Genomic DNA, 57,671 nt, shown 5'->3' on the forward strand with positions numbered 1-57,671 from the left:
AGCAGCGCTACGCCATGCGCATCTGGCTGGACCGTCAGGAAATGGCCGCTCGCGGTCTGACGGTAGCCGATGTGGAAAACCGCCTGCGCGCAGAAAACGTCGAGTTGCCCGCGGGCAGTATCGAATCGGATCAGCGGCATTTCACGGTACGAATGGCCCGGCTCTATCGGGAGGCCAGTGATTTCGATCAACTGGTACTGGCCGAGGGCAGCGATGGGTATCTGGTGCGCCTGAAAGATATCGCGCGAGTGGAAAAGGGCACCGAGGAAGACCGCAATATTTTCCGCGGTAACGGCATTCCGATGGTGGGCATCGGCATCGTCAAACAGTCCACCGCCAACACCGTGGATGTGGCCCGCGCGGCACGGGAGGAGGTCNANCGCCTCAATGAAACNNTGCCCGAGGGCATGCGCCTGGAGCAGAGTTTCGACAGCTCGGTGTTTGTCGGTCAGGCGATCAAGGANGTGTATTACACNCTGGCGTTTGCGATCGCCATGGTGATNCTGGTGATNTANCTGTTNCTCGGCAGCGCCCGGGCCATGTTGATCCCGGCGGTGACCGTACCGGTATCNGTGATNGCCACCTTTACNGTGNTGGCNGTACTCGGCTTTTCCATCAACCTNCTGACNNTGCTGGCANTGGTNCTGGCCATCGGTCTGGTGGTGGACGATGCGATTGTGGTGCTGGAGAACATCGTTCGCCACNTNGAGGAAAAAGGCAANCCGCCGTTNCTCGCCGCCTATCGTGGNACGCGGGAGGTGGGNTTTGCGGTGGTNACCACCACCCTGGTACTGATTTCGGTGTTTGTGCCCATCGCNTTTCTGACCGGCGATGTNGGGCGGCTGTTTTCCGAGTTTGCCCTCACCATGGCNGCGGCNGTGGGNTTCTCNTCGCTGGTGGCNCTGACGCTCTCGGCCATGCTCGCCTCCAAGCTGATCAAGAAAAANGAAAACACCTCCTGGCTGGTGACCAANCTCGATCAGGGCATTNTCTGTNTGCGTCACTATTANGGCAAAGCCCTGCACCANTGNCTGCGCCACGCGCGTATNGTGGCGGTGGTGTTTGTCGGGTTGCTGGCGGGCACCTGGTGGGTGTCGCAACAGCTGCCCCAGGAGTACGCACCGCGGGAAGACCGGGGGGCCTTTTTTGTCATNGTCGANGGTCCGGANGGNGCGAGNTACTCCTATNTGGTGGAGTACATGGACGAGATCGAAAANCGCCTGATGAAATACGTCGANCAGGGNGAGATGGCCCGTCTGCTGGTNCGNGCGCCCCGGGCCTGGGGGGCNCTGGAGCGGTTTAACAGNGGCATTGTGATNGCGACCCTGACCGACTGGTCCGAGCGGCGCAGCGGTTTTGACATCATGGANGATGTGCGTGCGGATCTGGCCGACTTGCCGGGCGTGACGGCCTTTCCGGTGATGCGTCAGGGCTTTGGTTCGTCCACCCAGAAGCCNCTGCAGTTTGTGATCGGTGGTGGCTCCTATGAGGAGTTGGCCGAATGGCGGGATATCCTGCTGGAAAAAATCGAAGCGGATAATCCGGGGTTGACGGGCATTGACTGGGATTACAAGGAAACCCGTCCGCAGGTCGAGGTGATTGTCGATCAGGACCGCGCCGCCGACCTGGGTGTGAGTGTGGCCAACGTCGGGCGCACGCTGGAAACCATGATGGGCTCGCGTCGGGTCACCACCTTCATTGAAGACGGCGAAGAATACGAGGTGATGCTCGAAGGTGAGCGAAGTGAACAGCGCACACTGGACAGCCTGGAGAATATTTTTGTGCGTTCCGAACGCAGTGGCGAGCTGGTGCCCCTGGCGAGTCTGGTAGAGCTGCGGGAGTTTGCCGACGCCGCTACGCTGCGACGCTATAACCGGATTCGAGCCATCACCATTGAAGCCAACCTGACCGATGGNCTCACCCTGGGGNATGCCCTGACGCATATGGAAGGCCTGGTGGCGGAGCACNTNCCGGAGAATGCGGTGATCGACTACAAGGGNCAGTCCCGCGATTACAANCTGGCCGGCGGCTCGGTGGCCTTTATTTTCATGATCGGNATTCTGATCACCTTNCTGGTNCTGGCNGCACAGTTCGAGAGTTATATTCACCCCTTNGTNATCATGCTGACGGTGCCNCTGGCCATGCTCGGNGGGCTNNTGGGGTTATACCTNACCGGCAACTCGCTCAACCTTTACTCCCAGATTGGTCTGGTCATGTTGGTGGGGCTCGCNGCCAAAAACGGCATTCTGATNGTGGAGTTTGCCAACCAGTTGCGGGACCGGGGGATCGCCTTTGACGAGGCCTTGGAGCAGGCCTCNCTGGCCCGTCTGCGGCCCATCCTGATGACCGGCATCACCACAGCGGTGGGTGCCGTGCCCCTGGTGATGTCCTCGGGCGCCGGCTCGGAAACCCGGGCGGTGATCGGGGTGGTGGTGATTTCCGGGGTCCTGGCGGCCACNNTGTTTACCCTGTTTATCGTGCCNACGGCCTACAGTCTGCTGGCCCGCCATACCGGTTCGCCCAACGANGTGAAACGCGAGCTGGAACGGGTGGCGGATGAGTACGATCGCAAACAGCAGAAGCATCCCTCCTGATGAACTGAGGTGCCAGGGATGGCACGCTTTTCCACTTTTTTGCCGGGCCGGCCATCCAGACCGATCGCCAGTGCGTATATANAANCACTCTCAATAACGCACAAATGGAGCCTTCTCCCATGACCGATCTCGTTCAGGTGGTTTACATCAGCCGGGCCACGTTCAAAGCCATGCCNGCCTCCGGCGGTGTGGAGCCNCACGTGGCGCGCATTCTGCAACAGTCCCGCACCAACAACCCCCGNCTGGGGCTCGGCGGTGTGCTTTATTATGGGGAGGGGTGTTTCTTTCAGTGTCTGGAAGGTGAGCGCGAAGTGGTGGATAANATGCTNGCCAAGCTGAAAGGCGATGATCGNCACAAGGACTTCAAGGTCGTGCTCCAGCGCAATATCACCGAGCGGCAGTTTACCGACTGGTCCATGAAGTACATTCCCACCAATGCCNCGGTGAAAGGGTTATTGGCACGGGCAGGGTATGACCGGTTTGATCCCTACCAGTTCGACCAGAAAACCATTGAAGACCTGCTGACCACCTTCCGCGAACTGCGCGCTCAGGCCGATCGGGCCATTCCCAGTCACGCCGCCCAGCCCGAGGTGCGGGCCAACGAGTCGGGTGCCATGCCCTATGTGGTGGCTGGCGTGGTGGTGTTGGCGTGTGCCGTAGCGGTGGGCTGGTTCGTGTTATAGCGAGTTACCACATCAGGTCGTCGGGGATNACNTAGTCCTTGTAGGGATCGTCCTCGTCGANCGCTTCNTGGGTTTTCTGNTTNGCGACCACAATNTAGTNCGGGTCNCGCTCGGNGATCTTGTCGGATACCACTTTCGGAATCAGTTCGTAGTTNTCCCCGGCGCGGACCACNATGAGTTGGCCGCGNATGATCTGTTGTTGCACCCGAGGGCTNACCAGNAGCTTTTTGATCTTGGTGCCGTCGGTAAAGTTGTACTCCACNTCCCCNTCACCGCTGCCGCGCTTGGCCTGTTTGTGGGTCTGAATCANNTGGCGGATNTGCGCNTCAATGGCTTTTTTCTCGGCGGCGGCCTGGCGTTCGCGNTTCAGTGCCCGATCCCGTTCGGCCTTCTCTTCGCGAGCCGCCTGCGCNGACTGTCGGATTTCCGCGTGGGGNTCCTCACCNGTATGGCGGGCCTGCTTTTTCTGTTTACGCTGCTCTTTCTTAACCTGCTTGGCCTTCTTGTCGTCCACCAGTCCGGCTTTCTGCAGTTGATCCTGTAGGGAGGGCATANTCGTTACCGTATGGGTTGTGCTCGTTGGCGGTCATTATGCCAGCTTGGCGCCCATCGAGAAACGACGGGCGCCTTNGNGGCAGGAGGTGNNNNTCAGACTTTAAGCGCCGCCAACTGCTGNCCCAGNCTCTGGGTGTCTTTCTGNAGGTGCCGCGCGGAGTTNCGCAGCTCGCCGCTGGTGCGGGTGCTCTCGTCCGCNACNCGGGAGATGTTGGTGATGTTCTGATCGATCTCCTGAGCCACCTGGGACTGCTCCTGAGCGGCGGTGGCGATCAGGGTGCTCATTTCCTGAATCCGGTCGATGGCTTCCACCACGTGCTCCANCGCCTGGTTGGCCTCGCTGATCTGCTCGGCACTGGCGTGGGCCTTTTCGGTNCTCGAGGCCATGGAGGTNACCGCCCGGNTGGANTGCTTCTGCAGNCGCTCNATGATTTCCTGAATGTCCGCCGTGGACTGCTGNGTGCGCTGGGCCAGGGTGCGCACCTCGTCCGCCACCACGGCAAAGCCGCGCCCCTGTTCCCCNGCCCGGGCCGCTTCAATGGCGGCGTTCAGGGCCAGCAGGTTGGTCTGCTCGGCNATGCCGGTAATCACGGTCAGTACCTTGCCNATTTCCTGACTGTTGCGGTCCANCTCCTGCATGATGCCGACGGTGTCGCTCATGGTGGTGTTCAGTTCATCNAANGTCCGGTGAGTGTTGCGCACCACGCCGTGGGTGCGGCCAACCTCCCGGTTGGCATNATCGGCTTGAGCGGCGGCGTCGCTGGCATGGCTGGCCACTTCCCCGACACTGGCGGACATCTCGTTCATCGCCGAGGCGGCCTGCTCCAACTCACGACTCTGGCTCTGGCTGCTCTGCTCGGTGTTCGCCGCGGCCTGCTCGAGGGTCTCCATCTGGGTGACGATGGTCCCAGAGAGCTGTTGAATCCCCCGGGTCAGGTCGCCCACCCGCTGGATCACCGTGTTGTAGGCGGAAAACATCTGGCCCACTTCATTGTCGCTGGCTTCTTCGATTATAGGGCTGGCGAAGTCACCTGCGCTCATCTTGTTCAAGTGTTTACGCAGTAAGGTCACTTGTTGCACAAGCCAGGTCAGTCCCAACTGATGAGTAATCAGCGCGACGACCACGATACCTGTATTCAGGAGCGGAATCAGGCTGGAAGGGTTCGATCGATAGCTGAGGACTGCGGAAGTCATCGCCAGCGCAATGATCACCAGAAAGGACACCGCGAACTGAGCGTTGATGGATTTGAAGCCTAGAGCACGCATCAGTGCGTTCAGTGCAAAGGCAAGCTGGTTGCGCATGGGTAAGAGACCACCGTCAGAGAAAGGAGAATGTCGTGAGTGCGGCCGAGGCGGGCTCGACATCAAAGGCTATCGGCACAGAGGGGGCATTATTGAGGGAAATCGGCTCGGGATAAACCCGGGCCGCGGCGTTATCGGCGCCGGTTTTGACGCAGGTCAAACCTCAGGCGGAATGAATTATGCGCCAGCTTCCAGTCGCACCGGAACGGACTTGAACGCCGGAGTCTGACTGCGGGGATCCTGCTCGGTGCCGATCAGAATGTTCGCCTCCGGGTAGTAGGCGAGCAGGGAGCCAGCGGGCAGGTTGAACGGGTAGACCGTCAGGTTTTCCATCACCCCGTGAGCCGAACGCAAAGTGGCTTTGTCGCCGGCTTTCAGGCTCAGGTGTTCCCGGTCTTCCGGCCCCACCAACACACACCAGCGGTGCTCGGTGCCCCGGTAACTGTCGGACTCTTCGTAAATGATGGAGTTGAACTGCCCCTCACTGCGGATACTGGCCAGGGTAAAAGGAAAATCCGGCTCTCGGGCGACCGGCAGAGAGTGCACCTGAAAACGGGCCTTTCCGTTGGGGGTGTTGAAGGTTGGCGATGTCAGCAGGCGACCGCCAATGGTGAATTCCTGATGGCTGGTGCCGATATCGGCCAGCGCCTCCATGCCGGGCACCGTTGCGGCTATGGCGGAACGCACCCGGTCGTGTTCCCGAAGGGCCCCGAAATCAAAAGGCCCGGCGGGCAGTAAGCGCTTACCCAGTTCCGCCAGAATGGCCACCTCCGAGCGCACATTGGTCAGGCGGCGAATACCGCCATCGCTCAGCCGTACATAGTTGAACATGGATTCCTGGGTGGTGCTCTGGGGCTCTTCGTCCCGGGCGGTCACTGGCAGAATCAGAGCTTCGCTGTGCTCCATGCCGTGAATGTGCCCCTGGTTCAGGGTGGTGGTCAGATACAGCTTGAAACCCACCCGGTCCAGCGCCCGCTGGGCAAAGGTCGAATCCGGTGTCGCGGCGTAGAGGTTGCCGCCCATCAGCAGGGCCGCGTCCATGTCCCCGGCGTCGGCGGCGCGCAGGCAGGCGAGGGTGTCCAGCCCCTGAGTGCGTGGAAGTTCCAGATCAAAATGTGATTCCAGCGCCGCCAGCACATCCTCGGAGAGCACCGGTTTTACACCGATGGTGCCGATGCCCTGCACGTTGCTGTGGCCCCGCAAAGGCAGCAGGCCCGCCGACGGTTTGCCCAGCATGCCGCGCAACAGCGCCAGATTGGCGATGGCCTCGACATTGTCCACCCCATTGCGGTGGTGGGTGATGCCCATGCCCCAGGCAAACACCGCGTGCTCGGCCCGGGCGTAGTCGGTGGCCAGGGCTTCGATATCGGTTTGGCTGAGGCCACAGGCGGACGTCAGCGACGCCCAGTCCGTCTGTTCCAGATCCGTACGGTAGGCATCGAAGCCTTCGGTGTGGGCTTCAATAAAAGTGGTATCCAGCGCATGTTGCTCGAGCAGGGCTTTGCCCACGGCTTTAAGCAGAGCGAGGTCCGAGCCAATGTTTGGCTGCACATAGCGGGAGGCGATCCAGGTGCCGCCACTCAACATGGAGCGGGCACTTTTGGGTACGGCAAAGCGCACCAGCCCCGGCTCCCTGGCCGGGTTGATCACAATCACCTGGCCACCGCGTTCGCGGCAGTGCTGCAGCTGGTGCACAAAGCGGGGGTGATTGGAGGCCGGGTTAGCGCCAATCACAAAAATCAGGTCCGCGCCGCCCAGGTCTTCCAGGCTGATGGTGGCCGTGCCGGTGCCGATCACGTTACCCAAGCCCACGCCCGTGGCCTGGTGGCAATAATAGGAGCAATTGTTGACGTTGTTGGTGCCATACAGTCGGGCCAGCAACTGCAACACAAAGCCCGCCTCGTTGGAGGAGCGGCCGGAGGAGTAGAAAAAACTGCGGTTGGGGTCGGTGGCCGCGAACCGCTCGGCGGCCAATGTCAGGGCCTGATCCCAGTCCATGGGCTGGTAGCGATTACTGCCGGCGGGCTTGTACAGCGGCGTGTTCAACCGCCCGAGGTGTTCCAGCTCATGGGCGGAGAGCTCTTTGAAATCATCCAGCGTATGCTCGAACAGCTCGTCGGGGATGGGTGGCTGGATATCCGAGGACTGGGCCTGAATGCTTTTATTGCACACCGAGGGGAACTCATCCAGCTCGTTGGTCATACCCCCGTGCTGGCCGCCCATGCCCAGCCCGCAGGCCTTACAGGTATTGCGTGCCTTGAGTGCCTTGGTGGAGTTGAGCAGCCCGATCCGGCTCAGGGTGCGCAGCGTATACAGCACCTTCTTGGGGCCACCCCCGACAATGGTGATGGGGTCGGCAGAGGTTTCGGAGGCACGCTCGGACATGGCAGACTCTTGGGTTACGAATGGCAACTGACAGACTATGCCGAACCGGCAAGCGAGGCAATACGTTGATTGACGCTAAACACTATCTGATTCACGGGCGGGTCCAGGGCGTTTCCTATCGCGCCAATACCCAACGCAAAGCCCGGGAGCTGGGTCTCACCGGCTGGGTTCGCAACTTGCCCGATGGCCAGGTCGAAGCGCTGGCTCAGGGGGCTCCCGAAACACTGCAAACCTTCGAAACCTGGCTTTGGCAGGGCCCGGCGCTGGCAGAGGTCACTCGGGTGGAGGTCAGCGAGGCCGAGGGCGAGCCGGCCGGTTCAGATTTCATCGTGCGCGACTGATCCGCTGGATCCATTCTCATGGCCAAAGCCCGTAAAAAGCGCGACCTCCCCACCAAAACCTGCCCGGTCTGTGAGCGGCCTTTCACCTGGCGGAAGAAATGGGAGAAGGATTGGGAAAACGTCAAATACTGCTCCGAGCGCTGCCGCCGAACCGGTACCAGGCTCGACGAATCGCGTAGGCCGGATTAGCGAAGCGTAATCCGACAAGAACCCGCTACGGCAACCCAGTAGGTCGGATTAGTGCGCAGCACGTAATCCGACAGATCCCTCCCGATCACGCTCCAGGCCGCTTAAACCGCTTACGCGCCCGATCAATCTCCGGCCGCATACAACACTCGTGGGCATGATCATTCACCAAACCCATCGACTGCATAAACGCATACACCGTGGTCGGCCCGACAAACTTCCAGCCGCGCTTCTTGAGATCTTTTGATAAAGCGACCGACTCCGGCGAGGTGCTCAGCGTCTGCGGATCCACATCCGGTTTCTCCTGGGGCTCAAAACGCCACACGTAGGCCGCTAATGAGCCCTCCTCGGAAACCAATGTTTTGGCCCGCTGCGCGTTATTGATCACCGCCTCGATCTTGCCCCGATGACGAACAATGCCGGCGTCTTCCAATAAACGCTCAACATCCTTCTCGGTAAAGCGGGCCACCTTGTGAAAATCAAAGTTCTTGAACGCCTTGCGGAAGTTGTCCCGCTTGGCCAGAATCGTGCGCCAGCTCAAACCGGACTGGAAGCTCTCCAGGCACAGCTTCTCAAACAGGTGGCGATCGTCATCCACGGGAAAGCCCCACTCCCGATCGTGATACTCAAAAAACTCCGGTGCCGCCTTGCACCAGAAACAGCGCGGCTGGCCATCGGGGCCGGGTACCGTATTGGTCATCGTCATACTCCTTTATTCTCAAATGCATATTGCAGAGGCAGCTGCCGCCGTATTTCGTCCATGATCGCCATAATGTCTACCGTTTCTGCCACGGGAATCACCGGGCTTTCTCTCAGGCCGGCGCGCAGGCAGCGGGCGGCTTCCCGGACCTGAAATATAAAGCCGTTGTCCGCGTTTTCCGTGCGGATGGTCTCTTCGCGGTCGATGGTTCGATCCTTCAAATACTTGACGGTAAAGGCGTCGCTCTGCTGAAACTCCGGGTAGTCAATATAGCCCTTGTCACCAAAGAACAGCGCTTCCTGACGCATCAACAGATTGAAACTGGTGTTTACCGTGGCAATGCAGCCCGAGGGGAAAACGAACTGGTAGGAGGCGATTTCATCGACGCCGGTGTCGCTGAACCGGGCGGTGGCGTGAATGCTGGCGGGCCGTTCGCCCAGCACGTAGCAGAGCATACTGATCGGGTAGATGCCCATATCCAGCGTGACGCCACCGGCCAGTGCCGGATCAAACAGTCGTCCCCGGTAATGCTCCGGGGCAATGCCACCGAAATTGATCGTGGCGACTTTCACTTCGCCAATGGTGTGGTTCCTGATGGCCTCACGCAGCGCTTTCATACTGGGCAAAAACCGGGTCCAGATAGCCTCCATCAGAAAGCAGCTCTTGTCCTTGGCGGCATCCTTCAGACGACGGGCCTGCTCGGCGTTGACGGTAAAGGGCTTTTCGATTACCAGGTGTTTACCGTGCTCCAGTGCCATGAGCGCATTGTCCGCGTGGAAGTTGTGTGTCGTGGCAATATAGATGACGTCAACATCTTCGCGCTCCACCAGCGACTCATAGGTGTCGGCCTCGATGGCATACTCGCGGGCGAACGCTTCGGCTTTTTCCGGGGATTTGGAGGCGACGGAGATCAGCGCGTTGTCCGCCTCCAACTGAATGGCTTCGGCCATTTTATGAGCGATGACACCCGCACCGATAATACCCCAGCGAATCGTCTTGTCTGACACAATAAGTTCTCCTGTTGATGAGCGCTCTCACGGTAACCCATTGCGGGCTGGATCTGAACCGGGATACCGATTATCGTATGCCCTCAATGTTCACCCATGACAAAGAGATACGATTATGCCTCAAGCAGCCGCACGTCACATCCTGGTCGACAGCGAAGCCACCTGTAATGAATTGAAAGCCAAAATCGAAGCCGGTGAGGATTTTGCCAAACTGGCGCAGGATCACTCCAAGTGCCCCTCGGGCCGCAATGGGGGTGACCTGGGCACCTTTGGTCCGGGCCAAATGGTACCGGAGTTCGACAAGGTGGTTTTCAGCGCGCCGGTCAACGAAGTGCAGGGCCCGGTAAAGACCCAGTTCGGTTACCACCTGCTGGAAGTCACTCAGCGCCAGGACTGAGCCTGATCGAATCGTCAGCGGCACCCATGGGGTGCCGTTCCCCTCGCTATCCCCCTTCTGCCCCCAGTCTAAATCCAGTCTGACCCTTAACTCTGGAGGCAAGCGCCCAGCCCGGCAGTGGAATTTAAGTTGACGGATCATCCAAAACAAAGTACTTTGAAAAACAAAGCATAGATGTAATCAGCGGCTATTGAGAAGTGGGCTTACGCCAGAGCGCTGAGAGATGTTTTTACTCTTTTGGCTAATAAGGAGAGCGTGATGACTGAACGTGCACAAAGCGACCTGGCTTACATTCGGGAGCTGATGAGCGAAACCCGCCGGGCGGCCTGTATCAGTGGCGGCTATTTCATAGTTTGGGGCGTCGTGGTGAGCGCGGGGCTCCTGCTGACCTGGTTACAGGTGGTCGGTGTTCTACCCTATGCACCCTACGCGACCTGGGTGCCCTGCATCACCCTGGGCATGCTCGGGAATGTCATTCTGGTGCGCCGGGATAGGCGCGAACCGGTGCAGACCTACGCGGGACGGCTAATTGGCATGGTCTGGGTAGCGCTGGGTATCACCCAGCTGTTGTTCTTTTTTGTGGGGCTGGGGCAAGGGGCCTTGCCAGGCGCCTACCTTCCTGCCGTATTTGGTGGGCTGATTGCCGTGGGCATCTTTCTTACCGGCATACTGGCGGGGCTTGGCTGGTTGCGAAACATGGCCTTTGGCTGGTGGCTTGGGTCTCTGGCAATGTTTATCTGGCCGGGTGAAACCGCCATTTTATTGATGGGTGTCTTGTTGTTGCTGTTCTACGTGCTGCCCGGCGTACTCTTGATTCGGATGCGTCACCATCGGTTGGACGCGGTGGGAGCCTGAGGTGTCGGATTTTGACCATACCCAGATCGACGATCTGATTCACTCGCGCATTCGCTTGGCGGTCATCGCCGTACTGGCCGGCGTTGATAAAGCAGAGTTCACCTTTATCCGCGACCGGGTCAAAACCACTGACGGTAACTTGAGCACTCATTTACGCAAGCTGGAAGGTCGTCGGTACGTGGCAATTGAAAAACGCTTTGACGGCCGCAAACCGGTCACCGAGGTATCTCTGACCGAGTCCGGCCGAGAGGCGTTTGAGCGCTATTTAGCGCACCTCGAGTCAATGCTTGGGGCAGCGCAAGGCAGGGGCCAAAGCTGAAGGCGGTATCATCGACCGCCCGCGGCCAGAAGGACGTCGCGCAAGTGGTCGAACCCGTTGTCTGGTTCTGCCGGAAGCGTTACAGAGCGGGTGCACCGCGCCGCTCAAGCGCCAGCAACCAGGCTTTGCGTTCAACACCGCCGGCATAGCCGGTCAGCTTGCCGTCTTTACCGATAACCCGGTGGCAGGGCACTACAATGGCAATCGGGTTAGCGCCGTTGGCGGCGCCGACGGCCCGGACGGCCTTGAGTCGCTGGATGAGTTTTGCCTGTTCGGCATAGGACCGGGTCTCGCCGTAGGGAATGGTCAGCAGGGCTTGCCAGCAGGCCCGTTGGAAGTCGGTGCCTGCGGCGGCCAATGGCAGGTCGAACGCCCTGCGCTGACCGGCGAAATAGTCACTCAGTTGTTGGCGGGCGAGTCGGGTCAGGGCGTTGTCTGGCTGGGCGGATGCCGTACCGGCATCGATAAAATCGATGTGGGTGATGGCATCGTCACCGCCGAGAATGCGCACCGTGCCGATCGGTGTGTCCAGCAGGCTTTGGTAACGGGCTGTCATAACAGACTCCACAGATAAACGGTCAGATAACTCTGCCAGGGTGAGGCATCCTCGGGCCGCCATCGGCGGCTTTTTTCCCCCAGCGCTTTTTGCACACCAAGATCGGACCCGAGCCAGACATCACTGTCGCCCAGGCCCCGCATCCGCGCGTAGTTTACCGTCCAGGGGCCGATGCCGTTGAGCGCGAGCCAATTTTCAGGATCTGCCGCCCGCGTTGGCTGAGTGTTGAACAGCTCCGCCAGGTCAAGCAGGGTCTGGCGCCGGCGACCGNGNATNTTCANGCTNCCGAGNTCNTNACNGGCCAGCATGGCCGGGCTTGGAAANAGCCGGTACTCNNTGTGTTGGCNGGGNANCGGCTGNCCAAACTCNGNGACNACNTGGNNGACGAGGTTGCGCGCGGCCGCGACACTGATTTGCTGCCCGAGAATGGCGCGAACGCCGGCTTCAAACGGATCCCATATACCCGGCAGCCGTAAACCCGGCCGCATTGGACCCAGCTGCGCCTGGATCGGCGCCAGGTGAGCATCAATGGTGCTGCTGTCGGCATCCAGGTCCAGCAGTCGACGAATGGTGCGAACCACCGGCAACAGAGCAGTTGGTTGGCTCAGTTCCAGGCTGACCTCGAAGCCAAAGCGCNCGGGCCGGTGCCGGGCGGTAAAACGACCACTGTGCCCGTTGGCCAAGCGAAAGGTCCGGCCGTAGTAGTCATCTCCGCACCACTCCAGGGTATCGATCAGGCGGGTTTTGAGAAAGTCGCGCAGCGCTGGCCAGTCGTAGGGTGGCCGGTAACTGAGCAAGAGGCGGATGCCGGGCTCNGGGTGCTGGCTGTGAGCTTGGCGTCGCAGGGCACTGGGGGTCAGTCGCAGTGCGCTGGCAAAACAGTCATTGAAGCGGCGCACGCTGCCGAAGCCCGAGGCCAGGGCGATTTCAGTAACCGGCAGCCGGGTCTGTTGAAGCAGGCTCTTCGCGAACAGCACCTGTTGATAGAGGCCGTACTGCTTCGGGCTGGTGCCGACGTTTTGCTGAAACAGCCGGCCGAGGTAACGGCTGCTGATGCCGAGCCGGTCGGCGAGGTCAGTCACGCTGCCCGTCAGCAGGGCGCCATCATCAATCAACCGTAGCGCCCGCTCCAGGGTGGTGTCGGTACCTTTCCAGGCCCAGGAGGTCGGGGCGCTATCGGGCCGGCAACGCAGGCAAGGGCGAAACCCGGCGTTGGCGGCGGCAATGGCGCTGTCGAAATAGAGAACGTTCCGCTCTTTCGGCGCCGGAGCCGGGCAAATCGGGCGACAATAAATGCCGGTGGTTTTCACCGCAACGAAAAACCGGCCATCGAAACGATGGTCGCGAGCCAGTCGGGCTTGTCGGTAGTGGCTGTTGGTCACGGTGCCGTCCCCCAGATCAATGAGGACAGTGTACCCCGGAACCGGGGAAAAGCTGGCNGGAAACGGAACTCAATANNGNGGTTNGCCGACAGGCCAATTGACGCCTGATTCTCTTCGGAATANNGGATTGGTCGGATATACTGGGCGCGCCTGTTCGATAACGACTTTTTATGCTTGAACGTATCGATGAGCATGGAAAGGGATTACTGANNANGGATTACCCAAAGGAGCACGCTGCATGGCAACGGAAAAGGAAAAAGCAATACTGCGCAAGAACCTGGAAAAGTACGAAGGGAAAGTGTCACATATGTACCTGGACTCTAAAGGCTTTGTTACCGTAGGGATCGGACACCTTTTGAGTACAGTGGCGTCGGCTCAGCTTCTAGCCTTCAAAAACAGTAAAAATCTGCCAGCTACNCAAGAAGAAATAAAAGCGGATTACGACAGTGTCAAAAAACAACCCGCCAATCGACTGGCCTCAATGTACAAAAAACATACAAAACTGAGGCTGCCCGACGCTGAAATTGATAAACTGACAAATAAACATATCCAAAGTTTTGAAAGTGAACTGAAAAGAATATACAGNGATTTTGACAGCTTCCCCAGTNAGGCTCGCCTGGCTTTGTTTGACTTGATATTTAATCTCGGAATGACCGAGCTCAATAATAACTGGCCAAACTTCAATGCCGCAGTAAAAGCGAAGGATTGGCAGAAAGCCGCGGACAACTCAAGTCGAAAATCTCCCATATCTGATGCTCGGAATAAATACGTCAAAGACCTCCTGGAAGCGTGTGTGGACGACTCCAAGGAAGCCGCTGGTTCAGGTAATTCAAAGTAATAGGATCACTTCTATGTTTTCTGTCAAAGGCAAAGACATCGCTCCGGCGGTGGTTCTAGCACTTTTTCTATCTTTATTGGTAGGCTGTTCGCGGGGTGGAGCTGAAGAGAAACGCGCATATCCCGTCCTGTGGTACTCTGGTTTCAAGCTGCCGGAGCTCTTGGCTGAACACGTGGATGTTGAGCGAAGAGACCAACTATCCGGGCTGCTAAGCAAGAATTGGTATGCTTCGATTGACGTAACCAAAACTCGCGGTGAAGGAGAAGAAACCTTTTCAAATTGCGAGGAGTACCTTCAAGGTGTNACCCCAGAGACCCGTACTGTGCGTGAGCACGAAATGAACGCCTTTGTTGAGTTGGNTGTCATGTGTCGNGCGACGGAACTTCTAAGGGACGCAGACCGGTCTAGTATCTCCTATATTCCAGAGCCANTTCTAACCGACTCTAGTCCGGACGATTTTCCTTCGGATTTGGCATTTGAAACGTCGAAGACGGAGTCCGAAGAGANTCGACGCGACCCGGAAGTTAAGTATTGGAGTGATATCAATGAAATTCGAAACGTGGACGTCATTTCTCCACAGGTTGTAGATTTTTATACTACGGGAGGCTTGCAGCGACTGGAGCTGGTCGGTCGTGGGGATTTTGACGGCGATGGAGTCGAGGACGTCCTTATTTCTTCCCGGGATTCCGTGGATGGAGGAAGTTATCAACATCTGAGGCTTTTTGTCCTATCAGTTGACGCAGAGGGAGACTGGCGGACAATAAGGAGCTACCAGTAGATTGATCAGTTGCCCAATGCTGGGTTGAGTTCTCTGCTAGCGTTGGTCACCCACGACCTATTTCACACGGTTGTCACCTACCTGGAATATTGCTGTCATATTCTCCCTTCATTATTTCCCCTTCAAAGATTATTGCGCCAGAAGTGATCTATTTCGTTATAAGGGGGTTTTATGAACGTTCGCCAATTGCCGTTGGCCATCGCCGTTACCGCGCTGTCAGCTGGCAGCACTTCTTTTGTTCAGGCACAGCAGCCTGTGTTGCAAGAGGAGTTGATCGTTACNGGTCAGCGCGAAGCGCGCAACGAAGCCATTGACCTGTACCGCGACTCGGACAGCATTACCAATTTTATCGCCTCCGACGCCATGGGTCAGTTTGTGGACCAGAACGTGGCCGAGTCCCTGCAGCGCCTGCCGGGTGTGTCCATCTCCCGTGACCAGGGCGAAGGTCGCTTTGTAAGCGTGCGCGGTGTGAGTGCGGGGCTGAGTTCGGTGTCCATTAACGGTATGCGCATCGGTACTCCGGAAGACGGCTCCCGCGCGGTGCCGCTGGATGTGATTCCCACCGGCTCCGTTGAGCTGATCGAAATCACCAAGGTGCCCACACCGGATATGCCCGGCGATGCCATTGGCGGTGCGGTGAATGTGAAGTCCGGGTCCGCATTCGACTATGACGGCGACACTTTCCGTTACCGTGCCGAGGGGTCTTACAACGAGCTGAGCGAAAAGACCAGCCCCAAACTGCAGGCCAACTACACCGACGTGGTGAATGCCTTTGGAGGCTCTGAGAATTTCGGTATTTCCCTCGGCGCGAACTTTCTGGACCGCGAGTTCCAGTAAGACAATATTGAAGCCGCCTATTACGAAAACGATGATCTCGGCGAGACTGTCAAGGCCCTGCAGGAAGTCCAGCTGCGTAAGTACTACGTCAACCGCGAGCGTATCGGTGCCAACGTCAACCTGGAATATCGCCCGGATGACACCAGCCGCTACTACATGAATACCGTGTTCAGCCGTTTCAGCGATGCCGAAACCCGTCAGCGTAGCATCTATGTATTTGAAGACGGCACACTGGCCGATTTCGATGGTAACAACGGTACCTTTGAAGACATCGCCGAGGACGGCTTCCGTCGACGCATCCGTTTCCGTACCAAAGAACAGGACACCACGGCGCTGGCGTTGGGTGGCGAACACATCATGGAATCCATGGAGCTGGATTATCAACTGGGTTACTCGGTAACTCGCGAGAAGGTGCCCGATGAAACCGAAGGACGGTTTGAGTACCAGACGCAAGCGCTCGACGGTGAATTTACCATCGGCCAGGGTATTCCTTCCTTCCGTATTCTGAACCAGGGCGCCGAAGATATCAGCCACCTGAATCACGCCGAGTACCTGCTGGATCGCGTGGTACTGGAGCCGAAATTCATCGACGATGACGACCTGAATTTCTCGGCCAACGCTCTGTTCCGTGATGCCTTTGGTCAGCGCAACTTCTCTCTGAAGACCGGTATCGATTTCCGGGCCAAAAGCAAAGATGTCGACGTCAATGAAATCGAGCTGCGCGATGTGCCGGAACTGGGCCTTGAGCCCTACACCATCGGCGCGCCGGACTACCCCTTCGCCAATCTCGGGGAGGGAATCAGTGAATCAATGTTCCTGAGCGATTTCTATGCCGACCGCGATGCATTCCAGATTCGCCCGCAGGATGANGACGAAGCGCGCGANTTGCAGCAGGCNGAAGATTTTGTCGCCGATGAAGATGTGCTCGCCGGCTACCTGATGGGCACCTGGCAGGCCGATAACTGGCAGTTGATCGCCGGNGCGCGAGTGGAGTACACCGACTACAGCGCCACGGGCAATCAGTTGGANTTNGATGAGAACGGCGATCTGTCGATCACCAGCCGCTCTGTNGAGTCCGANTACTCCAATGTACTGCCGGGNCTGCACTACCGNTACAACCTGAGCGACGACATGGTGNTGCGTGCNGCCTGGAGNACCACCATCGCCCGTCCNAGCTTTTCNGATATNTCNCCGCGTTTTTCCATCAACCGGGAAGACCTGGANATCGATGCNGGNAACCCCGAGCTGGACCCCTACCAGTCCACCAACTTTGACATCATGTTTGACTGGTACCGCGATGGCGGTGTGNTGTCGGCCGGNATTTTCCACAAGGATATCGACGATTACATCGCCGAGNTCACCNCNACCAATAACGCCGAGTTTGCCGGTTACGAAGTGACCACACCGGTCAATGGCACCGACGCCTCGGTGACCGGGGTGGAGTTCAANCTGGAAGANCAACTGGGNGCNTTCCTGGTCGGCGGTAACCTGACTTTCCTGGATACNGAGTTGTCNCTGGAGCAGCGGGACGGGGAAACCTTTGCTCTGCCTGAGTCGGCCGAGCAGTCCGGTAACCTGTATGTCGGTTACGAGATGGGNCGCTTCAGTACGCGCCTGAGTATTTCTCACCGTGATGAGTATCTGAGTGAGGTGGGTGACAGTCAGGCGTTTGATATTTATGTGGCGCCGCACACCCANGTGGACCTGACGGCGTCGTATCGCCTGGCGGAANGTCTGGACCTGGTGTTTGAGNTGGTGAATATCAATGACGAACCGNTGGAGTTGTATCAGGGGTCNGAGGGTTACACCTACCAGTTGGAAGAGTACGGTCGGACCGCGTCGTTTGGGGTTAAGGGGAGTTTTTANTCCGGGGGAAAGTGGTCGGGTTGGGTAACGGCGGATGNGGGCTTAATACCGCTGCGCTCGGCCCCTACGCGACCTGCCGTGGTGGATCGGTCCGACGCCTCGGAGGGCAAAGCCCGCATCCGCCGTAAACTGNACCCAACGACNCCACCAAACAAAAAACGGCACCCTCGGGCGCCGTTTTTTTATGCNTGCNTCNCAGGCTNNNTCTTAAGCCCCTTCACTCTCCACCGCATTCCGATACCCATCGGCATCCAGNGCNTCGTCCAGCTCCGAGGTGTCGGTCGGNTGCACGCGGAAGAACCAACCATCNTCGTAGGGCGANCCNTTCACGGTTTCCGGTGAATCTTCCAGCGCGTCNTTGATGGCGATCACTTCGCCACTGACCGGCGAGTAAATGTCCGAGGCGGCNTTCACCGATTCCACCACGCCGGCTTCCTCGCCCTTGCTGACGGTGCTGCCCACTTCCGGCAGTTCCACAAACACCACATCACCCAGGCTGTCCTGGGCGTGATCGCTGATGCCGATGGTGACGGTGCCATCTTCTTCCAGCCGNGCCCACTCGTGGCTGGGCAGGTATTTCAGTTCGTTGCGAATCTCGCTCATGGCTCGCTTTCCTGTGGTCAGTTGAATAAAANTTAAATAAGGGCTTTGCCGTTGCGGACAAACGCCGGTTTGGTGACCGACACGGTCACCCACTTGCCGCGCAGTTCCACTTCGCACTGCTCGCCCACCTCGATGGGCACCCGGGCCAGGGCAATGCTGTGGCCCAGGGTCGGGGAGAAACTGCCGCTGGTGNTGATGCCTTCGCGCTCACTTCNGGAAACGCGGACNCGCTGACCGGCNCGCAGTACACCGCGCGCGGTCATANTCAGGNCCACCANCTTGTCCTGCACACCGGNCGCCTTNTNGTCGGTCAGCGCCTGACGGCCGACAAAGTCCCGCTGCTCCGGTANCCAGGCGATGGTCCAGCCCATATTGGCCACCAGCGGCGAGGTCTGCTCNTCCATNTCGTGACCGTACAGNTTCATGCCCGCTTCCAGGCGCAGNGTGTCCCGCGCGCCCAGGCCGCAGGGCGCTACCCCGGCCTCAGCCAGGGCTTTCCATAAGGCTTCCGCCTGCTCGCCAGGCAACACGATTTCCAGTCCGTCTTCACCGGTATAGCCGGTTCGNCCGATAAACCAGTCGTCCGCCTCATANGCCTGAAAGANGCTCAGTTGNTCAATGCCTTCGGCGTACTGGGGCAACACTTGAGTCACCCGGGCAATCGCCTCGGGGCCCTGNACCGCAATCATCGCCAGGTGAGGGCGCTCATCGATTTCGACATCGTAATCCNGACCGACCTCGCGCATCCAGGCCAGATCNTTNTCCCGGGTGGCACAGTTCACCACCAGGCGGTAGTGACCCTCGCGCAGNAAGTGNCCCTCCCGATTGTAGNCAATCAGGTCATCGACCACGCAACCCTCGTGATTGAGCATACCGCTGTACAGGGCCTTGCCGGGCTTGCCGTCGAGCTTGGCNACATCGTTGGCCANCAGGTACTGCAGGTAGGGTTTGGCGTGGGTGCCGCAGACGTCCACCACGGTCATGTGGGACACATCGAACATGCCGGCGGCCCGCCGCACCTGGTGGTGCTCTTCCATTTGCGAGCCGTAGTTCAGCGGCATGTCCCAGCCGCCNAAATCAACGATTTTCCCACCCATGGCGACATGGGTGTCATACAAAGGGGTGCGGTTGCCCATAGTGTGCTGGTCCAGAACGTGGGATCGGGCGGAAGCCGTAGCTCCCGTAAGACCGGTAAAAGGCCGCTATTTTAGCGGCCCGGGGGCGTTTTAACCAGTGGTGACTCGTTGGCCGGTCAGGGTTTCGGGCCGGAACCGGAGCTGAGGGTGGTNGCGGTGCGCGCNGGCAGCCGACTCTGGCGGATCATCAACATCACGGGCGCGATACTCAGGATNACCAGGGTCAGGGCCGGNAGGGCGGCCCGGCGCCACTGGCCCTCGCCGGTNAGNTCGTAAATGCGCACCGCCAGGGTGTCCCANCCGAAGGGGCGCAACAGTAGGGTGGCGGGCATCTCTTTCATGGTGTCCACCAGAACCAGCAGCGCCGCGGTCANTAATCCGGGCGTCAGCAGAGGCAGGTACACCCGNAGCAANACCCGCCACTGATTGGCGCCCAGACTGTGGGCGGCCTCCTGGTAACTGGGGCGAATGCGCTCCAGGCTCGACTGCACCGGGCCAAACGCNACCGAGAAAAAGCGGATGGCGTAGGCGAGAATNAGTGCCAGCAGGGTGCCCACCAACAANTGTTGGGTCTCCAGGCCCAGCAATGCCTGGACGCGGTTGATGANTTCCCGGTCAATAAACGCAAAACCGATCATGATACCCACCGCNAGCACCGAGCCGGGCAGGGCGTAGCCCAGACTGGCCAGGCGCACCGCGCCACTGACNTGATGCTTGCCCAGCAGGCGCTGGCCGTAGGCCACCAGCAACGCGAGCAGAGTGGTGGCCAGCGCTGCGACACCGCCGAGAATGAAGGTGTGGCGAATCAGGCTCCAGTAGCGGNTGTCCAGGGCGGCGGCGCCTTCGGCCCAGGTCCACAGGGCCAGNTGGCCAATGGGGATGGCAAAGGCCACCACAAACACCGTNATGCAGTAGCCNCTGGCCAGCCAGGCCTGGNCGCCCTTGAGAGGGTAGCGCTGGGTTTCCCGGCGCGGAGTCTGGTGGAAGCGGCTGCGGCCCCGGCCNTTCTGNTCGGCNAATAACGCCAGGGCGACAAACAGCAGNAGNANCGAGGCGAGCTGGGCGGCGGCGGTCAGGTTGAAAAANCCAAACCAGGACTTGTAGATGGCGGTGGTGAANGTGTCGTANTTGAACACNGCCACCGCNCCNAAATCCGCCAGAGTNTCCATCAGCGCCAGGGAAATNCCCACCGCAATGGCNGGCCGGGCCATGGGCAGGGCGACCCGCCAGAAGGCNCCCCAGGGGCCTTCGCCAAGCAGCCGGGCNGCGTCGGTCANGCCGCGGCCCTGAGCGATAAAGGCACTGCGGGCGAGCATGTAGACATAGGGGTAGAGAACGCAGGTCATGATGAACACGACCCCGAGCGGGCCCCGNACCGGCAGGAAGGCGACGTCCGGGCCGAGCCAGGCNCGCCAGAGGCTCTGAATNGGNCCGGCGTAATCGGTNATCGCCAGNAACACAAAGGCGACCACATANGTGGGNACNGCCAGNGGCANCATNAGCGCCCAATCCAGCCAGCGTCGGCCGGGAAAGTCACAGACCGCCACCAGCCAGGCGAGACTGACGCCCAGCAGGAGCGTCCAGAGCCCGACNCCCACCACCAGAATNAGGGTGTTTTCCAGNAGCCGNCCGAGCTGGGTCTGAATCAGGTGCTGCCAGATATCCGTCTGNGCATCCCCCCAGCTCAGGACGATCACNCTNACCGGCATNANCACCAGNACCGCCATGAACCANACGGGCAGGTGCCANAGGCGGGCCTGCCAGTAATGGCGGCGGCGTTCGCGCTGAATCACGCTGTGAGTCATGGCTGGATTGGTCAATCGAGGACCCTGAAGCACGGGTTTAAAAACAACAACGGGAGCCGGCCCGGTCAGGCCGACTCCCGATACGACGGTACCTGCGGGTACCGATTACCGATAGCCGGCGCGATCCATCAACTTGATGGCATCGCTNTGCAGGCGACCGGCGGATTCTACATTGACCGAGTCCGCTTTGAAATCGCCCCAGGCGGCGACGAAGTCAGAGGGCTCGACGCTACCGTTGGCGGGGTACTCCTGATTGGCCTCGGCAAATTGCTCCTGGGCTTCCGGGCTGGACAGCCACTCGAGCAGGGCCTGAGCCGCTTCGGGCTGTTTGGCGTGCTTGGTCAGGCCGGCGCCGGAGACGTTGACGTGCACCCCGCGACCGTCCTGGTTGGGCCAGAAGATGGCCAGTTTCACCTCCGGATTCTCTTTCTGAAGGCGGCCGAAGTAATAGGTGTTNACCAGGGTGACATCACACTGACCCGCCAGCACCGCTTCCATGGCCGAGGTGTCGTTGGAGTGCGGAGCGGTGGCCAGGTTGTCCACCCAGCCGGAAACGATCTCTTCCGTCGTCTCTTCTCCCAGGGTGTTGATCATGGTGGCGACCAGAGACTGGTTGTACACCTTCTTGGCGGTACGCAGGCACAGGCGGCCCTGCCATTGATCATCGGCCAGCGCCTCGTAGGTGCTCAGCCCGCTGGGGTCAACCCGCTCGGTGGAGTAGACGATGGTGCGGGCACGCACCGACAGGCCGAACCAGTCGTTGTTGTCCGCCTGCAGATGGTCGGGAATATTGCGCTCCAGCACCTCGGACTCAACCGGCTGGAACAGGCCTTCCTGGGAGGCCTGCCAGAGGTTGCCCGCATCCACGGTCAGCAGCAGGTCCGCCGGGGTATTGCTGCCTTCGGCCTTCAGCCGCTGGATCAGGGCACCGGCGCTGTCGGTAATGAAGCGGACCTTCACGCCGGTTTCCTCGGTGTAGCGCTCGAAAATCGGCTGGATCAGGTGTTCGGCGCGGGCCGAATACACCGTGACGGTGGGTTTGGCCTCGGTCTGCTCGGCCTGGCCTTGGTCGCCGGAGTCGCTGCAGGCCGCCAAGAGCAGGCCGGTGGTTCCAGCCAGCAGGCCGCCAATCAAAGTGCGGGTCAGTTGTTTCATAAAGAAGCCACCTAATGTGCAGAGAATGCTGTTATACAAACAGGAAGTGTAACGCTGCCTAAGATGATAAGTATTCTTATTTACAGAAGCAAACGCTTTCTTAACGTTTTTAACCCGCGAAGTGGTCCTTGAGACGTCTACACTTGGGCTGCTTCCGCTTTGGGCTTACACTGAGCCCTTTTCCATCACTATTTCCGCCAAAGTGCGACAGGGGAGTGCCGGGTGAAACTGTTAAGACGTCTGCTCAAGGTTCTGGTAGCGCTGGTGTTGTTGATTGTGATCGCCGCGGTCGCACTGGTGTTCGTCTTCGATCCCAATATGTTCAAGCCGCGCATCGAGAGTCTGGCCCGGGAGCAGGGAGTTGAGCTTGAGATCAACGGCAACTTGGGCTGGCAGTTGTGGCCCGCCCTGGGGGTGGAGGTCAACGATATCCGGGTCGCCGCGGTGAGCGCGCCGGATGACGCCATTGCGGAGCTCAACCAGGCCAGCCTGCGCCTGGCCATTCGCCCGCTGTTGCAGGGCGAAGTGTCGGTGCACCACATTCTCATTGATGGTGCGGCGCTGGACCTGATCGTGGACGAGCAGGGGCAGGGCAATTGGGAAGCGCTGCTGCCGGAGGAAAGTACCCCGGAGCAGCCCGCGCCGGAACCCGCAACCGCCAGTGAAGCCGAGTCCGGCAAGGCGCTGCAACTGGCTGTGGAGCAGATCACCCTGAGCAATGCCTCACTGCACTATCGCGACCTCGGGACCGGGCAGGACCTCACCCTCTCGCCTCTGAATTTCGGTATTACCGGGTTCAACCTGCAGGGCCAACCGTTCAGTCTCGCGCTGGGCTGGGAGGCGTCCATTGAAGACCCGGCCACGCTCGGCAATGAACCACTGGCGGTGGCGGGAGAACTGGATGGGCGGATCACTCTGGCGCAGGACTTTTCTCATTTGGAGCTGAGCAACGGCCGTTTGCGGGTCGAGTTGGCTCGGGCCGGCGCCTCCGACGATATTCGCCTGACCATCAACGCCCGCGTGGATGAGCTGCTGACCAGTCCGCGTTATCAGAGCGACCTGACTCTGGAGCCGTTCAGCCCGAAGGCGCTGATGGCGGTACTGTCCTTACCAGCGCCAGAACTGGCGGACCCGGAGGCTCTGTCCCGGGTTGCGGTGAGCGCCCGGGTCGAAGGCACCACCGAGCAGGTATCGGTCGATCCGCTGCGCCTGGAATTGGATGAAACCACCATTGAAGGGCGGGCGGCGATCACCGATCTGTCGCAAATGGCTCTGAACGTCGCACTGACGGGCGACCGGATCAATATCGACCATTACCTGCCGCCTCCGTCCGAGGAAGCGGTGGAGGAAGAAACCGGGAGCACCGGAGACGAGCCCCTGATCCCACTTGAGCTGATCCGCTCACTGGATGTCGCCTTTGGTCTGGATTTCGGCGCCCTGACGGTCAAGGACCTGGAAATGCAGGACCTGAGCGTGCGCCTGCTGGCCCGCGACGGCGTGGTCAATCTGGAACGGGCCACGCTCAACGCCTACCAGGGCCGGTTCGATGCCAATGCCCGCGTCGACGGTACCGGGGAGACGGCAGTGGTGGATCTGGTGGCGGACCTGAGCGGGCTGGAACTCGGCCCTCTGCTGACCGCCCTGGAGCTGGACGAAAAGCTGCAACTGACCGGCGCATTGAACGCCGATGTGGCCGCGGATACCCGGGGCCTGACCATGAATGAACTCACCTCGGCGTTGGATGCGCAGGCCGCCTTCTCCGGCGCTCAAGTGCGGCTCGCGCCGCTGAACGTCGAGCAGAAGTTCTGCGAAATCGTCAACCGGGTGACGCAGGCGCAAGCCGATCCGCAGAAAGCCTGGGCGGATTACACCGAAATGAAAGCCCTGTCCGGCAANGTTACCATCCAGGATCAGGTGATTCGTCTGGAATNCCTGCAGGCCGGAGTGGAGCGCCTGACCCTTGGGGCNCAGGGTAAACTGGACATGAAACAGGCGCTGTACGACTTTACCCTGCCCATGCGCCTGGGCAGTGAGAGCACCAGTGAAGGGGGCTGTCAGGTCACCAGCAATTACTGGCTGGACCGGAGCCTGTCGCTGCTGCGCTGCCGGGGTTCACTGGATGACCTCAACCCACTTGGCGACTGTGGGCTCGACAGCGACGGAGTGCAGTCCCTGATCAAGGACTTCGCCGCCTACAAACTNAAAGAGCANCACGGCGAGCGCATTGAAGCGGAAAAGGCCCGCGCCCAGCAAAAAGTGGACGAGGAGAAAGCCCGCGCCCGGGAGAAGCTCGATGAGGAAAAACGCGAGCTTGAAGACCGGGTACGCGAGCGNCTGCTGGGTGGCGACNATGAAGAGGCGACCGATGAGTCCGGCGAGTCCGAACCGAGTGCGGAAGAGCGGCTGAAAGATCTGTTCCGCCGCTGATGGTCGCGACGGTGTGTGTGGTACCCGACTGAAGTGAAACGAGCCGTAAATGAGTGATACCCCCTTTGCCCGTGCCGTGCTGCGTTGGTTTGATCGTCACGGGCGCAAGCATCTGCCGTGGCAGCAGAACATCAATGCCTACCGGGTCTGGTTGTCGGAGATCATGCTCCAGCAGACCCAGGTGACCACGGTCATTCCCTATTTCGAACGATTCATGGAGCGCTTTCCCACGGTCGAGGCACTGGCTGAAGCCCCCGTAGATGAAGTGCTGCACCTGTGGACCGGACTGGGCTATTACGCCCGGGCACGCAACCTGCACCGNTGCGCCCAGCAGGTGGTGAGCGAGCATGGCGGTGCCTTCCCCCGCAGTGTCGAGGCGCTGAGCGATCTGCCGGGTATTGGCCGGTCCACCGCCGGCGCCATTGCCAGCATTGCCTATGGTGAACACGCGGCGATTCTCGATGGCAACGTCAAACGGGTGCTGNCCCGTCACTATGCGGTACCNGGNTGGCCGGGCCAGACCGCGGTGCAGAATGCCCTCTGGGAGTACGCCGAGGTCAATACGCCAAAACGTCGGGTGGGGGATTACACCCAGGCCATGATGGATCTGGGGGCGACCCTGTGCACCCGCACCCGCCCGCAGTGCGACCAGTGCCCGGTGAATGACAGCTGCATCGCCCGGGCCCAGGGTAATCCCACCGATTATCCGGGCAAGAAACCGAAAAAAGACAAACCGGTCAAAGCCGTGCAGTTCCTGATGTTGCGCAACCCCGCGGGGGATATACTGTTGCAGCAGCGCCCACCCCAGGGCATCTGGGGTGGCCTCTGGGGGTTCCCGGAGCTGGCGCGGGAGNAAGACGCNCAGGTTCANGTGCAGGACCACTANGGCGAAGTCGTCGATCGGGAAATCTGGGACAGCTATCGGCACACCTTCAGCCATTATCACCTGGATATCACCCCNGTGCTGTTGCAGCTGGCGCGGGAGCCGGACAGGGTGGGCGAGCGGGCTCAGACCTGGTATCGGCTCGATCGGCCCGAAGCACTGGGGTTGGCCGCGCCGGTCAAAAAGCTGTTACAGCAATTGGCGGAGCTGGACCCGCGCGCCCTGACNGCGGCGGAATAAANANCACAGGAGATTCAGATGAAAACNATAATAATGACCGCNTTNAGCACCCTGNTTGGGCTGACATCGCTGGCGGCATCGGCAACGGAATTTGAGCCCTTTCAGACCTACACCCGGCCGGCCCTGCCGTTGAACGGGGAGTGGAAAATTATCGTCGACCCCTATGAAAACGGCTATTACAACTATCGCTACGAGCCGTTTGACCAGATGGACAATCCGCCGCGCAGTGCCTATTTTCGNGATGCCAAACCGCGCCACTCCGGCGAACTGATCGAATATGACTTTGACGCCTCCGAGAGCCTGACTGTGCCGGGGGACTGGAATACCCAGAAAGAAAAACTGTATTACTACGAAGGCTCCATCTGGTATCGCAAACTGTTCAATGCGCCCNCGACCGAAGGCAAGCAGCGCACGTTCCTGCATTTTTCCGCAGCGAATTATCGNGCCGATGTGTACCTCAATGGCGAAAANCTCGGGCACCACGTCGGCGGTTTNACCCCGTTCTATTTTGAAACCACCGGCAAGCTGAANCCCCAGNNCAANTCNCTNGTNGTNAANGTGGATAACANACGCNANCGTGACGGNGTGCCCACTCTTAACACCGACTGGTGGAACTANGGCGGCATCACCCGNAGTGTGCGNCTGCTGGTGACTCCCGAAGTGTTCGTNCGNGATTANAAAATTCAGCTCAATGACCACAAAACCGGGGAGCTGTCCGGCTACGCGGTGGTCGATGGTGCCGGCGCCGGTCGGGANGTGCGNCTGACNNTNCCGCAACTCAANATCGATGTNCGGGCCACCACCAACGCCGAGGGNNTTGCGACCTTNAGCGCTCNAGCNGTGGGNGCNCANCTNTNGTCGCCGGACAGCCCGCGNATGTATCAGGTCATTGTGCGCACGGGCAACGACCGGCTGGATGACGAAGTGGGGCTGCGCACCATTGAAGCCGAGGGCAAACAGTTGCTGTTGAACGGCAAACCGGTTTTCCTGCGGGGTATTTCCCTGCATGAAGAATACGCCGTGGACGGCGGTGGTCGCGTCACCTCCGTGGAAGAAGCCCGCAAGCAGCTGCAGTGGGCGCGCGACCTGAATGCCAACTTTGTGCGCCTGGCACATTACCCGCACAACGAACACATTGTCCGTCTGGCAGACCAACTGGGCGTCATGCTCTGGTCGGAAATTCCGGTGTACTGGACCATCAACTGGGACAGCGAAGAGACCTACCAGAATGCCCAGGCGCAACTGGAAGAAATGATCGGACGGGACAAAAACCGCGCCTCGATCATCATCTGGTCACTGGCCAATGAAACGCCGGTGAGTGAGGCGCGCAATCGGTTCCTGACCCGTCTGGCCGACCGGGCCCGTTCCCTGGACAGTAGCCGCTTGATCAGCGCCGCCATGGAAAAGCACTACGACCCCGAGAATCCCGAGCGTGCCATCGTGGAGGATCCCCTGGCGGAGTTGATGGACATTGTCAGCTTCAATCAATACATCGGCTGGTACGATGGATTACACGAAAAAGCCGAGCGGGTCACTTGGCACATACCCTACGACAAGCCGGTGTTTATCAGCGAGTTCGGAGCCGGTGCCAAGCAGGGCCTGCAGGGCGACTCCAACACCCTCTGGACCGAGGCCTATCAGGCCGAGTTGTACCGCAAAACCCTGGCTATGCTCGACAAGATCGATGGTTTTGTCGGTACCTCACCCTGGATTCTGGCGGATTTCCGCTCGCCGCGTCGTACGCTGCCGGGAGTTCAGGACGACTTCAACCGCAAGGGCCTGCTGTCCGAAACCGGCGTACCCAAGGAGGCCTTTGGCGTGCTCCGCGAATACTATCGTCAGCGCGCTCTGGAGCGGGTCACTGTGGAAAAGGCCGAACAGAGTGAGTAGTATCCCGGCCACATTGAAGGCTTAGGAGGCACGCCGTATGTCCCGCACCGTATTCTGTCGCAAGTACCAACGTGAGCTGGAGGGCCTGGAGCGTCCTCCACTGCCCGGCCCCAAAGGGCAGGACATCTATGACAACATCTCCCGCCAGGCCTGGCAGGAGTGGCTGGCGCATCAGACCATGCTGATCAATGAAAAGCATCTGAATCTGATGGACATGGGTTCGCGCACTTACCTGAGCGAGCAGATGGACAAGTTTCTCTCCGGGGACGATTACGACAAGGCCGAAGGCTACGTCCCACCCAGTGACACCGACGGCGCATCCTGACGGACGCCCCCGATGGCCAGCGCCATTCGCACCCTGTTGATCATCAACCCCGGCAGCCGTCGGGGTTCCGAGGCGACGCTCGATGAAGGGGTCGAGCGCCTGCGCAGCGCCGGATTTGAGGTGGAGCTCTACCTCTCAAAGGGGCCGGAACAAAGCCGCCGGGCGGTGCGCGAGCGCCGCGAGCAACTGGATCTGGTCATCATGGCCGGGGGCGACGGCACCATCAGCTCCATGGCCCAGACCCTGTATGAATGCCAACTGCCGCTGGCGATCCTACCGCTCGGTACCGCCAACGACCTAGCCCGCACCCTGGGGGTGCCTCAGGAGCTGAACGCCGCCTTTGACGTCATTGCCGCCAACCCGCGTCGCCGAATCGATCTGGGCGTGGTCAACGACCAGTATTTTTTCAATGTGGCGAACCTTGGCCTGGGGGTGCAGGTCACAGAAGAGCTGACCGATGAGGTCAAGAAACAGTGGGGCGTGTTCAGTTACCTCAGAGCGTTCTTCGCCGCGCTGCTGCGCCGTCGTCAGTTCCGCGTCCGACTGACCGTCGATGGCCAGCGCCAGAAACTGCGCTCCATCCAACTGGCGGTGGGCAACGGCCGTTACTACGGTGGCGGTAACGTGGTCCGGGATTGCGCCAGCATTGACGATGGCCTGCTGTCGCTGTACAGCGTACGTCCCCTGGGCGTCTGGGAGCTTCTGACGCTGGCGCCGCTGCTGCGCGAAGGCCAGTATGACCTGGACCACCGGGTCGTGACCGCGCGGGGTCAGCGGATCGAGATAGAGACCCGTCCGACCGGTATGTCGATACACGCGGACGGCGAGCCGGTAACCGCCACGCCGGCACAGTTCCACTGTATCCCCGGTGCGCTGGAAGTGGTGGCACCGGAGAACAATGCTTTTGAAACCGACAGGCCAATGCTATGAATCTGCTCAGAACCGATCTGCAAACCGCCCTGCAAAACCTGCACGTTGGGGTACAGGAAAGCGCGGACAACCTGCGCGACCTGGCGGAGTTCATTGACGATGATGACGTGGCGGCCCTGTTTTCAAGCCTGGCCGATGCCCGCGACAGTCTGTCCGACGGCCTGGCCGACGCCATCCGCGACGCCGGCGACCTGCCGGCGGCCCCGAACAGCGAAAAAGAAGCCGGTGAACACCTGATCCACCGCATCAGGGCCCTGTTCTCCGCGGACCAGACCGTCAGCCTGATTCGCCAGTGCCTGGAGGCGGAAGAACACCTGCATCAGGTACTGACCGTCTGCGACGCCCTGAACCCCGAGGCGCCTTATCCCCACTGGCGGGAAAAAGTGAGTGCCCACTTGGACGAAAGCCGTGCTCAACTGGAGCAGTGCCTGAAAAAACATGGCGGTTAGGCATCAGTCCTCAGGAATTTGCCAACCCCTCTTGACTCATTGAGCCTGAAACGGTTTAATACGCGCCTCTTGTCGCCGAGCCCCCGGGGCTGGCAGACCAAGACAAGAAAAGCCCGGATAGCTCAGTCGGTAGAGCAGTGGATTGAAAATCCTCGTGTCGGTGGTTCGATTCCGCCTCCGGGCACCATACAAAAACCCTCGCCTGCAAAGGCGGGGGTTTTTTTATGGTGCCAGGTGGCTGGATGAGAGCCACCGCCTGGTTCGACAAAATTGTCTGGAACAATTTTGGACGCCCGAAGGGCGGGCCGCAGGCCGAGCCCCATGGATGGGGCGAGCATTCCGCCTCCGGGCACCATACTTTGAAAAAACCCCGTTAGCCCCCATGGCTGCGGGGTTTTTTTTATGCCCAGCCATCCAAAAAGTCTTGACGCCGGCTGTAGAACAGATACTATGGGTCCTGCTAGAAAGCTTGTTTTATATTTATGCACAACCATTTCGATTCCTGCCTGTAGCAAGTCGTCCTGTCCGTCATAAGTAATAGCACCATTTCCAGCACAACCGACCCTCGGGTCATCTACACATTTTGATTGATTAAGGTAAGACTATGTCTACAGTTACTGGTACCGTTAAGTGGTTCAACGAAGCAAAAGGTTTTGGTTTTATTGAGCAGGAGTCCGGTCCGGACGTTTTCGCTCACTTCAGCGCCATTCAGGGCACTGGCTTCAAAACCCTGGCCGAAGGCCAGAAAGTAAGCTTCACCGTGACTCAGGGCCAGAAAGGTCCTCAGGCGGAAAACATCCAGCCTATGTAAGCGATTGTCGCTTCGTTAGGTCGCTTGCCCCTCGAGGCAAGCAACGAGAAACGGCGCTCCTCGGGGCGCCGTTTTTTTATGCCCGGTGTTCATGGCTTTGCCGCCGGATTTGCTACACTGCGCCCATTACCGATGCCCGCGTCGGGCGTAAGATCAGGACACCACCATGCTGGAAACCATTGGTATCAACCCCGCCGAACTGGCCGCCTCGGAAACGCTGCTGAAGCTGCTGATCAGCACAGCGTTGCTGATCACCGTGGTGGTGGTAGTGCGGGCGCTGTCCGCCCGCTACATCCGCCGCAACGTCGCCTCCATGGAGTTGCGCCGCCGCTGGCTGGTGCACTCGCGTAACGGCCTGCTGCTGTTCATGCTGCTGGGGTTGATCATCATCTGGGGGGAAGAGCTGCGCACCCTGGCACTGTCGGTGGTGGCCATCGCCGTGGCGTTTGTGGTGGCCACCAAGGAGCTGATTCTGTGTGTGACCGGCTCCATTCTCAAAGCCGGGGCTGGGTCCTTCAACATCGGGGACCGCATTCAGGTGAAGGACTTTCGCGGCGATGTGATCGACCAGAGTCTGCTCGCGACCACCATTCTGGAAGTGGGCCCGGGCAAGTTGACCCACCAGCGCACCGGGCGGATGATCGTGATTCCCAACGCCCTGTTTGTGGCCGAGCCGGTGATCAACGAAAGCTACACCCACGACTATGTGCTGCACGTGTTCACCATCCCCTTCAAGCGCACCGCCAACTGGCAGGCCGCGCAACAGGCGCTGTTGGCCTCGGCCAATGATCACTGTGCGTCCTATCTGGCCGAGGCCAAGCGCTATCTCAAAAGACTGAACGAATATCGCGGCCTGGACGCCCCCTCGGTGGAGCCACGCATTACCCTGCAGATGCCGAGCGCCGAAGAAGTTCACCTGGTGGTGCGCATCCCCGTGCTGACCGACCGGCGTAGCGCGATCGAGCAATCGATTCTGTCGGAGGTGTTCACGCATGCCGAGCTTCTTTCCCAAAAAACAGAGGACTGTCCCGCCAAATGATCCATCATCGGAGGCCGCAGTGCGTTGATCAAAGGTATTCAAGTAGATGCAGGGAGAACTTGGCCGCCTCCCGGGCAGCGATTGGGCCCAAGCGCAAGTAATCGTTGTTGGGCTCTTCCTTGGCCAGGTTGCTGCCGGAGCGGATGATCAGATAGGGCACCCCGAAGGTCTCGCACACATGCCCCAGGGGGGCGGATTCCATCTCCATAATGTCGGCCTTGAACTTCTCCCGCAGTAGTGTGAGCCGACGTTCGGTCACCCCGAACAGATCCGATGAGGTCACCACCCCAAAGCGGACAGTGTTTTTGTAGGTGTCGTTGTTGGCACTGACAGTTTGCGCGGGATAGGTTTCCATCGCCTTCTCTGCCAGTTTCAGAAGATTCCCACTTGGGGTAAATTCATTCTCCACTTCTTTGCCGTCGTCCGGGCTGTTCATGGGGCGGTAGGTCATGCCACTGGATGTCAAGCTACCGTAGTCGTGCTCATAGGTATGGGTGGCCACCACCACATCACCGGTTCTCAAATCCGGGTTCACACGGGCGCCGGTACCGGTCATCAACACCAGACGGGGGCGGAACTCCCGGAGAAAAAGAGTGGTGGTCATGCCAGTGTAGGTTTTACCGATACCGGTGATGGCCACCACTACCGGTTTGCCGTGCAGCGTTCCCTGCCAGTAGGGGATTCCCCACAGGCTTTTCTTTTCCGGGTCCTTCAGGGCATCGGTCAGTACCGGAATTTCCTGAGGGACGGCGCCGAGAATGACGATGGTCTCCGTGGGCTCGTACACCAGATCGGTGTTCGCATGACTGAGAGTTGAAAGCAGCAAAAGGCATAAGACCCCGAAGGTCGCCCGTAAAAGGGATGAGGAAAGTATCATCATAGTGGCTTCTCGTAGTGTGTTGGTAAAAAGCGGGGAGCACTGGATCGTCACGTCGATATGGACCATCAGAGCTCAACTCCGGTGCGTCTTGTGCATGACAGCAATTTCTGTACCCAACCTTAATTTACCTGACTGGATCGTCAAAAAATGGGAATTGATAGCGTCAATGGCCTGGGGAATGAGCAAAAAAGGCGCTCCTTGTGATGTTGCTGCCCACAAACTGTGCGATTTCTGTCGGGCCTGGCGAGCGTTCCGGCGCATTTGCCGAGACGTTTCGCGGCCTTCCGCAATATGTTGTCCAATTGGACAGTATTTTGCATAAGCCATCCTGATCTTTTTCATCCAACAGGAGAGGTAGCTTGTGCAAACATTGATTCTGCGTTCGGGGCTGTTGATGGCCGCGTTATTTATGTCTTTTGCCGCCCAGGCGGCGATTCCGGTAAAAGTGGTAGTGGTCGCCATGTTCGAAAATGGTGAGCTGACGGGAGACGAGCCTGGGGAGTACCAGTTCTGGATTGAACGGCTGAAGCTCGAGAAAGTGGACTTTCCCCTTGGAGCTCACGATCTGCATGTCAACGACGACGGTGTGCTCGCGATCTGCACCGGCGGTGGTGTGACCAACGCCACCGCGTCCATCATGGCGCTGGGTCTGGATGATCGTTTCGATCTGTCCAATGCCTATTGGGTGATTGCGGGTATTGGCGGTGGCGATCCGCTGGATGTATCGCTGGGCACGGGGGTATGGGCCAAACACGTAGTGGATGGCGATCTTCTCTACGAGATTGACGGTCGGGAAATTCCCGACAGTTGGGATTATGGCCTGATTCCACTGGGTGCCAAAGAGCCGAATCAGGAGTCCACCGGTTGGACGGTGGATACCATCTCCTACGATCTGAATTCGTCCCTGGTAGATTGGGCCTATGAATTGACCAAGGACCATCCGGTGGCGGACACGCCTGGGCTGAAAAGCTTTCGCGAACATTATGAAGGCTACCCCAATGCGCAACGACCTCCTTTCGTTACCATAGGCGATACGTTGGGGGCCAGCACCTATTGGCACGGTGAGTTGCTCAACAAGTGGGCCAATGATTGGGTCAAGCTGCATGCGGGTGATGATGCCAATATGGTCACCACCAATATGGAAGACAACGGCACCCTGACCGCGCTGCACCGACTGGCAAAAACCGGCCGCGTGGATACTGATCGGGTGTTGGTACTTCGCACTGTCAGTAACTTCAGTCTGCAGCCGCCGGATAAAACAGCGGCCTGGAGCACCACCGCGCCTTATCCGGATGACAGTCTGCCGGCTTATGAAGCGGCTTTCGGCCTGGGCAATCGCGTCGTGCAGACGCTGTTGAAGGGATGGGGCACCTACGAGGACAAAATTCCGGGAGCGCTTTAGCGCATTCTGACCGGGGTCGCGCGTGCGGCCCCTTCAATCGGTCTTTATCGACGTCAGTCAGGCCGCTTTGTCGCGAAGACGTTGGGCTGCCTGCGTATGCTCGGCAATAATCCGGTCGATATCATTGTCAATCAGCTCGCCAGCCTTCACTTTCCAGCGCCCTCCCACCATGACGAAGTCCGCTCGATGAGCCCCGCACAACAGCAGTGCCGCAACTGGGTCCCCGTGCCCGGAGAAGCGTGGTTTCTCCAGACGAAACAGTGCCAGGTCGGCCTGTTGTCCTTTTGCCAGCGTCCCCAGTTCCGGTCTCTGCAACAGGGCCGCGCCACCGCTGGTCGCCATGGTTAACGCATCCCGGTGACTGCATCCCGCTGCGCCGTAAGTCAGCTTCTGCATCAGCATGGCCTGGCGCGCCTCCTGAATCATGTTGGAGCCGTCGTTCGAAGCCGAGCCGTCTACCCCCAAGCCCAAGCGCACCCCAACGTGGCGCATCTCCTGCGCCCGGCATTGGCCCGAGCCCAGCAGCATGTTAGAGCTGGGGCAGTGGCATACGCCCACCCCGCTGCCCGCCAGACGTTGAATTTCGCCATCGTTGAAGTGAATACCATGGGCGAGCCAGACGCGCTCGTTCAGCCAGCCCACGCTGTCCAGATAGTCCACCGGTCGCTGGTTGAAGCGATTCAGGCAGAACTGGTTCTCGTCTTCGGTTTCCCCAAGGTGCGTATGCAGCAGCACATCTTTCTCGACTGCCAGTTGGGCGCTCTCACGCATCAGATCCGGAGTCACTGAAAACGGCGAGCAAGGCGCCAGAGCAATTCTGCAAAAGGACTCGGGGCGCCGGTCGTGATAGCGGTCAACCAGTCGCCGGCTTTCACTCAGAATGCTTGCCTCGGTTTCCACCAAGAAGTCCGGTGGCAGCCCCCCTGCTGATTCGCCAAGGCTCATGGAACCGCGTGTCAGCGTGACCCGCATGCCGATGCTGTGTGCGGCCGATACCTGAGTATCAATGGCGCGGGGCAATAGCGTGCTGAATACGTAATGATGATCAGCAGCGGTGGTGCAGCCGGACATCAATAGCTCGGCCAATGCCAGTCGGGTTGATGCATAAATGGCATCATCGTCAAGGTTCGTCCACACCGGGTAGAGCGTCTGTAGCCAGTCGAACAGACCTTTGTTCAATGCGGGGGGAAAGGCCCGGGTCAGGGTTTGGTAAAAATGATGGTGGCAGTTGATCAGGCCGGGAAGCAGCACATGGTTTGAGGCATCGAATGTCTGATCATAGGCGGTGGCGGGCTCTCGGCCTTTCGCCACCAGCTCGACGATGTGGTTGTCTCGCACCACCAACCCGTTGTCGGCGTTCTCCCCTGTGCCGGTCCAGCATGCCAGCGGGTGGCGCAGCCATAGAACGCTCATGACTCGGCTTCATCCAACGCGGTTTGCGCCGCCGGCCGCGCGGGGGGCTCAAGGCCGCAGCCGCGCAAGATCAACTGACTCAGAAAATCGGAAATATCGCGGATCATATCCGGTTCGTACTCCGCCCGGTTCATGATGGTGAGTACCTGAGTGTCGAAGTCGGCGTAATGCTGAGTGGAGGACCAGATCAGGAAGATCAACTGCATGGAGTCCACCTTCGCCATGCGCCCCTGCTCGATCCAGGTATCGATGACCGCCGCCTTGCGTCGGACCCATTGACGCATTTCGGTGCGAATGTAGTCTTTTAAATGCGGTGCGCCCTGAACGATTTCCATGGCGAACAGCTTGGATGCGCGAGGGTGCGTGTAGGACAGCTCGACCTTCTTCCGGATGAACTCATCCAGTACCACCGCCGGATCATCCTTTTCGGTAATTTCGTCGAAAAAGTTGTTCCACAGATGGATCAGGTTATCCAACACCGCAATGTACAGGTTGGACTTGCTCTTGAAATAATAATGGACATTGGCCTTCGGAATCTGGGCTCGATCGGCGATGGCCTGGATGCTGGTACCCCGGTAGCCGTGTTGAACAAACTCTTCCTCCGCCGCCTTGATAATATTGGTCAGGTTGCGGTCCCGAATTTTCCCCGCCCTGTACTTGCCGGTCGGGGTTTCGTTGGGGTCGAAGTCCATCGCGTTTTCCAGTGCTTTATTGACCATTGTTATCATGTTCTCCGTTGTAGGGCTCTGATTCCCTGTTGCCTTTATCCGTCGGTGCCTTTTACGTACCATTCCAGCTCAAGCAGATCCTCGTCGCTCAGCTCTTCACCCTCTTTCACCATCAGCTCACCGGCCTGATTGTAGATCGGGCCTTCAAAGACGGCATGCTCGCCATTGATGATCTGCATTTTAACGCTATTGACCTTTTCAACAACCCACTCGGGCACCGCGTCGTTAAACGGCGCCACATCCACGACGCCTTCCTTCAGGCCATGCCAGAGGGCGGTCGGTTCCCAGGTGCCGTCAATTACGGCCTGAATCTTGGAGCGATAAATGCTTTCCCAGTGCATCACCGCCGCGGTCAGGTGGGATTTGGGACCATAGCTGCTCATGTCCGAATTGAAGCCTACGGAGTAGACGCCGCGTGCCTCGGCCGCCTGAATCACCGCCGGCGAGTCGGTATGCATGGTCAGCACATCCACGTTCTGCAGGATCAGGCTGTCCGCCGCTTCACGCTCCTTGGCCGGGTCGTGCCAGGTATTGATCCACACCACTTTAACCGTGGCGTCGGGGTTGGTCACCTGCGCGCCCAGGGTGAAGGCGTTGATGCCACGGATCACTTCGGGAATGGGGAAGGCGGCCACGTACCCGATCTGGTTGGTGTCGCTCATGGCACCGGCAGTCATGCCGGCCAGGTAGCGCGCCTGGTAGGCCCGGGCTTGATAGTTACCGACGTTGCGCGCGGTCTTGTAACCGGTGGCGTGTTCGTACTTCACTTGGGGAAAGCGCCGCGCGACTTTCAAGGTCGGGTTCATGTAGCCGAACGAGGTGGTGAAAATCAGATCGTGGCCACGGGCGGACATGTTGCGGATCACCCGCTCGGAATCGGCCCCTTCGGCGACGCTTTCGACGTAGGTAGTTTCGATTTTGTCTCCGAACTCTTCGGCCACAATTTTTCGCGCCCGGTCGTGCATGTAGGTCCAGCCCGCATCGCCAATGGGACTGACGTAGACAAAACCGACCTTGAGCGGTTCGGCCGCCTGGCTGGCCAGGCTCCAGCCCAACAGGGCGGTGGTGAGAGCCAGTAGGGGTTTGAGTTTCATACGGTTATCCTCGTTAAGGGCAAAGCGAAAGTCGGTTACTGTGGTGGGTGGTACGGCTGCCCCAGGGAGCGGGGGGCGAACAACCCTTTCGCGCCCTTGCGGCTCATCATGAACACCAGCACCACAATGGTGACGGCATAGGGCAGCATCGCCAGCAGATTGGAGGGCACATCGTAGCCGAAGCCCTGCAACAACAGGTGCAGAATGCTGGCAAAACCGAACAGCCAGGCGCCCAGCAGAATGCGCTCGGTGCGCCAGCTGGCGAATACCACCAGAGCCAGGGCGATCCAGCCGCGCCCGGCGGAGATGCCTTCGGCCCACATCGGTGTGTAGGACAATGAGAGGTAAGCGCCGGCCAGCCCCGCCATGGCGCCGCCAAACAGCACCGCCGCGTAACGCACCACCAGAACCTTGTAACCCAGAGCGTGGGCGACCTGTGGGTTTTCGCCCACGGCGCGGATGATCAATCCCAGCCGGGTCGAGCGCATGGTCCAGAACACCAGGGCGAACAGGGCCAGACCCAGATAGACCATCAGATCCTGGCCGAACAGGGCGGGTCCGATGAGGGGGATTTTGTGCAACAGCGGTAGCTCGACCCGGGTCATTCCTTCAATGGACTGACCCACATACTCGGCTCCGAGAAAGGCGCTCAGTCCGGTCCCGAAAATGGTCAACGCCAGACCGGTGGCCACCTGGTTGGAGATCAGCGTCAGTGCGACGAAGGCGAAAATCAGTGAGACCAGAGCGCCCGTCAGAGCCCCGACAATAACCCCCAGCAACAGAGAGTCGGCGCTATAGGCTGCGATAAACGCGCAGGCCGCCCCCACCAGAATCATTCCTTCCTGGCCCAGGTTGAGTACCCCGGAGCGCTCTGAAATCATGGCTCCCAAGGCGACCAACAGCAGCGGCGTACCCGTACGGACGGTGGCAAACAGAATATTTTCAAGCAATGCGAGATCCATAACGGGCCCTCAAGTGGTCGCGACACCGGTTGCTCGTCCGTTGAGAACAAGCCGGTAGTGGATGAGCAGGTCGCAGCCGAGCAGAAAGAACAACAGCATCCCCTGGAACAGGCCGGTGATGGACTTGGGCAGACCGAGATCGATCTGGGCCATTTCGCCCCCGAGGTAGGTCAGCCCCAGCAGCATGCTGGCCAGCACGATGCCCACCGGGTGCATACGCCCCATGAACACCACAATGATGGCGGCGTAGCCATAGCCCAGGGACAGGGTCGGGATCAGTTGCCCCACCGGCCCGTTGGTTTCGGAAATGGCGGCCAGGCCTGCCATGGCGCCACTGAACAACAGCAGAAACCAGATGATGGCGCGACTGTTAAAACCGGCGAAGCGGGCGGCATTGCGGTTTTCTCCCAGCACCTGCAACTGAAAACCCAGTAGCGAACGGGCCAGCAGGACCCAGATCACCACCACCATAAACAGCGCGATAAACAACGCGACGGTGACCCGGTAGTCGAACGACAGCAGTGGCAACAGGGTGTGCTCGGCAAACAGGGCCGACTCCGGAAAGTTGAAACCGGCCGGGTCTTTCAGTGGCCCGTGAACGCCCCAGAGCAATAGATTGACCGCGATGTAGTTGAGCATGATTGTGGTCAGAATTTCATTGGTGTTGAAGTGCGTGAGCAACAGCGCGGCGATGCCGGCCCAGGCCATGCCGGCGAGCACGCCGCTGAGCAGAATGACCGGCAGAACCCAGAAGCCTTCTACTTCGGTCAGTTGCAGGGACACGGCTCCGCCGATCAGGGCGGCGAACACAAACTGCCCCTCCGCGCCGATGTTCCAGATTTTGGCTTTGAAGCAGAGTGTCAGCCCGGTGGCGCACAGCAGCAGGGGCGTGACCTTGACCGCCAGCTCGGACCAACCGTAGGTGTCGCGCAGCGGCTCGATAAAAAAGATCATCAGGCTGGCGACGGGGGCATGGCCCAGCGCCGCGAACAACAATCCCCCGGCGATCACCGTCAGCACCAGGGCCAGCACCGGCGACAGGTAGACCATCGTCTGAGAGGGCTGCAGTCGTTTTTCAATGCGCATGGGCGACCTCCCCCTGTCCGTTCCCGAAGGCACCGGTCATCCACTCGCCCAACTGCTCCAGCGGTACCTCGGCCTTGGGCCGGATCGGCGACAGCCGGCCCCCACAAAGGGCTCCCAGTCGATCCCCCAGCAGATAGAGTTCATCCAGATCCTCGCTGATCACCAGCACCGCGGTGCCGCGATCACGCAGTGCCACCAGTTCTTTGTGAATATGGTTGGCGGCCCCCACGTCCACCCCCCAGGTCGGGTGAAAGCAGATCAACACTTTGGGCTGCTGTTCGATCTCCCGGCCGATAATGAATTTCTGCAGATTGCCGCCGGAGAGGCTGCCCGCCATTGACGCGGGCCCGGTGGCTTTCACCCCATAGTCCCGGATGATGTCGGCGGCGCGTTGGCGCACGGCGGGCCAGTTCACAAGTGAGTGGCGAACGCCGTGGTTTACATAGCCGGTCAACAGTTGGTTCTCGGTTAGTGACATTGAAGCCACCGAACCCCGACCGACCCGGTCTGCCGGCACTGTGCCCAGCCCGCGTCGACGCCGAGCGACGACGCTGCAGCCGTCCAGGGGCGCCTCGTCCAGAGTAAGCGTGCCCCGGTCGGGTTTGAGTTCGCCGTTGATCAGGTCCACTAGTTCGTCCTGCCCGTTACCCGCGACGCCGGCCAGACCGAGAATTTCGCCGGCCTTCAAGTCCAGGCTGATATCGTGCAGATGAATGGCGAACTGACTGGTGGGCCTTACCTCTACCTCCTGTAATTTTAGGCGTACTGCCCCGGTATTGCCGGGTGGCAGGTCGTGATCCAGAACCAGCTCATCCCCGAGCATCAGTTTGGCCATATCACCGGCGCTGGTTTCCGATGGAATGCAAGAACCGGTTACTTTGCCCCCACGTAGAATGGTGGCCCGGTCACACAATGCATTCACTTCGTGCAGTTTGTGGGAAATGAACAGAATGCTGCACCCTTTGCGGGCAAGTTGCTTGAGAACATCAATGAGCTGGGCCACCTCCGGAGGGGTGAGCACGGCGGTGGGCTCGTCCAGAATCAGCAACTGAATATCCTGCAGAAGGCAGCGGATGATCTCCACGCGCTGCTGTTCACCCACCGACAGGGTGTGCACTTGCCGGTCCGGATTGATCGCCAGGCCATATTCCTCGCCCACCGCCACAATGCGCTGGCGCAACGCGCTCATGGAACCGTATTCCGCCTGAGTCAGGTACAGCGCGATATTTTCCGTGACGGTCAGAGTGTCGAACAGCGAAAAGTGCTGAAACACCATGCCCATTCCGAGCGCCCGGGCCTGGGCGGGTCCCTCGATCGACACCTCCTTATTGTTCCACAGCACCTGACCGGCATCGGGCTTGACCACGCCATAGATCATCTTCATGAGGGTGCTTTTGCCGGCGCCATTCTCCCCCAGCAGTGCGTGAATTTCACCGGCCGCGACTTTGAGGTTCACCGTGTCGTTGGCAATGCAGCCCGGATAGGCTTTGGTGACACCGATCAGTTCCAATCGTGTTGCTTTCTCTTGAGACATAAACCTGACTGTTTAGACAAAAATGGTTTCAAGGCTAAAGCAAGGAGTATGCCATTGGCTGATTTTGAGGCGATCCGCAGGACATTTAAAAAAAATTGTCTGTCTGGCCAGATTTTTGCTTTGTACCAGTGAGACAGGGTTTGGCGAAAGCGAAAACCCGCCTGAATCAACGTCCACTGGAGGACTTATCGTGCGTTTGGTTGTCAACAAGGTCTCGGTCGACACCGGCCCCCAGGCGCCGGAGATGACACTGCTTCGCTTTCTGCGCGAACAGCGGCGGCTGACCGGTACGAAAGAAGGTTGTGCCTCGGGTGACTGTGGTGCCTGCACCGTCATGCTGTTAGAGCAGGGGCCGCAGGGCCCGGTCAGTCATACTGTGAACAGCTGTATCTGCCCGCTGGGCAGTGTGGCCGACCGGGAAGTGATCACGGTTGAGGGCTTGGCGGTCGAAGGGGCTCTGCACCCGGTGCAGGAGGCCATGGTCGACTGTCACGGCTCCCAGTGCGGCTTCTGCACGCCCGGGTTTGTGATGTCGCTGGCGTCGCTGCACTCGGAACAGGCCACGCTGCTGGCGGGCGATGACCGTGAACAACGCCACCGCATTCTCGATGCAATTTCCGGAAATCTGTGCCGTTGCACCGGTTATCGTCCGATTGTGGAAGCCGGTTCTCAGGCTCTTAAAAAACCTGCCCGATTGGCCAATATTGTGCAGAATGAGGGTGAGAGTGCACCGTTTGCGAGCAGTGAGGCGTTGTCCGACGGGGACTCAGGCTATCATCGTCCCACCTCGGAAGAGGCGCTTCAGCAACGGTTGCTCGACGAACCCCACGCGCGCCTGATCGCCGGCGGGACTGACCTGATGCTGGAGGCCACTCAACTTTACCGCTCGTTTGAAACGCTGATCGACCTCAATGCCATCGAGAGCCTCAAGAAGGTTTTGGTGACCGACGAGCGCATCGCTGTCGGGGCTGCCGTCACCTACACGGAGCTGGAGCGGACCCTCGGAGCCCGTTCCTCGGAGTTGATGCAGATGTTGAGCCGCCTGGGGTCGCGCCAGATTCGCAATCGCGGCACCATCGGCGGCAATATCGGAAATGCTTCCCCCATTGCGGATATGCCGCCCTATCTGTTGGTACTGGAGGCGGAGCTGATCATCCGCAATGGTCGCGGCGATGAGCGACGGGAAAAGCTGACCGATTTTTACCTCGATTACAAAAAGACCACGTTGGCACCGGGAGAGTACCTGGCGCAAGTGGTGTTTGAGCGGGCCGCCTTTGACGAACCGCTCAAGCTGATCAAGCTCAGCAAACGTTACGAGGACGATATCTCTGCGGTCATGGGAGCGTTTCGCTGGCGCGCTGACGGCTCTCTGGTCATTGCCTATGGCGGTATGGCCGCCACACCCAGGCGCGCGCTGGAGACCGAGGCGCTGCTCAACCAATCGAACTGGCAGCGCAAGGGCGAGCTTGATGAGGCGGCGCTTGATCGGGCCTGTGAACAGTTGTCCCACGAATTTACACCCATGACCGACGTGCGTGCTTCGGCGGATTACCGTATGGCCATGGCCGGCAGTCTGTTGCGCAAAGCCTGTCGGGCTCTGGCGGCGGCGCGTGCCGGGAAGGCCGTGGAGCCGGGGGTATTCACTCATGCGTAAGTTGACCGACCGCCGCCCGGAAGACAGTCCCGCCGCGCTCGCCTCGGGCCGGGCCGTGGCTCATGAATCCGCGCGCAAGCACGTGGCCGGCGCTGCCCGTTATATTGATGATCTCCCGGTGCCGGTCGATCTGGCATACGTTGCTATCGGCCAGTCGATTCAAGCGCATGCGCGCATCAAGCGTGTGGATCTGAGCCGCGTCAGAGCTGCCACCGGGGTTCTCGATGTGGTGGTGCAGGCCGACATTCCCGGCAAGATTGACGTGGCGCCGGTGTACGGTGGCGATCCACTGCTTGCGGGCGACGAAGTGGAATATGTGGGCCAGCCCATTTTTGCGGTGGCGGCCACCAGTCAGGAAGCCGCGCTGCGGGCGGTGGCCCTGGCCGAGGTGGAGTACGAGCCCCTTGTCGCCCATCTGACGGTAGAGCAGTCGATCGCTGCGGACAGCTACGTTCTGCCGGAACATCATTTGATGATGGGTGACCCCGACGGCGAACTGATGCGTGCGCCCCACCGGATCGAAGGCGAGATCTACGTGCGCGGCCAGGAGCACTTTTACCTCGAAGGTCAGGTGGGGCAGGCCAGTCTCACCGAGGATGGCGGCATTCATGTCATCAGCTCGACCCAACACCCCTCCGAAATTCAGAAGTTGGTGGCGGAAGTGTTGGCGTTGCCCTTTCATCATGTGGTCGCCGAAGTCCGTCGCATGGGCGGCGGGTTCGGTGGCAAGGAAAGTCAGGCGGGCCCGCTGGCGTGCCTGTGTGCGCTTTTCGCTCACCGCCTGCGTCGGCCGGTGCGTTACCGGATGCCGCGTCGGGACGACATGGTCCAGACCGGCAAGCGCCACGATTTTCTCAACCGCTGGCAGGTCGGCTTTGACGATGACGGACGCATCCAGTCCGCCAAAATGGTGTTGGCTGGCAAGTGCGGTTATTCCCCGGACCTGTCCGAAGGCATTGTCGACCGGGCGATGTTTCATGCCGACAACGCCTACTACCTGAACAGTGCTTCCATCCTCGGGTTGCGTTGCAAAACCCACACGGTTTCCAACACCGCCTTTCGGGGTTTCGGTGGCCCCCAGGGCATGATGGCCATAGAAACCATCGTCGAGGATATCGCCCGGGCCCTGGGCATGGATCCGCTCGATGCGCGCAAGACCAACCTGTATCAGCCGGGACGCGATGAAACGCCTTATGGGCAGACCATCGAACAACATATGCTCGTGGACCTGATGGAGCGGCTGGAGGAAAGTTCAGACTACCGCGTCCGCCGCGAGGCCATCACCGCGTTCAACCGGACCCCCGGTTGTCTGAAAAAAGGCCTGGCATTGACGCCGGTGAAGTTCGGTATTTCCTTTACCGCCAAGCATCTCAACCAGGCCGGTGCTCTCCTGCAGATTTACACTGACGGTACCGTGTTGATCAATCACGGCGGGACCGAAATGGGGCAAGGGTTGTACACCAAAGTTCAGCAAATAGTGGCCAATGCCTTCGGCCTGTCAGTGGAACGCGTGCAGGTCAGTTCGACCCGGACCGACAAGGTGCCCAACACCTCGCCCACGGCGGCCTCATCCGGCACTGACCTGAACGGCATGGCCGCCCGTGATGCCTGCGACCGGATCAAGTCGGATCTTCTCGCATTTGCCGAGAGTCACTATCGGGTTTCTCCGAACACAGTACGTTTTGAAAACAATCGTGTATATCTTGATAAAGACCCCGTGGCGTTTGAGGACTTTATCAAGGCGGCCTACCTAAATCGCGTGCCGCTGTTCTCCACCGGTTACTATCGCACTCCGAAAATTCACTACGATCGGACCACCGCCAAAGGTCAGCCATTTCTGTATTTCGCCAACGGCGCGGCGGTGTCAGAAGTCACCTTGGATACCGATACCGGTGAGTACAAAGTCAACCGGGTGGATATCCTCCACGATGTCGGTCAGTCCATTAACCCTGCCATTGATATCGGGCAGATTGAAGGCGGCTTCATTCAGGGGATGGGTTGGCTCACCACCGAGGAGCTGCTGTGGGATGATGCCGGGCGGGTGATCTCCAACAGCCCGGCCAACTACAAAATTCCCACCGCCTTCGATACCCCGGAAGTGTTCAACGTGGCGCTCTACAACCGGCCCAACATCGAGGAGACCGTCTATCACTCCAAGGCGGTGGGCGAGCCGCCGCTGATGCTGGCGATCTCGGTCTGGGCGGCGCTACGCGATGCCTGCGCCAGCCTGACGGATTACCGCTTCAGCCCGCGACTCGATACCCCGGCAACGCCCGAGCGGGTCTACTGGGCGCTACGTGAATGCGAGGCTTTCAATCGCACCGGCAAGCCGGTCGAGGAGGTGGCCGAATGAATCCGCGTGTGAACTGGCAGGACGCCATTGCGTATTGCGCGCGCCAGGGGCGTGGCTACGTGATTGCCACCGTCATAAGCACCCAGGGCTCCACCCCGCGCGATGGCGGCAGCAAAATGGTGATCGATTCCGAGCGCACCTATGACACCCTGGGCGGTGGCCAGTTGGAATTTCTGATCGTGCAGCAGGCCCGCGAACATCTGGCAAAAAATGAAAGTGGCCAATGGCTCAAACCGTTTCCGTTGGCCGCCGAAGCCGCACAGTGCTGTGGTGGCAATGTCACCGTGCTGCTGGAAAGTTACCCCGCCAGCGACTGGACCTTGGCACTGTTCGGAGCGGGCCATGTCAGCCGGGCGCTGACCACGATTCTGGGCGAGTTGCCCTGCCGGGTGGAAATTATCGACAACCGCCCGGAGCTGATGACCGAGTCGCTACCGGAGAATTGCCACTACCACTATTGTGAATCCCCGGTCAGTCGTATCGACGCCTTGCGGGACGATACCTGGGTGGTGATTTTTACCCATGATCACGCTCTCGACTTTGCCCTCTGTGATCGTTTACTGGCGGATTACCGCTGGGCGTTTACCGGGTTGATCGGGTCCGACACCAAAGCCCTGCGCTTTCGCAAACGGTTGGCACAGGCCGGCCACGACAATGCGATGATCGATCGCCTGGTCAGCCCCGTCGGCCTGCCCGAGGTCAAAGGCAAGCGTCCCATGGAAGTGGCGGTTTCCATTGTCGCGCAACTCCAGAGCCGGTATTACGCCGAGGCGCGCCCGCGTCCAGGGACCTCATGGCGAGAGATCAAGCGCCTGCTCGCCAGCCCCGAAAACCGGAGCGCCGACTCCACGGCCAAGGAACCTTTGAAATGACGCCGACCGATGCGATCGACGAACTGAACCTCTCCCCCATGGAGCAGGCCTTCGAACAGCTATACGGCTGCTGCCACTGTCGCCGCTGGGCCCACGATATGGTCGCCGCCCGACCTTTCGAAAATGTGATGGACGTACTTGCTCACGCCGAGCGTTTTTGGGCGAGCGCTACTGAAACGGAAATTCTGGAGGCCTTTTCCGGTCATGCGCGAATTGGAGATACCGAAAAGCTCCGCTCGCGCTTTGCCGGAAAGGCCAAAGACGAACAGGGTCAAGTACTGCAGACCGACGAATCGGTACTGCATGAGCTGCACCAGTTGAACGTCGATTATGAACAGCGACATGGTTTTATTTTTATCGTCTGCGCCAAGGGCAGAAGTGCGGAAGCGATGCTCCAGACGTTGCGCGAGCGCATCGACAATTCCCGCGCCGAGGAGTTGCGCAACGGCGCCAGCGAGCAAGGACAGATCACCCGCCTGCGGCTTCTTCAGTGGCTTCAACCAACCGAGTAGTGAAAACTATGGCACGAACCCCGATTACTACCCACGTACTCAACCTGGAAACCGGCCGCCCGGCGGCAGGAGTGGAGGTTGGTCTCTACCGCGCCGATGACGCTGAACCCTTGGTGACCGGAACCACCAACAGAGATGGTCGCATCGGTCATTGGTCCAGCGCCTTTTTCATCGAGCCCGGCGTGCATCGCCTGTGCTTTGCGGTGGGAGATTGGTTCGCCTCTCGCGGCGTGGACAGCTTCTACCCCCAGGTGGATATTTACTTCAGCGTCGAGTCGGCAGAGGAGCACTACCACGTGCCGGTGCTTCTAAACCGCTTTGGTTACTCGACCTATCGTGGCAGTTGACGGAGCGGTTTATGACGGCAGTATTTGACACGGCCTATCGCGCCGCCATTGTGCATTTTACCGATGAGCCCGATCCGCACACCGGAGCCGGCCTGGAATATTTTGAAGACGGCGTACTGCTGGTCGACGATCGGGGGCGGGTTGTGACCGTCGACCATGCCAGGGTCCTGCAACGTCAGGGCCTGGATCTGAACCGGTGTCGACACAGCCCCGACTGGTTGCTCATGCCGGGGTTGATCGACAGTCACATTCACTACCCACAGACCGGGGTCATCGCCTCTTACGGCGAGCAGTTGATCGACTGGTTGAATCACTATACGTTTCCCGCAGAGCAGGCGTTTTCCGATGCCGAGTACGCCCGGCTCGAGGCGGAGCGCTTTGTTGACCTGCTGCTCGCCCACGGCACCACCACCGCCATGGTGTACACCACCGTCTACCCGCAGTCCACCGATGCCTTCTTCGAGGTCGCCCGACAGCGGGACCTGTGCATGCTGGCGGGCAAGGTGATGATGGATCGCAATGCCCCGGAAGCGTTGCTCGATACCGCCACCGGGAGCGATCGACAGTGCCGGTCGTTGATTGAACGCTGGCACCACAACGGCCGTTTACATTACGCCCTGACGCCACGTTTTGCGCCGACCAGCACCCCCGAACAGCTGCGTCTGACTGGGGAACTCTACCGGACCTACGATGACCTTTACCTGCAGACTCACCTGTCAGAAAACCTGAATGAGCTCGCATGGGTCAAAACACTTTTCCCCGACGCTCGGGATTATCTGGATGTGTACGATCGCTACGGACTTTTGGGAGAGCGCAGTGTCTTTGGTCACGGCCTGCATCTGAGCGATGTCGAGCTGAAGCGCTTGGCCGATACCGGCTCTTCGGTCGCCTTCTGTCCGACGTCCAACCTGTTTCTCGGTAGTGGTTTACTGAATGCCCGGCGGCTGACCGATGCTAGAGTCGAGATCAGTATCGCCACCGATGTCGGGGGCGGAACCAGTTTTTCAATGCTGAAAACACTTGCGGAAGGTTACAAGGTGCTTCAGCTTCAAGGCCAGAACCTGAATCCGTTACAGGCCTTTTACTGGATCACCCTGGGCAATGCCAGGACACTCAAGCTTGATCACCGCATAGGCAACTTCGCTCCGGGAAAAGACGCCGATTTTATTCTGATCGACCGGTCGTCCACTCCGCTCCAAGCATATCGACAAGCAAGAGCGGGGACGCTGACGGAATCGTTGTTTGCATTGATGATGCTGGGAGACGAGAACAATATCGCGAGCACCTATGTGATGGGGCGGCCACAGTTTCAACGACAGTCAGTCACGGCCCAGCAGGCGACTTACGTATAGAAGGGGAACGGATTTGGACACAGTATTGATTGATTGGCTGAACCTGGCGGTACGTTGGTTTCATGTGGTGGCCGGGATTGCCTGGATCGGAGCCTCGTTTTACTTCATTTGGCTCGATCTGAACTTGCGCGAGCCGCCGACATGGAAAAAAGAAAAAGGCATCAAGGGCGATCTCTGGGCGATACATGGGGGAGGTATTTACGAAATAGGAAAGTATCGGCTGCGACCGGAAGCCATGCCCGAGAAACTGCACTGGTTCAAATGGGAGGCCTACAGTACCTGGTTGAGCGGGACTCTGTTATTGATCCTGCTTTACTACGTTCAGGCCCGTACCTATCTGGTGAGGCCCGACGCTTGGATCGAAACACCGGGAGCCGGGGTGGTGGCGAGCCTGCTGTTTATTGCTCTGGGGCAACTGTGCTATGAAGCGCTGCTGAGGACACCGCTGGTAAAAAAAGGGTGGGGGTTTGCCGTGGCGTTGATGCTTTTGATCACCCTCGCAAGTTGGTTGGCACAACAACTGTTTTCCGGGCGGGCCGCGTACCTTCACGTGGGGGCGATGATCGCCACTTGGATGGCGGGCAATGTGTTCTGGGGCATCATTCCCGCACAAAAATCGTTTGTGGCGGCGGTGAGCGAAGGACGGGAGCCGGATGCGGCCAAAGCCCAATTCGCCAAGCTGCGTTCCACGCACAACAACTACCTTACGCTGCCGGTTATTTTCTGCATGATCAGCAACCATTACCCATTTCTCTACGGCCATCCACAGGCCTGGCTGGTATTGTCCGCCGTGGGTATTCTGCTCGCTTGGGGCCGGCATTACTTCAACCTCAAGCATCAGGGCCACCATCGCCCGGCGGTGCTGCTCTCCAGTGCGGCGGGTCTCGTCGTGGTCGCGGTACTGGCCTCATGGCCCAGTTCCGATTCGTCGGCCGGCGCAGCATCGGAATTGCCTGCGCCGGCGCAAGTGGATGCCTGGGCGACCCGGCACTGTGCCAACTGCCATGGGGTTGACCCGGTGCAGCCCGGCTTTCGGGCGCCGCCAGCCGGGCTGGTCATAGAGTCCTCGATGGATCTGGCAGCGCACAGGGACCTTGCACTGCCGGCAATCCAGTCGAGCTATATGCCTCTGGGTAATATGACCGGACTGACCGATAAGGAGCGAGTCGCCCTGGTCGCTTGGTTGAAGGCGCAGAACTCTCTGGAAAAGGAGGCTCAGTAATGGTGGCTTACATTATTGTCGATATCGATGTGCATAACCCGGAACCCTATCGGGAGTATCTGAAAAAGATTACGCCCACAGTGGCAGCGTGCGGCGGTCGCTATCTGGTGCGTGGGGCGCGGACCAAAGTTTTACATGGCAATTGGCAGCCCGAACGAGTAGTCGTCATGGAGTTTCCCGATTGGGAACGTGCCCAGCACTGGGCCACCTGCGAAGAGTACCAGCCCATCCACCAGTTAAGGCAGGCCAACGCCAGCGTTCGTATGATTCTGGTGGACGGCTCGGTGGAAGCTCAATGCCGGGTGAGTGCTTCGATCAGTACGCTGTGCTGAGGGAATAGTTCGATTAAGCCAGTCCGCTTTCCCAGAGTCATATCAGCAAAATCAAACCCCGGCGATACGGCTTCACTGATCAAACCGTAGCCACTGGTCCCAGACAATAGGCGCGATGCCTTCCAGGTACCACCCTGAACCGTCAACTGCAGGCGCTGCCCCCTGTTCACATTTGGTCCCATTACCACGCGTTCCAGTTTACCGTCCGGGTGGATCAGGAAGTACTCGATCGGGTCGCCGAGGTGAAAGTAATGCACAATGTCCGAGCGGTTAAGGTGGAAATGACCTACTGGTGAGGTATCGGTCAGCAGGTAGTGAATGGACGTCATTAAAAACCGCTCGCCGTAGCGGGTCATGATCGGGTCGCGATCATCGGCCTGAAAGGTGCGACGATAAAACCCTCCCTCCACGTGTTGTTCTAGTCCCAAAGCCCGGATGACCGCTTCAGCGCTCGGTGTGGTCATTGTTGGATCTCCTTGTGCGGTGAGGCCTTGGCAGGCGGTAAGTGCCGAGACGCATAGCCCAATGATAAGAGATCGATAAACCATAGCATCAACTCTCCTGTTCGGTGGCTGGGTGATGCTGGTGCCAGTGACGGGCGATATCCACCCGGCGGCAGCACCAGACATCCTCGTGGTCGAGTGCGTAGCGGACAAAGCGCTCCAGTGCCTGGAACCGACCTGGCCTGCCAATGATGCGACAATGCAGCCCGACACTCATCATTTTCGGTGTCTCGACGCCCTCGGCATAAAGGGTGTCGAAGCTGTCTTTCAGGTATGTATAGAACTGCTCACCACAGTTGAAACCTTGTGGCGCGGCGAAACGCATGTCGTTGTTGTCCAGCGTGTAGGGAATGATCAGGTGTGACGGTTTACCCTCGTCATGATACCAGTAGGGCAGGTCATCGGCGTAAGAGTCGGAATCGTACAGGAAGCCTCCGCGCTCAATGATCAGTGACCGGGTGTTCGGACTGTCCCGTCCGGTATACCAGCCCAAGGGCGGCTCGCCAGTCACCCGAGTATGAGTCTCAATGGCTCTCTCGATTTGCGCCCGCTCCTCTTCGATAGGCATAAACTGGTGGTCGATCCAGCGGTAGCCATGACTGGCAATTTCCCAGCCGGCCGATAGCATGGCTTCCACGGCGGCCGGGTTGCGTTCCAGGGCCATGGCCACTCCATAAACGGTGACGGGTACGCGCCACTCGCTGAATAAGCGGTGCAATCGCCAGAAACCTGTTCGGCTTCCGTACTCGTAAATGGACTCCATGCTCATGTGTCGGTCGGGATAGGCCTTGGCGCCAATGATCTCGGACAGAAAAGTCTCCGAGGCGTCGTCGCCGTGAAGCACGCAGTTTTCTGCTCCCTCTTCGTAGTTGATCACAAACTGCAGGGCCATACGGGCGTTCCCGGGCCAATTGGCCTTGGGGGGACGGTTGGCATAGCCGATCATGTCTCTGGGGTAGGAATCGTTCATTATGGGGCTCACTTGGGCGAAATTATCAAAGCAGAGAGTTGAACTACTCTCATTGCGTGTTCAAAAACTGTGCCATTGGACAGGGTATGATAAACACAGTATATGCAGACAAAGTGCCGTATTTCGGGGCAATACGGGCTGAGAGTGCACCATCAAATTACAAATCTCGACCATATAGACAGGTTATCTTCTGGCGGCGCACAGCAGTAACGCGGCGTTCATGGCGTAATCAGAAAATTGGTATTGCAATTGCTAGCCAAAGGGAGAGAGTAACGAATCCAGCGCCGCACCCGTATGTGCTGCACTTGGAAAGTCCATCACCTAAACGGATCACTGAATGAAAACCACACCGCTTTCCAAGACCTTGATTTTAGCCTGGTTGTCGGCGGCCTTCTGGCTGGTGCTTGGCGCCGCACAGGCCGAAGCCGAGGGAGACTGGTTTGAACGCTTCAAGTCCAAAGCTTCAGACCGCGAACTTTATACTTTTTTATATGCCATGCCCAAGGGCGGCGACTTACACAACCATATGAGTGGCTCGGGGCTACCCGAATGGTGGTACGAGCTGGCTTTGGAGCAGAAGGCACACGGGTACGAGTTCTACACCAAGGTCAAAATCAACAACTGCAAGCCTTACGGCCATAATGAGTTCGGACGGCAGCCCTACTTGCTGTTGTTTCACAACATAATGGCCTCGACCTATGAGGATCTCCCCGAGTGCGAGCGCTCTGAATACAAGCTGTTGTCGGAGCTCAACGAAAAGGAAGTTGAAGGTTGGAAGAATAGCTTGGTGCTCAATCACGATCATGAGGGGCGGGAAGAGTTTTTTTCCACCCACTGGCAACGATTTGATGAGTTGCTCAACAGCCCTTACTTGATGATGGAGATCCTCTACCGCAATATGAAGGCGTTCGGACAGGAGGGTTTGATTTACCTCGAAACTATGATGGGAGCCAAGGGCTTTACCGAACCGGACGGGACGCCCATTCCTGCGGATAAGGTGGTGGCCATGTACAAGGAGCGGTTGAATCAGAAGGATGCCCGGGACACCGGTGTTACCGTGCGGTTCCAGGAATCAATCCTGCGTTTTGCGCCCAACGCCGAACAGCAGTTGATCGACGCCTATGAGTTTGTCTCCGAGCATCGGGATCTGTATCTTGCGGTGAACATGGTCGGACGCGAGGACAACGACAAAGGCTACCCTATGCGGTTCAAGGAAACCTTGCGGGACCTGCGTCGGACATACAGCAATGTACGCCTGTCCATTCACGCCGGTGAACTGGATGAGCCTAACCGCCATATTCGAGATACCCTGATGCTGGGTGCGGATCGCATTGGTCACGGTATTCAACTGATCAACGACGAAGAATTGCTTCGTGAGCTACGCCACGGGCCCTACCTGATCGAAATCAACCTAATTTCCAATCTGCTGCTCGAGTATGTAGAGGATTATGCGGATCACCCGTTTCCCGAGTATTTGCGTATCGGCATTCCGGTGGCACTTTCAACCGATGACAGGGGTATGTGGGACTCGAATATTACCGATGAATTCTTCGTCGCGGTAAAGGAGTACAACCTTTCCTGGAGAGAACTGACACAACTAAGTCGAAATTCCCTTGCCTACTCATTTGTCGAAGATGAAGTCAAGCACAAATTACTGGAAACCTTTGATGAACGCATCGAAGACTTCGAGTCGCGCTTCATACAACGCGGGCTGTCATCTATAAAGTCTGTTGAGCCGATCAGCCATGGCTTCATTTGCGACCAGTATCAGCTCTGTTTATCGGATTAACCAGTCTCTCTCCTCACCGTTACAGGTGACGTTCTCTTTGCCGGCGGACCTTGGTCCGACCGGTTTTTTTTATTGTAGATCAAAGAAAGTCACCAATTGGTGCAACTTGGTCCAGAGTGCATCAGCAGTGACCTCCGAACCTCATTCTTGCGTTTCCACAAGGCGAACCTTCTTCTTTCAGATAATCATTTGAATCAAATTTAGATGATCGTAACCAATTGATTTTAAAGAAATATTTTGAATAAATTTAAAATCGTAACCAAATGGACAGGAAATGGCATGGCGCTTGCAAACTTCTTTGCAGCTGTTCAGGCAAATACAAAACAGACTTTGGAGTGCACGTACTATGATCACGAACACCCGCTTTAAATACAAAGAGCTCGCATTGATTATTGCCCTTAGTAGCGGTCTGGCAAGCACCGGCGCTGTCGCTCAAGACGAAGAAACGGACGAAGAGTCCGTGGACCTCGGTACTTACACCACCGAAGGAGCGGTGGAAGATACCATGGGGCTGATGCCTAACGAGCCTGTCGAATCCGTTTTCGGGTTCGGAAAAACCCTGCTCGAAACGCCGCGCGGTGTGACCTCCGTGAGCGCCAGTATGATGGAAAGCTTCAATATTACCGACATAGACGATCTGGTCCTGATCGCACCCGGCTCTTTTACCCAATCCTTTTTTGGGGTCGCGGGTTCTTTGGATGTTCGGGGCACACCGGGTGAGGTATATTTTCGGGGCGTGCGTCGGGTAAATAACCCCGGTAACTACCCCACCCCAATTGGGGCATCGGACCGCATCGATGTGGTACGCGGGCCCGCCAGCCCAATCTATGGTCCTTCCAAAATTGGGGGCTACCTCAACTTCGAGCCCAAATCCGCTCGTGCGGAAACCGGCCAGTACCTGACCGAGCCCACGGGCGAGCTGTCCATCACCCGTGGCAGCTGGGATAAAAATATTCTGACCGCCGAGGTCGGCGGCCCGGCCAGCATTGGCGATAAGCCGATGGGTTACTACATCTATGCGGAAACCGAAAATTCCGGTAGCTACTACGACTACAGCAAGACGGATCAGAACATCCTTCAGGCTTCGTTCAACATGGATATCAGTGCCGATACGCGTTTCGAATTCGGTGGTATGTACCACGAATACGACGGCAACCAGGTCGCGGGCTGGAACCGCTTGACGCAGGACCTGATTGACAACGGTACCTACATTACCGGTACCGCGCAGCCAGTTGATACCGACGGAGACGGCTACAACTCTCCTGATGAATATGACGCCTGGAAAACGACCTTCGTCAACCCTAACAACTTCTTTGTGCCCGCCTCTTCAGCGACGGACGCGGATATGGACCCGGCTTGGGAGCTGGAAAACGCCGGCACAACCCAATTGGAAGGTAATCAGGTCCTTGTGGGGCCCGAAGACTTCCTGAAAACCAACGTTGAAACGCTGTACTTCGACATTATCCACCGGGTCAGTAACAACTTCACGATCACGAACAAGACCTTCTATGAAGGCGTGGATAACGCCAATGAAAACGCCTATGGCTTTAGTGCCACGTTCGATACCTACGCGATCGAAAACCAGACGATTTTCGCGTTTGATGCTCAGCACAGTGACTGGCTGCACGGTAGCTACCAGATATCCCCGAGTATCCGTTATACCGATTTTGAGCATGGCGAGGAATTCGACTACGAATACTTCGACCGGCGTGACTTGAGTCAGCCAATTGCCGGTATGGACCGGATGTTGCTGGCGACCATGACGGACTCCGATTATTCCAGCTACAAGGTGGGTGACTTCACCGATTACGGTCTGGCATTCCTAGCAGATTATGACATTGGTGAAAACCTTGATGTGATGCTCGGCGCTCGTTACGACAGTGTTGAGTTCAATACCGACGTGGTCACCGAAAAAGTTCGCGTTGTGCCGGACGTGACCTCCGCCTCCGAAACCGAAGACGGAGTGTCCTGGACCGCGAGCGTCTCCTACAAGCTGCCGTTTGGCTTGACGCCTTATATGACCGCTTCGGAGCAAGCCACCATCATCATGGGGCAGGGCTCTGAAATCAGCCCAGATCTGGTGACCAGTGGTGATGTGCTGGCGGACTCGGAGCTCAATGAAGTGGGCCTTAAGGGTAGCTTCCTGGATGACCGCCTGTATATCTCCGGGGCCTGGTTTGAGCAAAGCCGTACCAACTACAGCGCTCAGGATCAGGTAAGCAACAGCACCACCGAGAGTGAAGGTTACGAACTGGAGGCGCGCTTCCTGGTGACTGATAACTTCACCATGACGGCGGCGTTCACCCATGTGGAAGTGACCAATCTGACCGCGCTGGAAAGTACCGGTAGTCAGTTCGGTTTCCAAGGGGCGGGCGATCTGACCGGCGTCAGCGACCCGGCTCTGTTCTATGGCTATGTCATGCAGGGCCTCACATTGGTCGGTTCGGAAGAGGAAGCTCGCAAGGCGGGGATTCCGGAGAACACCTACAGCTTGACCGGTGCCTATGAGTTCGCTGATGGCTATCGTTTCACGGCCAGCGCGGTCCACTCCGACTCCACTTACAGCAGCTTTTCGCGTGCTGTGGAACTGCCCTCCTACACATTGCTAAATGCCGGCCTGAGCTATAGCAACGACAGTTGGAGCGTTAGTGCCCAAGTGAAAAACCTGACCGACGAGCGCTACTTTCGGGCCAACTTCCCGGATCTGTTCGGTAGCACCATCGTGTTGCCGGAGTTGCCGCGCCACTACTCCGTCAGTCTGGCTTACAAGTTCTAACGGCGATCGTGAGCTTAAAGGGCCGGTGTTGCCGGCCCCGAATTAGATAGAGGTTAATTATGCGACTTCGTAATTCACTGCTTCTGGCCGCTCTGTCGGTATCGACAGTGCCTGCACTGGCCGTCGATGACAGCATGGCTCGCCAGGAGCAAATGGACCGTGACGGCGCCGCCAGCCAGGAGCGGATTGATCAAATGGACGATCAGGCAAAAAGCGATTTTCAGAAATTTCGTACGGCCTCCCGTCGTCTGGAGAGTCTTAAGATCTACAACCAGCAGATGGATAAGCTGATTCAATCCCAGAACACGGAAATGCAGAGCATCCGCAATCAGATCGAGACCATTGACGATATTGAAACCGGGGCGCTACCGCTCATGCTGGAAATGACCGAAACGCTATCGGAGGTGGTCGCCTCTGATGTCCCTTTCCTTCAGAGCGAACGGGAAGAGCGTGTCGCCAATCTGAGTGAGTTGATTGATAGGGCCGACGTCAGTGCCGGCGAAAAGTATCGGCGTATCCTGGAAGCCTATCAGGTGGAGGTAGAGTATGGCCGAACCATTGAAGCTTATCGGGGCGATCTGGTGATGGATGGTGAAGCGCGCAAAGTGGAGTTTCTGCGTATAGGCCGTGTCGGGCTCTACTACCAAACCATCGACGGCAACCGGGTAGGCCGCTGGAACAGCGAACGTGACAGCTGGGAAGCGCTTGATGCGGGTTATCGTACCGCCATCCGCGACGGCCTTCGGGTCGCCCGCAAACAGGCGCCGCCCGAACTACTAACGCTTCCCATCAACGCGCCGGAGCAGTGAGGAAATCCTATGAAAGCAATGATTCGACCGTTTAAGGGATGGGCGTTTGTAGCACTGGCTGTTATGTTCTCAGCGCCCATTCTGGCTCAGGATTCGCTCGAAGCGCTGTACCAGAAAGTCAGTGCGGATGCCCGTGCCGAGGCGGCCTACAACAGCACCCGGGAGCAGGAGTTTCTGGCCCGCGCCAATGAACGCGAGCAGATGCTCGAAGACGTGAAGGCCCAATTGGCCGCCGAGGAGCGTCGCCGGGAAGAAATGAAAACCGTGTTCGACGAGAACGAGACAGTACTCTCGGACCTGACCGAACAACTCGACCGACGGGTAGGGAATCTCGGAGAACTGTTCGGCGTGTTCCGGCAGGTAGCCGGTGATATGCAGTCCATCTTTTTCGATTCCATCGTCTCGGCGGAATTTCCCGATCGCCTGGACACCATTGAACGGTTGGCGGAAGCCGAGGAGGTGCCGACTATTCCGGAAATGCAGGAACTCTGGTCGGTCATGTTGCAGGAAATTGCCGAGTCAGGAAACGTCAGCCGGTTCGACAGCGACGTGGTTCAGGCCTCGGGTGAAACCTACAGTGCCCCGGTCGTCAGGGTCGGTACCTTTAACGTCATCACAGACGACACCTACCTCGATTACGAATCCTCCACGCAGGAGCTGGTGGAACTGCCGCGTCAGCCTTCGGGTTCGGTCCGCTCCTCTGCGGAAGATCTGTACTCCGCTGCGGGGGATACCACCGTGCCGTTCGCGCTCGATCCCTCACGCGGTTCTCTGCTCGGTCTGCTGGTGCAATCCCCCAGTCTGGGCGAGCGGGTTCAGCAGGGTAAGGAAGTAGGCTACGCCATCATTGTGGTGGGCATCATTGGCATGCTGATTGTGATCGAGCGCTTGATCAAACTGGCGCGGGTGTCCAAGCGCATGCGTCGTCAGCTCAAAGATATGGAACACGCCGAAAACGACAACCCTCTGGGTCGGATGATGCAGGCCTACTACGAGAACAAGCACCTGAACGATCTCGATGCGCTCAGTAAAAAACTGGAAGAGGTCATCTTCAAGGACCTTGCCGAGCTTCGCCGGGGCCTGTCGATCATCAAAGTGCTTGCCGCCATTGCCCCGCTGATGGGTCTGCTCGGCACGGTCACCGGCATGATCGGTACCTTCCAGGCAATCACCCTGTTCGGCACCGGCGATCCCAAACTGATGGCCGGCGGTATCTCCCAGGCGCTGATTACCACCGTGCTTGGCCTGGTGGTCGCCATTCCGCTGTTGCTCTCCAGCAGCCTGCTCAGCAGCCGCGTGCAGCAGCTGAGCAAGATGATTGGTGAGCAGGCCTCGGGCATGATCGCCGATAAAGCGGTCGACATCGCCAAGACCAAAGCCTAAGCGGAGGCCAAGATGGAAGTCTTATCCAAACTGAGCGACTTCCTGGATGCCGGTGGTGATGTGCTTTGGGTCATTCTGGCCGTCACCGTCTGGCTCTGGTGCCTGATCGTCGAGCGCTACTGGTTCTTTCTGCGCGAATTGCCGGAGAACCGGTCCGGCCAGCTCGACCATTGGCGGGAGGTCCACAGCGGGTCGCGCTGGTTTAACCAGCAAAAGCGCCGCCAGCTGTTCTCCGAGGTGGAGTGCTCGATGTTACGCAACCTGAAGCTGATCACCGCGTTGATTGCCTTGCTGCCCATGCTCGGGTTGCTCGGCACCGTGACCGGCATGATCCAGGTCTTCGATGTGATGGCGTACATGGGTTCAGGAAACCCGCGTGCCATGGCGGACGGCGTCAGTGCCGCCACCATTCCCACCATGGCGG

50 protein-coding genes, 1 tRNA gene and 2 pseudogenes (1 of these 53 running past the window's edge) are annotated in these 57,671 nt (G+C 58.8%); 33 read left to right on the forward strand and 20 right to left on the reverse strand.

Going from position 1 to position 57,671, the window contains the following annotated elements; all coding sequences use genetic code 11:
- Positions 1-41: 41 nt before the first annotated feature.
- Positions 42-2,594 (forward strand): efflux RND transporter permease subunit, encoded by a 2,553-nt coding sequence (locus CMG77_RS13130; RefSeq protein WP_502691920.1) that lies wholly within the window; start codon positions 42-44, stop codon positions 2,592-2,594.
- A gap of 119 nt (positions 2,595-2,713) precedes the next feature.
- The gene (locus CMG77_RS13135) at positions 2,714-3,277 is read left to right on the forward strand and encodes a BLUF domain-containing protein (protein ID WP_286904783.1); all 564 of its coding nucleotides are present in this window, start codon (positions 2,714-2,716) and stop codon (positions 3,275-3,277) included.
- A gap of 4 nt (positions 3,278-3,281) precedes the next feature.
- Here CMG77_RS13135 and CMG77_RS13140 read toward each other — a convergent pair whose 3' ends face one another.
- The 3 genes from CMG77_RS13140 to CMG77_RS13150 all read right to left on the reverse strand — a co-directional run bounded on the left by CMG77_RS13140 (position 3,282) and on the right by CMG77_RS13150 (position 7,519).
- Positions 3,282-3,830, reverse strand: coding sequence for a DUF2058 domain-containing protein (locus tag CMG77_RS13140; RefSeq protein WP_286904785.1), 549 nt, complete (start codon positions 3,828-3,830; stop codon positions 3,282-3,284).
- A 95-nt stretch (positions 3,831-3,925) separates the two neighbouring features.
- Positions 3,926-5,197, reverse strand: coding sequence for a methyl-accepting chemotaxis protein (locus CMG77_RS13145; RefSeq protein WP_502691914.1), 1,272 nt, complete (start codon positions 5,195-5,197; stop codon positions 3,926-3,928).
- 114 nt (positions 5,198-5,311) lie between these two features.
- On the reverse strand, positions 5,312-7,519 hold the full coding sequence (locus CMG77_RS13150) for an FdhF/YdeP family oxidoreductase (RefSeq protein WP_286807074.1): 2,208 nt from the start codon (positions 7,517-7,519) through the stop codon (positions 5,312-5,314).
- A 20-nt stretch (positions 7,520-7,539) separates the two neighbouring features.
- Here CMG77_RS13150 and CMG77_RS13155 point away from each other — a divergent pair, with 20 nt between their 5' ends.
- Both CMG77_RS13155 and CMG77_RS13160 read left to right on the forward strand, forming a co-directional pair.
- Positions 7,540-7,860: an acylphosphatase gene (locus tag CMG77_RS13155; protein WP_286807073.1), complete on the forward strand. Its 321-nt coding sequence runs from the start codon at positions 7,540-7,542 to the stop codon at positions 7,858-7,860.
- An 18-nt stretch (positions 7,861-7,878) separates the two neighbouring features.
- Complete coding sequence (locus tag CMG77_RS13160) at positions 7,879-8,049, forward strand: DUF2256 domain-containing protein (RefSeq protein ID WP_286807072.1); 171 nt, start codon at positions 7,879-7,881, stop codon at positions 8,047-8,049.
- Between the two features lie 85 nt (positions 8,050-8,134).
- Here the strand turns inward: CMG77_RS13160 and CMG77_RS13165 are convergent, their stop codons facing one another.
- Both CMG77_RS13165 and CMG77_RS13170 read right to left on the reverse strand, forming a co-directional pair.
- Positions 8,135-8,746: a DNA-3-methyladenine glycosylase I gene (locus tag CMG77_RS13165; RefSeq protein ID WP_286807071.1), complete on the reverse strand. Its 612-nt coding sequence runs from the start codon at positions 8,744-8,746 to the stop codon at positions 8,135-8,137.
- Positions 8,747-8,748: 2 nt separating this feature from the next.
- A complete protein-coding gene (locus CMG77_RS13170) occupies positions 8,749-9,753 on the reverse strand; it encodes a Gfo/Idh/MocA family protein (RefSeq protein WP_286807070.1) in 1,005 nt (334 codons plus the stop codon).
- 115 nt (positions 9,754-9,868) lie between these two features.
- On the opposite strand from CMG77_RS13170, the gene CMG77_RS13175 reads away from it, so the two are divergent.
- The 3 genes from CMG77_RS13175 (at position 9,869) to CMG77_RS13185 (ending at position 11,324) form a co-directional block, all read left to right on the forward strand.
- Positions 9,869-10,150, forward strand: coding sequence for a peptidylprolyl isomerase (locus tag CMG77_RS13175; RefSeq protein WP_123639311.1), 282 nt, complete (start codon positions 9,869-9,871; stop codon positions 10,148-10,150).
- A gap of 258 nt (positions 10,151-10,408) precedes the next feature.
- Entirely contained in the window at positions 10,409-11,005 is a 597-nt protein-coding gene (locus CMG77_RS13180; protein ID WP_286807069.1) for a hypothetical protein, read from the forward strand.
- A 1-nt stretch (position 11,006) separates the two neighbouring features.
- The gene (locus tag CMG77_RS13185; protein ID WP_024462016.1) at positions 11,007-11,324 is read left to right on the forward strand and encodes a winged helix-turn-helix domain-containing protein; all 318 of its coding nucleotides are present in this window, start codon (positions 11,007-11,009) and stop codon (positions 11,322-11,324) included.
- A gap of 79 nt (positions 11,325-11,403) precedes the next feature.
- Here the strand turns inward: CMG77_RS13185 and CMG77_RS13190 are convergent, their stop codons facing one another.
- Positions 11,404-11,880: a methylated-DNA--[protein]-cysteine S-methyltransferase gene (locus CMG77_RS13190; RefSeq protein ID WP_024462017.1), complete on the reverse strand. Its 477-nt coding sequence runs from the start codon at positions 11,878-11,880 to the stop codon at positions 11,404-11,406.
- A pseudogene (locus CMG77_RS13195) lies at positions 11,877-13,262 on the reverse strand (AlkA N-terminal domain-containing protein). The gene CMG77_RS13190 and the pseudogene CMG77_RS13195 overlap by 4 nt, the downstream one beginning before the upstream one ends.
- Before the next feature lie 238 nt (positions 13,263-13,500).
- On the opposite strand from CMG77_RS13195, the gene CMG77_RS16240 reads away from it, so the two are divergent.
- The 3 genes and pseudogenes from CMG77_RS16240 to CMG77_RS13205 form a co-directional block, all read left to right on the forward strand.
- Complete coding sequence (locus CMG77_RS16240) at positions 13,501-14,100, forward strand: lysozyme family protein (RefSeq protein ID WP_502691917.1); 600 nt, start codon at positions 13,501-13,503, stop codon at positions 14,098-14,100.
- Between the two features lie 949 nt (positions 14,101-15,049).
- Positions 15,050-15,715 carry a TonB-dependent receptor plug domain-containing protein gene (locus tag CMG77_RS13200; RefSeq protein WP_286807066.1) on the forward strand — a complete coding sequence of 222 codons (666 nt, stop codon included), beginning with the start codon at positions 15,050-15,052 and terminating at the stop codon, positions 15,713-15,715.
- A 6-nt stretch (positions 15,716-15,721) separates the two neighbouring features.
- Positions 15,722-17,566: pseudogene (locus CMG77_RS13205) on the forward strand (TonB-dependent receptor); the annotation flags it as partial.
- Between the two features lie 222 nt (positions 17,567-17,788).
- Here CMG77_RS13205 and gcvH read toward each other — a convergent pair.
- The 4 genes from gcvH to CMG77_RS13225 all read right to left on the reverse strand — a co-directional run bounded on the left by gcvH (position 17,789) and on the right by CMG77_RS13225 (position 22,280).
- Positions 17,789-18,184: a glycine cleavage system protein GcvH gene (gcvH, locus tag CMG77_RS13210; RefSeq protein WP_286904790.1), complete on the reverse strand. Its 396-nt coding sequence runs from the start codon at positions 18,182-18,184 to the stop codon at positions 17,789-17,791.
- 32 nt (positions 18,185-18,216) lie between these two features.
- Positions 18,217-19,320 (reverse strand): glycine cleavage system aminomethyltransferase GcvT, encoded by a 1,104-nt coding sequence (gene gcvT, locus CMG77_RS13215; protein WP_286904792.1) that lies wholly within the window; start codon positions 19,318-19,320, stop codon positions 18,217-18,219.
- A gap of 116 nt (positions 19,321-19,436) precedes the next feature.
- A complete protein-coding gene (locus CMG77_RS13220) occupies positions 19,437-21,125 on the reverse strand; it encodes an ABC transporter permease (protein ID WP_353743495.1) in 1,689 nt (562 codons plus the stop codon).
- Positions 21,126-21,230: 105 nt separating this feature from the next.
- The gene (locus CMG77_RS13225) at positions 21,231-22,280 is read right to left on the reverse strand and encodes an extracellular solute-binding protein (protein WP_286904794.1); all 1,050 of its coding nucleotides are present in this window, start codon (positions 22,278-22,280) and stop codon (positions 21,231-21,233) included.
- Between the two features lie 222 nt (positions 22,281-22,502).
- Here CMG77_RS13225 and CMG77_RS13230 point away from each other — a divergent pair, with 222 nt between their 5' ends.
- The 9 genes from CMG77_RS13230 to CMG77_RS13270 all read left to right on the forward strand — a co-directional run bounded on the left by CMG77_RS13230 (position 22,503) and on the right by CMG77_RS13270 (position 31,274).
- A complete protein-coding gene (locus tag CMG77_RS13230) occupies positions 22,503-24,707 on the forward strand; it encodes an AsmA family protein (protein ID WP_286904796.1) in 2,205 nt (734 codons plus the stop codon).
- Positions 24,708-24,756: 49 nt separating this feature from the next.
- Entirely contained in the window at positions 24,757-25,830 is a 1,074-nt protein-coding gene (gene mutY, locus CMG77_RS13235; protein WP_286904798.1) for an A/G-specific adenine glycosylase, read from the forward strand.
- Positions 25,831-26,037: 207 nt separating this feature from the next.
- Positions 26,038-27,720, forward strand: a complete 1,683-nt coding sequence (locus CMG77_RS13240; protein WP_502691921.1) for a glycoside hydrolase family 2 protein — start codon at positions 26,038-26,040, stop codon at positions 27,718-27,720.
- Between the two features lie 37 nt (positions 27,721-27,757).
- Entirely contained in the window at positions 27,758-28,045 is a 288-nt protein-coding gene (locus CMG77_RS13245; protein ID WP_024462030.1) for an oxidative damage protection protein, read from the forward strand.
- Between the two features lie 12 nt (positions 28,046-28,057).
- Positions 28,058-28,975, forward strand: coding sequence for a lipid kinase (locus CMG77_RS13250; protein ID WP_286807057.1), 918 nt, complete (start codon positions 28,058-28,060; stop codon positions 28,973-28,975).
- Positions 28,972-29,424: a hypothetical protein gene (locus tag CMG77_RS13255; protein WP_286807056.1), complete on the forward strand. Its 453-nt coding sequence runs from the start codon at positions 28,972-28,974 to the stop codon at positions 29,422-29,424. The genes CMG77_RS13250 and CMG77_RS13255 overlap by 4 nt, the downstream gene beginning before the upstream one ends.
- A 111-nt stretch (positions 29,425-29,535) precedes the next feature.
- Positions 29,536-29,611 (forward strand) — tRNA-Phe (locus tag CMG77_RS13260).
- A gap of 417 nt (positions 29,612-30,028) precedes the next feature.
- Complete coding sequence (locus CMG77_RS13265) at positions 30,029-30,235, forward strand: cold-shock protein (protein WP_024462033.1); 207 nt, start codon at positions 30,029-30,031, stop codon at positions 30,233-30,235.
- A 166-nt stretch (positions 30,236-30,401) separates the two neighbouring features.
- The gene (locus tag CMG77_RS13270) at positions 30,402-31,274 is read left to right on the forward strand and encodes a mechanosensitive ion channel domain-containing protein (protein WP_286807054.1); all 873 of its coding nucleotides are present in this window, start codon (positions 30,402-30,404) and stop codon (positions 31,272-31,274) included.
- 28 nt (positions 31,275-31,302) lie between these two features.
- Here the strand turns inward: CMG77_RS13270 and mtnN are convergent, their stop codons facing one another.
- On the reverse strand, positions 31,303-32,100 hold the full coding sequence (mtnN, locus tag CMG77_RS13275; protein WP_286807053.1) for a 5'-methylthioadenosine/S-adenosylhomocysteine nucleosidase: 798 nt from the start codon (positions 32,098-32,100) through the stop codon (positions 31,303-31,305).
- A 415-nt stretch (positions 32,101-32,515) separates the two neighbouring features.
- Here mtnN and CMG77_RS13280 point away from each other — a divergent pair, with 415 nt between their 5' ends.
- Entirely contained in the window at positions 32,516-33,556 is a 1,041-nt protein-coding gene (locus tag CMG77_RS13280) for a purine-nucleoside phosphorylase (protein WP_286807051.1), read from the forward strand.
- Between the two features lie 57 nt (positions 33,557-33,613).
- Here the strand turns inward: CMG77_RS13280 and CMG77_RS13285 are convergent, their stop codons facing one another.
- From CMG77_RS13285 to CMG77_RS13310, 6 genes are read right to left on the reverse strand one after another with little or no spacing between them, the layout of a single operon-like run.
- The gene (locus tag CMG77_RS13285; protein ID WP_286807050.1) at positions 33,614-34,969 is read right to left on the reverse strand and encodes an 8-oxoguanine deaminase; all 1,356 of its coding nucleotides are present in this window, start codon (positions 34,967-34,969) and stop codon (positions 33,614-33,616) included.
- Positions 34,966-35,688, reverse strand: a complete 723-nt coding sequence (locus CMG77_RS13290; protein ID WP_265366732.1) for a TetR/AcrR family transcriptional regulator — start codon at positions 35,686-35,688, stop codon at positions 34,966-34,968. The genes CMG77_RS13285 and CMG77_RS13290 overlap by 4 nt, the downstream gene beginning before the upstream one ends.
- Positions 35,689-35,732: 44 nt before the next feature.
- The gene (locus CMG77_RS13295) at positions 35,733-36,791 is read right to left on the reverse strand and encodes a BMP family ABC transporter substrate-binding protein (protein ID WP_286875137.1); all 1,059 of its coding nucleotides are present in this window, start codon (positions 36,789-36,791) and stop codon (positions 35,733-35,735) included.
- 35 nt (positions 36,792-36,826) lie between these two features.
- On the reverse strand, positions 36,827-37,753 hold the full coding sequence (locus CMG77_RS13300) for an ABC transporter permease (RefSeq protein WP_286875136.1): 927 nt from the start codon (positions 37,751-37,753) through the stop codon (positions 36,827-36,829).
- A 9-nt stretch (positions 37,754-37,762) separates the two neighbouring features.
- A complete protein-coding gene (locus tag CMG77_RS13305; protein WP_286875133.1) occupies positions 37,763-38,839 on the reverse strand; it encodes an ABC transporter permease in 1,077 nt (358 codons plus the stop codon).
- Positions 38,829-40,373, reverse strand: coding sequence for an ABC transporter ATP-binding protein (locus CMG77_RS13310; RefSeq protein WP_286875130.1), 1,545 nt, complete (start codon positions 40,371-40,373; stop codon positions 38,829-38,831). The genes CMG77_RS13305 and CMG77_RS13310 overlap by 11 nt, the downstream gene beginning before the upstream one ends.
- A 190-nt stretch (positions 40,374-40,563) precedes the next feature.
- On the opposite strand from CMG77_RS13310, the gene xdhA reads away from it, so the two are divergent.
- The 8 genes from xdhA to CMG77_RS13350 are packed head-to-tail and all read left to right on the forward strand — an operon-like array spanning position 40,564 to position 49,017.
- Positions 40,564-42,027 carry a xanthine dehydrogenase small subunit gene (gene xdhA, locus CMG77_RS13315; protein WP_286807043.1) on the forward strand — a complete coding sequence of 488 codons (1,464 nt, stop codon included), beginning with the start codon at positions 40,564-40,566 and terminating at the stop codon, positions 42,025-42,027.
- Positions 42,020-44,380 carry a xanthine dehydrogenase molybdopterin binding subunit gene (gene xdhB, locus CMG77_RS13320; RefSeq protein ID WP_286904804.1) on the forward strand — a complete coding sequence of 787 codons (2,361 nt, stop codon included), beginning with the start codon at positions 42,020-42,022 and terminating at the stop codon, positions 44,378-44,380. The genes xdhA and xdhB overlap by 8 nt, the downstream gene beginning before the upstream one ends.
- Positions 44,377-45,252, forward strand: a complete 876-nt coding sequence (gene xdhC / locus CMG77_RS13325) for a xanthine dehydrogenase accessory protein XdhC (RefSeq protein ID WP_286875124.1) — start codon at positions 44,377-44,379, stop codon at positions 45,250-45,252. Before xdhB ends, xdhC begins: the two co-directional genes overlap by 4 nt.
- Positions 45,249-45,764: a 2-oxo-4-hydroxy-4-carboxy-5-ureidoimidazoline decarboxylase gene (gene uraD, locus CMG77_RS13330; protein WP_286807039.1), complete on the forward strand. Its 516-nt coding sequence runs from the start codon at positions 45,249-45,251 to the stop codon at positions 45,762-45,764. Before xdhC ends, uraD begins: the two co-directional genes overlap by 4 nt.
- Before the next feature lie 8 nt (positions 45,765-45,772).
- A complete protein-coding gene (uraH, locus tag CMG77_RS13335) occupies positions 45,773-46,111 on the forward strand; it encodes a hydroxyisourate hydrolase (RefSeq protein WP_286807038.1) in 339 nt (112 codons plus the stop codon).
- Positions 46,112-46,122: 11 nt separating this feature from the next.
- Complete coding sequence (gene guaD / locus CMG77_RS13340) at positions 46,123-47,463, forward strand: guanine deaminase (protein ID WP_286807037.1); 1,341 nt, start codon at positions 46,123-46,125, stop codon at positions 47,461-47,463.
- A 13-nt stretch (positions 47,464-47,476) separates the two neighbouring features.
- On the forward strand, positions 47,477-48,685 hold the full coding sequence (locus tag CMG77_RS13345) for a urate hydroxylase PuuD (RefSeq protein ID WP_286807035.1): 1,209 nt from the start codon (positions 47,477-47,479) through the stop codon (positions 48,683-48,685).
- Positions 48,685-49,017, forward strand: coding sequence for a DUF1330 domain-containing protein (locus tag CMG77_RS13350; RefSeq protein ID WP_265366744.1), 333 nt, complete (start codon positions 48,685-48,687; stop codon positions 49,015-49,017). The genes CMG77_RS13345 and CMG77_RS13350 overlap by 1 nt, the downstream gene beginning before the upstream one ends.
- Here CMG77_RS13350 and CMG77_RS13355 read toward each other — a convergent pair.
- Together CMG77_RS13355 and puuE are read right to left on the reverse strand one after the other, a co-directional pair.
- Positions 48,978-49,481, reverse strand: a complete 504-nt coding sequence (locus CMG77_RS13355; protein ID WP_286807034.1) for a cupin domain-containing protein — start codon at positions 49,479-49,481, stop codon at positions 48,978-48,980. The two genes, CMG77_RS13350 and CMG77_RS13355, sit on opposite strands and share 40 nt — an antisense overlap.
- A gap of 88 nt (positions 49,482-49,569) precedes the next feature.
- The gene (gene puuE, locus CMG77_RS13360; RefSeq protein WP_286807032.1) at positions 49,570-50,490 is read right to left on the reverse strand and encodes an allantoinase PuuE; all 921 of its coding nucleotides are present in this window, start codon (positions 50,488-50,490) and stop codon (positions 49,570-49,572) included.
- Positions 50,491-50,827: 337 nt separating this feature from the next.
- Between puuE and CMG77_RS13365 the strand changes: the two genes are divergently transcribed.
- The 5 genes from CMG77_RS13365 to CMG77_RS13385 form a co-directional block, all read left to right on the forward strand.
- Entirely contained in the window at positions 50,828-52,279 is a 1,452-nt protein-coding gene (locus CMG77_RS13365; RefSeq protein WP_286875121.1) for an adenosine deaminase family protein, read from the forward strand.
- A gap of 346 nt (positions 52,280-52,625) precedes the next feature.
- Positions 52,626-55,055: a TonB-dependent siderophore receptor gene (locus CMG77_RS13370; RefSeq protein ID WP_286807030.1), complete on the forward strand. Its 2,430-nt coding sequence runs from the start codon at positions 52,626-52,628 to the stop codon at positions 55,053-55,055.
- Between the two features lie 59 nt (positions 55,056-55,114).
- Entirely contained in the window at positions 55,115-55,864 is a 750-nt protein-coding gene (locus CMG77_RS13375) for a DUF3450 domain-containing protein (protein ID WP_286807029.1), read from the forward strand.
- Between the two features lie 63 nt (positions 55,865-55,927).
- Complete coding sequence (locus tag CMG77_RS13380) at positions 55,928-57,247, forward strand: MotA/TolQ/ExbB proton channel family protein (RefSeq protein WP_286904807.1); 1,320 nt, start codon at positions 55,928-55,930, stop codon at positions 57,245-57,247.
- 12 nt (positions 57,248-57,259) lie between these two features.
- Positions 57,260-57,671 carry the 5' portion of a MotA/TolQ/ExbB proton channel family protein gene (locus tag CMG77_RS13385; protein ID WP_286807027.1) on the forward strand. It continues 104 nt past the right edge of the window, so the window shows 412 of its 516 coding nt (coding positions 1-412); it begins with the start codon at positions 57,260-57,262; the stop codon falls past the right edge of the window.

This window comes from Marinimicrobium sp. (assembly GCF_002695945.1).
GTDB lineage: Bacteria > Pseudomonadota > Gammaproteobacteria > Pseudomonadales > Cellvibrionaceae > Marinimicrobium > Marinimicrobium koreense.

Excerpts from the sequence above, each read along its gene's own strand:
- CMG77_RS13150 (WP_286807074.1), bottom strand. The coding sequence starts at position 7,519 with ATGTCCGAGCGTGCCTCCGAAACCTCTGCCGACCCCATCACCATTGTC.
- CMG77_RS13155 (WP_286807073.1), top strand. The coding sequence starts at position 7,540 with ATGGCAACTGACAGACTATGCCGAACCGGCAAGCGAGGCAATACGTTG.
- CMG77_RS13160 (WP_286807072.1), top strand. The coding sequence starts at position 7,879 with ATGGCCAAAGCCCGTAAAAAGCGCGACCTCCCCACCAAAACCTGCCCG.
- CMG77_RS13165 (WP_286807071.1), bottom strand. The coding sequence starts at position 8,746 with ATGACCAATACGGTACCCGGCCCCGATGGCCAGCCGCGCTGTTTCTGG.
- CMG77_RS13175 (WP_123639311.1), top strand. The coding sequence starts at position 9,869 with ATGCCTCAAGCAGCCGCACGTCACATCCTGGTCGACAGCGAAGCCACC.
- CMG77_RS13180 (WP_286807069.1), top strand. The coding sequence starts at position 10,409 with ATGACTGAACGTGCACAAAGCGACCTGGCTTACATTCGGGAGCTGATG.
- CMG77_RS13190 (WP_024462017.1), bottom strand. The coding sequence starts at position 11,880 with ATGACAGCCCGTTACCAAAGCCTGCTGGACACACCGATCGGCACGGTG.
- CMG77_RS13245 (WP_024462030.1), top strand. The coding sequence starts at position 27,758 with ATGTCCCGCACCGTATTCTGTCGCAAGTACCAACGTGAGCTGGAGGGC.
- CMG77_RS13250 (WP_286807057.1), top strand. The coding sequence starts at position 28,058 with ATGGCCAGCGCCATTCGCACCCTGTTGATCATCAACCCCGGCAGCCGT.
- CMG77_RS13255 (WP_286807056.1), top strand. The coding sequence starts at position 28,972 with ATGAATCTGCTCAGAACCGATCTGCAAACCGCCCTGCAAAACCTGCAC.
- CMG77_RS13265 (WP_024462033.1), top strand. The coding sequence starts at position 30,029 with ATGTCTACAGTTACTGGTACCGTTAAGTGGTTCAACGAAGCAAAAGGT.
- CMG77_RS13270 (WP_286807054.1), top strand. The coding sequence starts at position 30,402 with ATGCTGGAAACCATTGGTATCAACCCCGCCGAACTGGCCGCCTCGGAA.
- CMG77_RS13285 (WP_286807050.1), bottom strand. The coding sequence starts at position 34,969 with ATGAGCGTTCTATGGCTGCGCCACCCGCTGGCATGCTGGACCGGCACA.
- CMG77_RS13290 (WP_265366732.1), bottom strand. The coding sequence starts at position 35,688 with ATGGTCAATAAAGCACTGGAAAACGCGATGGACTTCGACCCCAACGAA.
- CMG77_RS13295 (WP_286875137.1), bottom strand. The coding sequence starts at position 36,791 with ATGAAACTCAAACCCCTACTGGCTCTCACCACCGCCCTGTTGGGCTGG.
- CMG77_RS13300 (WP_286875136.1), bottom strand. The coding sequence starts at position 37,753 with ATGGATCTCGCATTGCTTGAAAATATTCTGTTTGCCACCGTCCGTACG.
- CMG77_RS13305 (WP_286875133.1), bottom strand. The coding sequence starts at position 38,839 with ATGCGCATTGAAAAACGACTGCAGCCCTCTCAGACGATGGTCTACCTG.
- CMG77_RS13310 (WP_286875130.1), bottom strand. The coding sequence starts at position 40,373 with ATGTCTCAAGAGAAAGCAACACGATTGGAACTGATCGGTGTCACCAAA.
- xdhB (WP_286904804.1), top strand. The coding sequence starts at position 42,020 with ATGCGTAAGTTGACCGACCGCCGCCCGGAAGACAGTCCCGCCGCGCTC.
- xdhC (WP_286875124.1), top strand. The coding sequence starts at position 44,377 with ATGAATCCGCGTGTGAACTGGCAGGACGCCATTGCGTATTGCGCGCGC.
- uraD (WP_286807039.1), top strand. The coding sequence starts at position 45,249 with ATGACGCCGACCGATGCGATCGACGAACTGAACCTCTCCCCCATGGAG.
- uraH (WP_286807038.1), top strand. The coding sequence starts at position 45,773 with ATGGCACGAACCCCGATTACTACCCACGTACTCAACCTGGAAACCGGC.
- guaD (WP_286807037.1), top strand. The coding sequence starts at position 46,123 with ATGACGGCAGTATTTGACACGGCCTATCGCGCCGCCATTGTGCATTTT.
- CMG77_RS13350 (WP_265366744.1), top strand. The coding sequence starts at position 48,685 with ATGGTGGCTTACATTATTGTCGATATCGATGTGCATAACCCGGAACCC.
- CMG77_RS13355 (WP_286807034.1), bottom strand. The coding sequence starts at position 49,481 with ATGACCACACCGAGCGCTGAAGCGGTCATCCGGGCTTTGGGACTAGAA.
- puuE (WP_286807032.1), bottom strand. The coding sequence starts at position 50,490 with ATGAACGATTCCTACCCCAGAGACATGATCGGCTATGCCAACCGTCCC.
- CMG77_RS13365 (WP_286875121.1), top strand. The coding sequence starts at position 50,828 with ATGAAAACCACACCGCTTTCCAAGACCTTGATTTTAGCCTGGTTGTCG.
- CMG77_RS13370 (WP_286807030.1), top strand. The coding sequence starts at position 52,626 with ATGATCACGAACACCCGCTTTAAATACAAAGAGCTCGCATTGATTATT.
- CMG77_RS13375 (WP_286807029.1), top strand. The coding sequence starts at position 55,115 with ATGCGACTTCGTAATTCACTGCTTCTGGCCGCTCTGTCGGTATCGACA.
- CMG77_RS13380 (WP_286904807.1), top strand. The coding sequence starts at position 55,928 with ATGTTCTCAGCGCCCATTCTGGCTCAGGATTCGCTCGAAGCGCTGTAC.